The sequence below is a fragment of the Burkholderia sp. BCC1988 genome (genome assembly GCF_905339895.1).
GTDB lineage: Bacteria > Pseudomonadota > Gammaproteobacteria > Burkholderiales > Burkholderiaceae > Burkholderia.
Map to the genome: position 1 here is coordinate 57,244 of NZ_CAJPHA010000026.1, position 54,917 is coordinate 112,160.

The following is a 54,917-nucleotide window of genomic DNA, read 5'->3' on the forward strand; positions in this document are numbered from 1 at the left end:
CAGCAGCAGCGCGTCGCGATCGCCCGCGCGCTCGCGATGCATCCGAAAGTGATGCTGTTCGACGAACCGACGTCCGCGCTCGATCCGGAGCTGGTCGGCGAAGTGCTGCGCGTGATGCGCTCGCTGGCGGAAGAGGGGCGCACGATGCTGGTCGTCACGCATGAAATGGGCTTCGCGCGGCACGTGTCGAATCGCGTGCTGTTCCTGCATCAGGGCGAAGTCGACTCGGACGGCACGCCCGACGACCTGTTCGGCGGCCAGTGCTCCGAGCGCTTCCGGCAATTCGTGTCGAGCCACCACGACCGCACCACCAACTGAGGCTGCCATGACCGTATTCCGTGCGGCTCGGCCGCTCGACTGGCGACAGGTTGCGACGGTGGCGGCCGGCGAGCCGCTGGCGCTGGCCGACGAGGCACGCGCGCGCGTCGTTGCCGCGCGCGAACTCGTCGACGAGATCGTCGCGCGCGGGATTCGCGCTTACGGCGTCAATACCGGCGTGGGCGCGCTGTGCGACGTGATCGTGTCGCCGGCACAGCAGAGTACGCTGTCGCGCAACATCCTGATGAGTCACGCGGTCGGTGTCGGCATGCCGCTCGGCGCGGCCGAAACGCGCGCGATCGTCGCGGCCGCGATCAACAATTTCGCGCACGGGCATTCGGGCGTCCATGCCGACGTCGTCGACCAGCTCGTCGCGCTGCTCGAGCACGATTGCCTGCCGGAGGTGCCGGCGCACGGCTCGGTCGGCTATCTGACCCACATGGCGCACGTCGCGCTCGTCTGCATCGGGCACGGCCATGCGCGCCACCGCGGCGAACGCATCGGCGGCGCCGAGGCGCTGCGCCGCATCGGCCGCGAACCGCTCGTGCTCGGTGCGAAGGAAGGGTTGAGCCTGGTCAACGGCACGCCGTGCGTCACGGGGCTCGCCGCGCTCGCGCTGGCCCGCGCGGAACGGCTGCTCGATTGGGCCGACTGGATCGCGGCGGCGAGCTTCGAGAATCTCGGCGGGCAACTCGCCGCGTTCGACCCGGCCTCGCTCGCGTTGCGGATCTCGCCCGGCATCGGGCACGTCGGCGCGCGCTTGCGGACGATGCTGGCCGACAGCCCGATGCTCGCCGCGGCGAGCGGGCGGCATACGCAGGATCCGTTGAGCCTGCGCACGATTCCGCACGTGCACGGCGCGGCGCGCGACGTGTTCGCGGTCACGGCGGACGTCGTCGATCGCGAACTCGCGTCCGTCACCGACAATCCGATCGTCGCCGGTACGCGCGATGCGCCGGCCGTTCATTCGCAGGCGCATGCGGTCGGCGCGGGCATCGCGCTGGCGATGGACAGCCTCGCGGCCGCGATGGCGCAGGTGGCGGCCATCGCCGAGCGGCGGCTGGACCGTCTCGTCAATCCGCTCGTGAGCGGCCTGCCGGCGTTTCTCGCGGCGCCGGGCGGCACGTGTTCGGGCTTCATGATCGCGCAATACACGGCGGTCGCGCTGGTCGCGCAGAATCAGCGGCTCGCGGCGCCGGCGAGCCTCGACGGCGGCATTACGTCGGGGCTGCAGGAAGATCACCTGTGTCATGCGACGCCGGCCGCGCTGAAGGCGCTCGACATCATCGAGAACGCGACGCGCGTGCTCGCGATCGAGCTGCTCGCCGCCGCGCAGGCATACGACTTGCAAGCGAACGAAACCGGGCGGGCCGCGTCGACCGACGCGCTGTGGCGGCACGTGCGCGAACGCGTACCGGCGTATCGCGACGACCGGCCGCTCGCGGACGACATCGCGATCGCGGCCGGCATCGTCGCGGGGGCGCCGCCGCCGTTGCAGTGACGACCGGCCACGACCGGCCACGACGGGCGGATCATCCATTATTCATTCGGTCGAGGGTGCATGAACGAGACGGAGCGACAACTTTCCGCACGGCCGGCGAGGGCATCGGGCGAGGCCGTGCCGGCGCGCGCACTGCCGGCCTATCAACAGATCAAGCGCTACGTCGTCGAGCGGATCGCGAAGGGCGACTGGAAACCCGGCGGCGCGATCCCGACCGAGGCCGAGCTGGTCAAGGAATTCGGCGTGGCCCGGATGACGGTGTCGCGCGCGCTGCGCGAACTGACGAACGAACGCGTGCTGACCCGCATCCAGGGCGCCGGCACGTTCGTCGAGCGCCGGCATTACGAATCGACGGTCCTGGAGATCCGCAACATCGCGGACGAGATTGCGGAACGCGGTCATCGGCACAGCGCGCGCGTCGTGCTGATCGAGCGCAGCGTCGACCCGGACGCGATCGATGCGCTCGGGCTGCGCTCGGGGCCGGTGTTTCATTCGCGCATCGTGCATTTCGAGGAAGACGAGCCGATCCAGTTCGAGGATCGCTACGTCAATCCGGCGTTGTTTCCCGACTACCTGGAGCAGGATTTCACGATCGAGACGCCGAACCACTACATGGTGCGGCTCGCGCCGATCCAGCGCGCCGAGTTCCGGATCTATGCGGAGAAGCCCAATGCGCAGGTGCGCCGGCATCTCGTGATGGAAATCGGCGAGCCGTGCCTGGTGTTGAAGCGCCGCACCTGGGTCGGCGAGCACGTCGCGACGTCGGTCAGGCTGTGGCATCCGGCGTCGCGGTTTCACCTGGCGGGGAAAATGTAGGGACGCGGCGAGCGGCCCGGATCGAGCCGAGGCAATCGGCATGGATGTCCTGCGCGTCGGCGAATGATGCGGCCGCTGACTCGACCCGGCGCGTGACAATCGCGAAGAGCGCCCATCGAACCGTTCGTTCCTGCGCTCGTCGGCATGCGTACGCGCATTCACCGACCTGAATACCGGCAGAGAGTGGCGCATAATGTTTCGAGGTCGACCCTTGGCTGGAAGAGGGTTTTATGCGCTGCACAATTTGCGGATCGGAGAATCCTCCCGGTGCGGGGTTCTGCCAGGAATGTGGCGCCGTGCTGTCCCGCACCTGCCCGCAGTGCGGGCATGACGCAGCGCCGGCAGCCCGCTTCTGCAGCCATTGCGGAGCGCCGCTGGCGACACCTGCCGCCGCGGCGCCATTGTCCCGACCGTCGGCTCACGCGCCGTCGCCCACCCCGATTCATTACACGCCCGATCATCTGGCCGAGCGCATCCGTGCCGAACACGCGGCGATGGAAGCGCGCGGCGAGCCCGCCGGCGAGCGCAAGACCGTTACCGCGCTGTTTGCCGACATGGCCGGGTCGACCGCGCTGATCCACGACCTCGATCCCGAAGTGGCGCATCGCCTGATCGTGCCGGTGGTCGAGCTGATGATGGAGGCGGTCCACTACTACGAAGGGTACGTCGCCAAATCGCTCGGCGACGGCATCCTCGCGCTGTTCGGCGCGCCGATCGCCCACGAGGACCACGCGCAGCGCGCGCTCTTCGCCGCATTGCGCATGCAGCAGGCGATGCGGCAGCATGGCGACCGGATTCGGCTGCAGGAAGGCATTCCTCTGCAGATTCGCGTCGGCGTGCATACGGGCGAGGTCGTCGTCCGCTCGATCCGCACCGACGACTTGCACACCGAATACGACCCGCTCGGGCATACGATCCACATCGCGTCGCGGATCGAGGGCATCGCCGCGCCCACGTCGATTCTCGTCAGCGAATCCACCCACAAGCTGGCCGAAGGCTATTTCGAGTTCAAGGCGCTCGGGGCCACGCAACTCAAGGGCATTCCCGCGCCGCTATGCGTCTACGAAGTGCTGGGGCTGGGTGCGTTGCGCACGCGCCTGCAGCTGGCGGCGCACCGTGGTCTCGCGCGGTTCGTCGGGCGCGAAACGGAACTGGAACACCTGAACCGGGCCCTGGAGACCATGCGGGCCGGGCACGGGCGCGTGGTCGGCGTGGTGGGCGAGGCCGGCGTCGGCAAGTCTCGTCTGTTCCACGAGTTCAAGGAGCGTTCACGGCGCGGCGCGCTGGTACTGGAGACGTTTTCGGTATCGCACGGCAAGGCGTTTTCCAATTTGCCGCTGATCGAACTCCTGAAGAACTATTTCCAGATCACGCCGCAGGACGACGAGCGGCGCTGCCGGGAAAAGGTCATCGGCAAGGCGCTCGCGCTGGAGCGCGGTTTCGAGGACCTCGTGCCGTACGTTCTCTATCTGCTCGGCATCGGCGAGGGCGGCTCGGTGCTGGTCGAGATGGATCCGCAGATCCGGCGTGAGCGCACCTTCGACGCGATCAGGCAGCTGCTCGTGCGCGAGAGCCAGAATCAGCCGGTTCATTTGCTGTTCGAGGATCTGCAATGGCTGGACCGTGAAACGGAAGCATTCCTGAGTTATCTGATCGATCACGTGCCGGACGCACGCATCCTGCTGTTGGTGAACTACCGGCCCGAGTATCGGCCGGCGTGGGCCGGCGCGGTTCATTGCAGCAGGATCCGGCTCGAGCCGCTCGGCCCGTCCGATGCGCAGGGGCTGCTCACGGCGCTGCTCGGCGAGGATCGCACGCTCGTGCCGCTGAAGCAGCTCATTCTGGAGAAGACGGAGGGCAATCCGTTCTTCATGGAGGAAGTGGTCCAGACGCTCGTCGAAGAGAAGTCGCTGCTCGGCGAGGCCGGGCGTTATCGCATCGTGGAGACGCCGGCGACGCTGCATATCCCGACCACCGTGCAGGGCGTGCTGGCGGCCCGGATCGATCGGCTTCCCGTCGAGGAAAAGGAACTGCTGCAGGCGCTTGCCGTGATCGGCCACGAGTTTCCGTTCAGCCTGATCCGGCGCATCTGCGGCGAGGTGGCGGCGCGGGACGACGAACTGCGTCGCCTGCTCGCGCATCTGGAAGCCGCGGAGTTCATCTACGAACGGCCCGCCTTTCCCGAGGTCAATTATTCGTTCAAGCACGCGCTGACCCAGGAAGTGGCCGGGCGCTCGTTGCTCACGGAGCGGCGCACCGCGCTGCACGAGCGCACCGCGCAGGCGATCGAGGTGCTGTTCCCGACGCGCATCGCCGATTACTGCAGCGAACTCGCGCATCACTACGGTCAGAGCGGCAACATTCCGAAGGCGGTCGAATACCTGCATCGTGCGGCCCAGCAGGCGCTGCGCCATGCGGCCCATCACGATGCGATGAATCACCTCGGCGCGGCGCTTGCGTTGCTGAAGGGCTTGCCGGACACACCGATGCGCGCGCATTGGGAACTGACGCTGCTGCTGTCCCTCGGGCCGGTCCTGATGGATGTGCGCGGGTATGGCGCGACGGAGGTGGGCGCCACCTATACGCGCGCGCTCGAGTTGTGCGAGCGCACGGGCGAGGTATCGCAACGCTTCGCGACGCAGCTGGGATTGCGGATGCACCACGTGGTGCGCGGCGAGTATGCGCTCGCGACCGACCTGGGCCGGCAGATGCTCGGTACGGCCCGCGATGCGAACGACCCCGGCTTTCTCATCGAGGCCCATAGCGCGCTGGGTTCGTGCTTCTTCCTGCAGGGCGATTTCACGGCCGCCCGCACCCACCTGGAACAGGCGATCGCGATCTACGATCCGGAGCAGCATCAGGCCCACGTGTTCGCGCACGGGGTCGATCCGGGCATCCGGGCGCTCAGTTTCCTGGTGTTGACCCTGTGGATCCAGGGGTATCCCGACCAGGCGCTCAGGCGCAGCGTCGAAGCACTGGCGCTCGCCCGGCACCTTTCCTATGGGCCGTCCCTGGCGTTCAGCCTGACCTACACGGCACACCTGCATCAGCTGCGGCGCGAGCCGACGCTTGCCGCCGAGCGCGCGGAAGCGGTCATTGCCGTATCGACCGAGCACGGCTTGCCGTACTGGCTCGCATGGGGGACGCTCCTGCGGGGCTGGGCGATGAGCGCGCAAGGCAACATCCGGGACGGCATCGCGCAGATGCGGCTGGGCCTCGATGCGCAGCGGGCCGCCGGCGGCGAAGACCAGCGGCCCTATTCCCTCGCGCTGCTCGCCGACAGTTACTGGCGCGCGGGCGACCGGCGGGCAGCGCTGGACCTGCTGAAAGAGGCGACGACGCTCGTCGAGCAAACCGGTGAGCACTGCTTCGAGGCCGAGCTGTACCGGCTCACGGGCGTCTATCTGGCCGGCGGGGCGAGCGAGCAGGGGGCCGTCGCGGCGTGCGACGAAGGGGCTGTCGCGGCGCGCGACGAAGGGGCTGTCGCGGCGCGCGACGAAGGGGCCGTCGCGGCGCGCGACGACAAGGCCGCCGGCTGCTTTCACCGGGCGATCGAGCGCGCGCGCCGCCAGGGTGCCCGAGCGCTGGAATTGCGGGCGGCGTCGGACCTTGCGCGGCTGTTGCAGCGGCAGGGGAAAACCGTGGAGGCGAGGCAAGCGCTGTCCGAGGTGCTAGCCTGCTTCACGGAAGGTTTCGATACAAGCGACCTGCGCGACGCGAAAGCGCTGCTGGATGCATTGGACGCGCGCGCAGGATGAATGGAACAACGGCGCACGGCGACGGATCGCGTGACGACGTGCGCTCGATGACCTGCCGCTGCTCCGCCTGCGCGGAGCGCCGAGGAGACGGGCATGGCAACCACGCACGCAAGACGCGGCAACGATGGCCCGCGCAAACCGATCGCGCTCGCGTTGCAGGGCGGCGGAATGCACGGCGCCTTCACCTGGGGCGTGCTCGACCGCATGCTCGAAGACGGCCGGCTCGACATCGAAGGCGTCAGTGCAACCAGCGCCGGCGCGATGAACGCCGCGGTACTCGCGTACGGGCTGCACAAGGGCGGCGCAGACGGCGCGCGTCAGGCACTCCACGACTTCTGGCACGCGGTCGCGCAATCGGCGGAGCGCTACAACCCGCTGCGCTGGATGCCCTGGCTGAAGGGCACGCACAGCTTCGGGCTCGATCATTCGCCGCTGTATGCGTTCGCCGACATGATGCTGCGGGTCTTTTCACCCTATCAGTTCAATCCGAACAACCTGAATCCGCTGCGCGAGGTGCTCGAAAGCCAGGTCGATTTCGACGCGCTGCGCAAGCACTGTCCGATCCGGCTGTACGTGTGCGCGACCAACGTCGAGACGGGGAAGATCCGCCTGTTCACCGGAGCGGACCTCAGTGCCGACGCGGTGCTGGCATCGGCATGCGTGCCGACCCTGTTCCAGGCGGTCTCGATCGACGGCGAGTACTACTGGGATGGCGGGTACATGGGGAATCCGGCCATCTATCCGCTCATCTACAACTGCGCGACGCGCGACGTCGTGATCGTGCACATCAATCCGCTCGTGCGTCGCGGCGTGCCGATCACCGCCGCGGAAATCCTCAACCGGATCAGCGAGATCAGCTTCAATTCGTCGCTGATGCGCGAGATGCGGGCGATCGCGTTCGTCACCGACCTGATCCAGCAAGGCACGATACAACGCGGCGAGATGAAGGAAATGCTGATTCATTCCATTCGCGCCGACGATGCGCTGTCCGCGCTGAGCGTATCGAGCAAGTACAACGCGGATTGGACATTTCTGAGCGAACTGCATGACCACGGGCGACGCGAGGCGGATGTGTGGCTCGCGCATCACTACGGAAACATCGGGCAGCGCTCGAGCATCGACATCCGCAGGGAATTTCTCTGAGCGCATCGCAGTCATGTCGGCATGGGGCGATTCCGCGCGGACGCCCCGGTCCAAGGAGCGAACGTGAACCGGATGCAGGCGCGGTTCGTCGCGTTGTGGTCGTGCAGCGGCGGGTCCCATGCCGAGGAGGTCTATCGCAGGCTCGCGCAATGCTATGCGGAGCCGGTGCGCCATTACCATACGCTCGTGCATGTCCGGCGATGCCTGCGTCATCTCGACCTGGCGCGCGACGCGATTCCCGCGCCGGACGCCGTCGAACTCGCGCTCTGGTTCCATGACGTGATCTTCGTGCCCGGCGCGAAGGACAACGAGCAGCGTAGCGCGGACTGGTTCCGGCACCAGGCCGGGGGGCGAATCCGCGCGTGCGACCCCGTCTGCGCGATGATCCTCGCGACGACCCACGCGGGCATTGCCGCACAACCGGATACCCGCTTCACGTGCGACATCGACCTGGCCGCGCTCGGCGCTTCCCGCAGCCGGTTTCGCGAAGACGGCCGGCGTTTGCGGGCAGAGCGTCCCGATCTCGACGACCGGGCCTACGATTTTCATGAGCGGACGATTCTGCGCGGGCTGCTCGTGCGTCCGCGCATCTATCTGACGGAATTCTTCTACACGCGCTGCGAGAGGCAGGCGCGCAGGAACCTGAGCTGGCGGCTGGGGTTGCCGGTTCCTGAACCGGAGTGACGACCCGCCGCGCCGACGCGATGATCGATCGAAGCGGTGCCTGGGCGCCAGGGCAACCTGACCCGACAGGCCCGCCACGCGTGCGTCGCGCGCCTAGGGAACCGGTGCGCGCCCGCCGGTCGGGACCGCGTTGCGGCGAACGGCGGCCCTCGGGCACTCTAGAATTGGCATGTAACGTATTGCAGTGGCCTGGCCCGGACAATGTTCCAGGTGTCGTTTCGATATCGCTTTGCCAGGCGATCTGCTCATTCCAACGGATACCAACATGCGCATCCCGCCGCTCAAGGCAATCATCGCGTTCGAAAGTGTCGCCCGGACCAAAAGCGTCAATCGTGCCGCGGAAGAACTGGGCCTGACCGCGTCCGCCGTGAGTCACCAGCTCAGCAACCTCGAATCGCAGATCGGCCAGCCGCTGTTCCAGCGATCAGGGCGCGGACTCGTCCTCACGCCGACCGGCGAGCGCTATCTGGCGGACGTCACCGGCTCGCTGGCCGACCTGAGCCGCGCCACCGAGCGCGCGTCGAGCCGCGCCGAGGTCGATATCCTGCGCGTGCATTCGAGCCCGAGCTTCGGGCTGATGTGGCTGTTGCCGCGGCTGTCGTCGTTTCAGGAAGCGAACGGCGATATCCAGCTGAACCTGGCGTGCTCTTACGAAAACGTGTCGTTCTCGAACGGCTTCTACGATATCGACGTCCGCCACGGCTACGGCAACTGGGACAACCTCGAGGTGAAGACGATGCGCGGCGAGTTCATCGCGCCGCTCGCGTCGCCGCAGTACCTCGAACGGCATCCGGTGAACGCGCCGGAAGACCTCCTCGCGCATCGGCTGATCTATTCCGAAACGCCGCTCGTGCAGTGGAAGCAGTGGTTCGGCCGGGCCGGCGTATCGCTCGCGGCCCGCAAGACCTTCGACTTTTCGTTCGACCGGTCGTACATGTCGCTCGAAACCGCCGCGCTCGGCCTCGGCATCGCGCTCGAAAGCCTGATGCTCGCGTCGGTGAAGATTCGCGAAGGCGCGCTGGTGCCCGTGTTCGACGACACGCATGCGGTGGAAGTCGGGGCGCATCATCTCGTTTACCCGCGGCAGAACGCGGAACTGCCTCGCGTGAAACGCTTCCTTGCGTGGATCGAGCGGGAGGTCGCGGTGCAGCGCCGCGCGAACTGAGCGTCGCGCGTCCGGGCCGCGTGCAATATTGCGTTGCAGCACGCCGGAACGGCCCGCGCGGCGTCATCTGAAATTTTCTCAACCATGCCTGAGCGTTTCCGCGTTGATGCGGGTGTCCGGCGAGCCGACACTCTGCACACACATCAACACAGGAGACGAACGATGTTGCTCGACAACAGGACCATCATCGTGACCGGCGCGGCATCGCCGCGCGGTATCGGCAAGGCCACGGCCCGCACGCTGGCCGCCCAGGGCGCGCGCGTGGCGATTCTCGACCTGCGTCGCGAGGACGCCGAAGCGGCCGCCGCCGAGCTCGGGCTCGACCACCTCGGCCTGGCTTGCGACGTGACCGATCGCGACGCGTGCGTGGCCGCGGCTCGCGCGACGCTGGCGCGTTATGGCCGTATCGACGGCCTCGTGAACAACGCCGGCATCACGCAGCCGGTGCGCACGCTGGACATTTCCGGGCGCGACTTCGATGCGATCGTCGACGTGAACCTGCGCGGCACGCTGTACATGTCTCAGGCCGTGCTGCCGGCGATGAAGGAGCAGCGCGGCGGCAGCATCGTGTGCATGTCGTCGGTGTCCGCGCAGCGCGGCGGCGGCATCTTCGGCGGCCCGCACTACAGCGCCGCGAAGGCCGGCGTGCTCGGCCTCGCGAAGGCGATGGCGCGCGAGTTCGGGGCCGACCGTATCCGCATCAATTCGATCACGCCGGGCCTGATCCAGACCGACATCACCGGCGACAAGCTGACGCCCGACATGCGCGAGGAGATCGTCAAGGGCATTCCGCTCGGCCGCCTCGGCGAGGCCGCCGATGTCGCCAATGCGTGCCTGTTCCTGCTGAGCGACCTGTCGAGCTACCTGACGGGCATCACGCTGGACGTCAACGGCGGGATGCTGATTCACTGAGAACGGCGCCGCGACACGCGCGGCGCCGACCATCATGCACCCGGGACAACCCGGGGCCATGGCAGGAGACAAAGATGAGAGCAAAGTACCCCGCCTCACCGGTTCAGGGCGAGCTGCTGCAACGGGACGATGCGCAGACGTTCGAAGCGGCGACCTATGCGAAGGTCGCGCGCCGGCTGATCCCGTTCCTGATGTTGTGCTATCTCGGTGCGTATCTCGACCGCGTCAACGTCGGCTTCGCGAAACTGCAGATGCTCAACGACCTGCGTTTCAGCGAGACCGTGTACGGGATGGGCGCAGGCATTTTCTTTCTCGGCTACTTTCTGTTCGAAGTACCGAGCAACCTGATCCTGCATCGTGTCGGCGCGCGCCGCTGGCTCGCGCGCATCATGCTGATGTGGGCCGTGATTTCCGCGAGCTTCGTGTTCGTGAAGTCGCCCGCCGCGTTCTACGTGCTGCGGTTCCTGCTCGGCGTCGCCGAAGCGGGCTTCGCGCCGGGCGTGATCCTGTACCTCACCTACTGGTTCCCGTCGGCACGTCGTGCCAAGGCACTGTCGTTGTTCTTCATGGCGATTCCGCTGGCGGGGATCATCGGCGGCCCGCTGTCGGGCGCGATCATGCATGCGCTGCACGGCGCGATGTCGATGGCGGGCTGGAAGTGGTTGTTCCTGCTCGAAGCGTTGCCTTCGTTCGTGCTGGGCTTTGCGATCCTGCTGTATCTCGATGACGGCATTGCCGGCGCGAAATGGCTGACCGATGCCGAAAAAGCCTTGCTGGCGCGCAACGTGTCGGCCGACGCCGAGCACACGACCGCCCACCTGTCGATTCGTGCGTTCGTCGCCGACCGCCGCTTATGGCTGATGGCCGCGATCTACTTCTGCGTCGTGCTCGGTCAGTACGGCCTCACGTTCTGGCTGCCCACGATCATTCGCAAGGCCGGCGTCGCCGATCCGCTGTGGGTCGGCCTGTTCACCGCGATTCCGTATGCGTGCGCGATCGTCGCGCTGCCGCTGATCGGCATGAGCGCGGATCGCCGCCGCGAGCGCCGCTTCCATCTCGCGGTGCCGATGCTGATCGCGGCGGCGGGCTTCGCGACGTTGCCGATGCTCGGAAGCGTCGGCGCGTCGATCGTGTGCCTGAGCATTGCGTCCGCCGGCATCCTCGCGTCGTCGTCGCAGTTCTGGTCGCTGCCCACGGCGCTGCTCGGCGGGATGTCGGCGGCGGCGGGCATCGCCGCGGTCAACTGCTTCGCCAATCTCGCGGGCTTCTTCTCGCCGGCGATCGTCGGCTGGCTGAACGACCTGACCGGCAAGTCCACCGCCGGACTCCTCTTCATCTCCGTCGCGATTACGCTCGGCGCGCTGCTGGTGTTCCTCGTGCCGCGCTCCGTCAATCGCTGATCACCGCCGATTCGACCTGCATGCCTTCCGATCCAATACTGGAGCCAACGATGGATACCGAAACCATTCATGAAGCGGTCACGCTCGCCGAGCGCGCGTACCGCATCCGCAGAAACGCCGTGCTGATGGGCGAAGTCCAGGGGCAGGGTTATGTCGGCCAGGCGCTCGACATCGCCGACGTGCTGGCCGTCGCGTATTTCGGCGCGATGCGCTATCGCCCCGACGATCCCGAGTGGGAAGGGCGCGACCGCTTCCTGCTGTCGAACGGCCACTATGCGATCGCGCTGTACGCGGCGCTGTTCGAAGCCGGCATCCTGCCGGCCGAGGAGCTCGAAACCTACGGCAGCGACGACAGCCGTTTGCCGATGTCCGGGATGGCGAGCTACACGCCCGGCATGGAGATGTCAGGCGGTTCGCTCGGCCAGGGCCTGACGATCGCGGTCGGCCGTTGTCTCGGGCTCAAGCGCAACGGCTCGGACGCGTTCGTCTATACGCTCTTTTCGGATGGCGAGCTCGACGAAGGCGCGATCTGGGAAGGGCTGATGTCGGCCGCGCACTGGAAGCTCGACAACCTGATCGCGATCGTCGACGTGAACAACCAGCAGGCCGATGGCCCGTCGACGCAAGTCATGGCGTTCGAGCCTCTGGTCGACAAGCTCGAAGCATTCGGCTGGTATACGCAGCGAGTCGACGGCAACGATATCGACGCGGTAAAGCGCGCGTTCGACAACGCGCGCCGACATGACAGGCCGCAGCCGCGGATCATCGTCTGCGACACGAAGATGGGGTGCGGCGTGCCGTTCCTCGAAGCACGCGATAAGAGCCATTTCATCCGCGTCGATGCGCACGAGTGGAAGCTCGCGCTCGACGCACTCGAAGCAGGGAGACACGCATGAGCACCGTCGACAACAAGCCGCGCCTGAAGACTTCCGCGATGATCGCGTCCATCGCGGCCGACGGGCAGGCGACCCGCGCCGCGCCGTTCGGCCATGCGCTCGCGAAGCTCGCGCGCACGAACGGCAACGTGATTGGCATGACGGCCGATCTCGGCAAGTACACCGACCTGCACGTTTTCGCGAAGGAATTTCCCGAGCGTTACTACCAGATGGGCATGGCCGAGCAGCTGCTGATGGGCGCCGCCGCCGGCTTCGCGCACGAAGGCGCGCAGCCGTTCGTCACGACCTATGCGGTATTCGCGACGCGCCGCGCGTACGACTTCATCCATCAGGCGATCGCCGAGGACAATCTCGACGTGAAGCTGGTGTGTGCACTGCCGGGCCTCACGACCGGTTACGGGCCGAGCCATCAGGCAGCCGAGGATCTGGCGCTGATGCGCGCGATGCCCAACATGACCGTGATCGATCCGTGCGACGCGCTGGACATCGAGCAGATGGTGCCGGCGATTGCCGCGCACCAGGGGCCGGTGTACGCGCGCCTGCTGCGCGGCAACGTGCCGGCCGTGCTCGACGAATACGATTATCGTTTCGAACTCGGCAAGGCGAAGCTGCTGCGCGACGGCAACGACGTGCTGCTGATCTCGTCCGGGATCATGACGATGCGTTCGCTCGAGGTCGCGAAGGCGCTTGAAGCCGACCGCATCGATGCAGCCGTGCTGCACGTCCCGACGATCAAGCCGCTCGATACGGCGACCATCGTTCGGGAGGCGTCGCGCAAGGGGCGCATGGTGATCGTCGCCGAGAACCATACGGTGATCGGTGGGCTCGGCGAAGCGGTGGCGACTGCGTTGCTTGCGGCTGGCGTCGCGGCGCCGTTCCGGCAGATCGCGCTACCGGATGCGTACCTCGCCGCCGGCGCGTTGCCGACGCTGCACGATCGTTACGGGATCTCGGCCGGCGCGATGCGGACCAATATCAGGACGTGGCTCGGTTGATCGTTTCAAGGCACCGCGGCCCGCTCGGCGGGGGGAGGCATTCCCTCCGCAAGCCGGGCGGGCCGGCTTCAGGGTAGCGTACCTGGCGCCCGGCCATGCACGGCCGGGGGCCGACCCGTCGGCAACGCCGCCGGCACGGCGCCCGGATCGCGCATGCGCGTCACTCGAACGTGACGAACTGGGCAGACGACCACACCTTGCTGTCGTTGCGCTGCCGCCCGAAGAAGTAGACGGGGCGGAATCCGAACGGCGCATTTTCCGCCGCGACTTCGATGCTGCCCGCGAGATCGACGGGCAGCACTTGGTCCGTCAACCGTTCGACCGCGACGAACAACTCGGTGCCGCCCAGCGCATGCGTGGCCGTTCCTTGCGCGAGCAGGTCCGCGCCGCTGACTTCGAAGCGGAACGTCGGCGCATGCACGAACGGATTGCGCTGCAGCGGATCGCCGACCTTCGCGAAGCTGTCGATCGTGCCTTCGACCACGATCGTCGCGTCGGCAAGATTGCCGATGTCGAGCTCGATGCTGTCCGCATCACCATAGGTGTCGCTGCGGAATTCGACGTCGGTCGCGCCGGTACGCCATGCCGACTCCTCGACATGCTCGAAGCCGTTCGAGCCGAAGCGGTGGATCGTACCGTTGACGACGCGGATCCGGCCGCGCCACGCGGCCCAGCGATAGCGGTCCCGGATGCGGGCGCCGCCCCAGCGCACGCGGATCAGGCGATCCGCGTAGCCGAGTTCCGCATGCAGGTTGCGTTCCCACACCCGTCCTTCGTGATCGTACGCGGCCACGTATTCCCATCCGGACTGGCCGAGCAGCCGGTAGTCGAGCCGCGCCGGCCCGCGATGCGTGAACGCATCGCCTTGCCAGTGATCGCCGCAACGCACGAGCAGCGCACTGTGCTCGCCGGTGGTCGCCCAAGTGCGGCGCGCGCGCAGCGCCTCGCCGACGTGTTTGCGATCGAGCACGTCGGCGAGCACACCCGTCAGCCCGCCGTGCACACCGAACACCTGCACGCCGGGCGCGCCGCCACCCGGCCGGCCGCGATGTTCATCGCCGCTGGCCGCGACGCCGAGCCGGTAGCCGCGTGCGATCACGTCCTGGTACAGCCAGCCGAAGTGCCCCCACGACGACGCGATCTCGACCAGCCGTTCGAGCTCGGGATGGTGCCAGTCGGGAATGTAGCGGCGGCCGCCGACGTGCGGCATCACCAGATGCTGCGCGGCAGCGTCGGCATACGCGTCCCACAGTTCCTCGACGGGCCAGCGGCCGAGCTCGACCGCATGACCTTTCATGTCCTCGTTCCAGACCAGCGTACGGTTGTGTTCGCCGCGCGCGTTGTACGGAAAATCCGGCCGCGCGTCGCCGAGGAACACCACGTTATGGTCGCCGCCCGCGGTCGAGCTGCCGCACCATTCCTGCACCGGATACACGACGAAGCGGCCCGGCTCGTTGAAGCGTTCGACCGCGTCGACGCCGAGCTGCCAGTTCTCGTCGGTGATCTGGAAATCGTTCGCGGTATAGCCGAGCACGTCGATGCCGCCGATGTCGCGTGCGTAGCGTGCGTTGTACTCGGGGCTGTTGGTGCCGACCGTGTCGTGCGCATGCACATGGAGATCCGCATATAGCGCGCGCGATACCGGCAACGACGCGTCGAGCGTCAGCCACGCTTCGGCCGCACGCACGTCCGGCCGCGCGGGCACGTCGGCCACGATGCGCAGCGTGCCGGCGTCGACCGGCAGGTCGTCGACCGCGCAACTCGCGAATCCCGCCTCGGGCAGCGCATGTTCGCGCCGGTAGACGGCTTCGCCTTGCGCGTCATATGCAACGACGCGCGCGGTGCCGCCGACGTCGCGGCACGCATTGCCCCAGCGGTCCTGCAGCGACAGCCGGAATGGCGCGCGGGTGCCCGGCCGCACGAAGCGCGGGCCGTTCAGCAGTACGTCGGACGGCGCGCCGGCGCGGATGTCGATCGAGACGTCGCCGGGCACCGCGACGAAACGCGACGTGCCCAACGGATCGACGTAGAGCCGGAACCGGAAGTTGTCCTCGGCGAAGGTCTGCACGCGCGTGCCGGGGCCGCGACGGCGATCGCCGAGACGGATCACGATCCGGTCGCCGGCGTTCACGTAGCCGTCGAGGACGTCGACGATCACCGCCTTCTGGAACGGCCGCTCGTGCCCCTTCTGGTCGAAGCGCACGTTCAGCGCCTGCACGGTGGCCGGGCTCTGTCCCGGCACGAGCGGCGCCGCATGGTATTCGGCGCTGATGTAGTTCGCCGCGCCCGGGTCGCTCGTCTGGAACAGCGCCCAGTCGGAATAGAACTTGAAGGTGGCCTTCAGCCAGCCGCCGTCGGCGATGCCGGACGAGCCGACCTCGTAGTCGAGCACGATCTCGCTCCACTCGCCGGCTTCGAGGCGCGTGACGTTGCAATGCACGCGCCCGGCGAACGGCAGGCGCTTGTGGCGTTCGTACAGGCCCGCGGGTGCGACGTGCGGGCCCAGGCGGTCGCGCAGCGCGGCGGCGCGGGCTGCGACGGAATCGGGGACGTCCGTGGTTTCGTTCATGAGGAATACAAAATGATGTCGTTGGAAAGCGGCGCGCTTCAATGCGCGAACGGCCAGGGCGCGCTCGCGTCCCAGACGGGGATGCCCATGTACGCGTACCACGGCGCGATCACGCAGAGGCCATAGACGATCGCGATCAGCACCGATACCGCGCCGACCTTCGCGTAGTCGGCCGTCGAGAACGCGCCGCTGCTGTACGCGATGACGCCGGCGGTGATCTGCGTGGGCAGCAGATAGGCGAAGCTGTCGGTATCGCTGACGAGCATCGTGAACGCGACCGGATGCAGCCCGAGGCGCGGCGCCAGCGCGAGCGCGATCGGCGCGATCATCGTGACGGCCGCGACGTTGGACAGCATGCCGATGCGGATCACGTGCGTGCCGAGCATCACGATCGCGATCGCGAGCCACCAGCCGTGCCCGCGCGCGGCGACGTAGATGTGATCGGCGGCCCAGTTCGCGAGCCCGGACGCACTGATCGCCGACGACAGCGACAGCGCGCCGGCCAGCAGGAACAGCGTGCCCCAGATCGTCCGCTGCTCGACCTCGGCCCAGCCGAAGCGCAGCACGCCGGGTGCGAACAACAGCGCCAGCGCGATCAGCGCGACGATTTCCGACGGCAGGTGATGGAGCGGCTCGGTCGCCCACAGCACGGCGACGGCCGAGAACAGCGCGAGCACGGCCCAGTCGTTGCGGGCGGCGGGCGGTTGCGTACGGCGCATCGCCGCGATCGCGCCGGGGCCGCCGGGAAGCGCGACGGCGCGCGAGCGGAAATGGAACTGCACCCAGCCCTGCGTGATCGCGAACATCCCGAGATACGGCCACTGCAGCTTCAGCCACGTCAGGTAGGAGATCCGGATGCCGAGCTGCTTCTCGAGCAGGCCGGACACGACCATGTTCGGCAGATGCGCGGTGAGGATGCACATGCCGCTGATCATCGCGCCGTACACGAGCGTCTGGATCACGATCGCCTTGCGCGCGGCGCGTTCACGCGGCGATTCGCCGAACAGCCGGACGATGCCGTTGGTGACCGGCAGCAGCGTGGCGGCACGCGCGTTCGCGGCCGGCACGACGAGCGCCATCACGCAGTTCACGGCGAACATTGCCCAGATCACGCCGTTGGCCGTGCGCACCTTCAGGCGATCGAGCAGCAGCAGGGCGATGCGCCGGTCGAGCCCGCTCGCCTGCATGATCGCGGAGAACAGGAACGCGGCGAGGCACAGGAACACGACGGGCGCGGCGAAGCCGCTGGCCGCCTTCGGAAACGACGGGCTCGCATGCGACAGCACGAGCAGCATCGGCAGCAGGATGCCGCTCACGCCGACGGGAATCGCCTCGGTGATCCAGACGATCGCGACCCACGCGACGACTGCGAGCGTCGCCTTGCCCTCGGCGGAAAGATGCGCGGGCGCGGGCAACCACCAGGCGATCGCGAAGAAAGCCAGCCACGCGGCGGCAAAACCGATCGCGGCACGCCGCTGCGCGCCGCGCGATCGTCCCGCCGCGTGCGGATCGGTGCGTGGCGCCGTGGCTGGTTCGGCCCGTGTCGGCCGGCTGCCCTGCACGCCATCGAGCGGCGGCGTGCCGATTGCGTTTTCAGTCACTGGTATGCTCCCCGGGGCATCGGGACCCCGAATCGCGGGCCCCGACCGTCTGTCGAGATGTGATAATACGTATTAATACAAGTTGAGCATTCCAATTGCTTTTCATATCGATATCGGGAAACGCGCATAGCGCGAACCCAGCACGACGAGGAAGGATCGATGACGCTGGTGCGTGACGACACGACATCGCTTTACGAGCAGCTTGCGACGACGCTGCGCGACGAGATCGAGCGCGGTGTGTACGAGCCGACCGGCAAGCTGCCGTCCGAGGCGCAGTTGAGCGAGCGTTTTCAGGTGAGCCGCGTGACCGTCAGGCTCGCGCTCGATCGGCTGAGCGACGCGCGCATCGTCGAGCGCAAGCAGGGCAAAGGGACGTTCGCCGCCAAGCAGCGGCTGCGGCATCGACTCGATGTGCTGCGCGGGCTGCACGACTCGATCGCCGCGCAGGGTGCGCGGGCGCGGATGGAATTGCTGCGCATGGAAGCGTGCGACGTGCCGCCGGGCTTGCGGCACGCATTTGCCGCCGACGTCACGCGCTGCATCTATCTCGAACGCCTGCACTGGGTCGACGACGAGCCCGTCGCGCTCGCGCAGACCTGCCTGCTGCCCGACGCCGGCGCCGTCACGTTCGAGCAGGCCGAGCGCATGTCGACCTACGAGGTGCTGGAGAGCCTGCTCGGCTGGCGAATCACGGATGCCGACATGTCGGTGACGGCCATGGCCGCGCCGGACGATATCGCGGCCCGGCTCAAGGCCGACAAACACGCGCCGCTGCTCGTGCTGCGGCGCACGTCGCGCCTCGCGGACGGCCGCACGTGCGAATCCACGGTGTTTCACATTCGGCCCGAGCGCTTCGATCTGGTGGTCCGAAGCGGTGTCGAGGCACGGTTCGTCGGTTGACGCGTGCCGTCGGTCACGGCTTGCGACGCCGCTCCGGCGCGCAGTCGACCGAACCGGACAAGGTGCCCATACGGCCTTTATTAATTACCTTTCGATCTAGATTTCAAATTTTTTATTCTTTCTGGGAATTTCGCGGCTCTGTCATATTTCTGTGCACCGAATTCATCGGACCAGAAAAATGTCGAAGACCCCCATCATCGCGACGCTCGGAACGCTGTGGAATCCCGCTGAAAGGCTTCTTGCATCGCATCGTTCGGGCATGACCGTCGCGCGCCACCTGTTGTTCACGCGAGCCCGCGCGCCGCTGGATGAACGCGCAATGACCGCGTTCGTCGGCGTCCGTGGCGCGCGCGTGCATGCGAAGACGCCGGTCTTCGCGTGACGGGAGCGCAGCCGATGCAGAACGTCCTGGGCGCGCTGGTGCCGATCTTCGTGCTGATCCTGGCGGGATTCGTGCTGCGGCAGCGTCGCCTGCTGCCGGACGAATTCTGGCTGCCGTGCGAAACGCTGAACTACTACTACATGTTTCCCGCGCTGATGTTCGGCCAGGTCGCGAAAGCCAACCTGACGCAGTTTCCGGTGCGGCCGATCGCGACCGCGATCCTCGGCGCGGTGGGCGCGAGCGCGATGCTGCTGTATGCGTGGCGAGCGTGGAGCCGGCAGCCGGGGGCCGTGTTCTCGTCGGTGATCCAGGGGGCGTTACGGCCGAATACGTATGTGGGTGTTGCCGCGGCCGCGGCGTTGTACGGGAGCGTCGGACTGACGCTCACGTCGATCAGCATCGCGGTCGCGATACCGCTGCTGAACGTCGCGTCGATCATTGTCCTGATGCGCCACGGTCGTGGCGGCGCGCCGTCGGCATGGCAGGTCGGCGGCGCGCTGCTGAGGAATCCGGTCATCATGTCGGTGGTCCTCGGCGCCGCGTTCAATCTCGGCGGGCTGGGTCTGCCGGCGGTGATATCGAGCGTGCTGTCGATTCTCGGCGCCGCGTCGCTGCCGCTCGGGTTGCTCGCGGTGGGAGCGGGCCTCGACGTGAAGGCCGCGAAGGCGGCGCGTGGCCCCGTGTTCCAGTCGTCGGTGATCAAGTTGCTGCTCGTGCCGCTGCTGACTTTCTGGATCGGTTTCAGCCTGGGCATCCGCGGCCCGGCACTCACGACGATCGTGCTGTTCAATTCACTGCCGTGCACGCCGTCGGCGTACATCATGGCGAAGCTGCTCGGCGGCGATCACCGGTTGTCCGCCGGCATCATTACGGTACAGACGGCGCTTGCGGCCGTCACGATGCCGTTGGTGCTGCTCGTGTTTCACGGTTGAGCCGGATTCGCGCGCGGTGGCGGGGTGAAATGCAGAAGGCCGGTCAGGTTGAGCTGACCGGCCTTCTGCATTTCCGGTGAGCCTACTTGCCGCGGCCCGGACGCGCGGTTCGCTCGAACGGCACTTCAGTGCAGCGTTGCCGGAGCGCCTCCGAATCGGCGGGCGTTGCGCGTGTCGGCAGGCCGCACGCGCGAATCGGCCGTGCTCCGTGTTCGGCCTCGCCGTGCGAAGCGGCGTGGAGGCGGGTTCGTCGGCACAAGGGATGCGGGGCTGCCGGCCGGCGACGTCCTGACGCATCGGACGGCATGCTGCGCGACCCACACGGGATTCGTTATCTGCGCGCGGCAGCGAAGCATCACAGCAATCGGTATTTTGCGCGCGCCCGAGGTTGACTAAGATCAAACCCTCAGGCGGACGCCAGTATCGTCAACCGGTCCGCCCGTGCCCGGATCATGAACAACCCTACAGATTCTCCACCGCTCATCTCGCTGCCGGAAAGCGAGCATCGCCCGCTCTCGGTGCGCGCGAAGGCGCTCGTATTCGCCGATCCCGCCTCGCGCGCGGTCCTGCGCTTCGTCGAGCAGATCGGACCCAGCGCCGCGCCGGCGCTGATCCTCGGCGAGACGGGCACCGGCAAGGAGCTGGTCGCGCGCCATATCCACCATGTCAGCGGCCGCACCGGCGCGTTCATCGCGGTCAACTGCGGCGCGATCAGCCAGCAGCTCGCGGAGAGCGAACTGTTCGGCCACGAGGCCGGCGCGTTCACGGGGGCGCAGGGGCGCCGCGTCGGCTATTTCGAGGAAGCGAACGGCGGCACGATCTTTCTCGACGAAATCGGCGATCTCGCGCCGCCGCTGCAGGCGAAGCTGCTGCGCGTGCTGCAGGAGGGCGAGGTGACGCGCGTGGGCGCGACCCGTGCGCGGCCGGTCGACGTCCGCGTCGTCGCGGCGACCAACGTCGACCTCGAGCAGGCCGTGCTGGCCGGCAATTTCCGGATGGACCTGTTCTACCGGATCAATCTCGCCCGGGTGCGGCTGCCGCCGTTGCGCGAGCGGCCGCAGGACATCCTGCCGCTCGCCGAGCATTTCCGCGGGCGCTATTGCGCGCAGCTGAAGCGGCCGCAACCGATGCTGTCCGAGGCCACGGTGCAGGCGCTGCACGCGTATCCGTGGCCCGGCAATATCCGCGAGCTGGAAAACGTCATGCATCTGGCGTTGCTCGTGTCGAACGGCAACCTGATCCGCCCGGAGCACCTGAAGTTCTCCGAGGCACTCGCAGGCTATGCGCAAGCCGACGCTGGCGCGGCGACGTTGCCGCAGGACGACATCCGCGCGGGCGTGCGCCGCCTGTTCCGCGCGCCCGGCGAAAGCCTGCTGCGCGACATCGAGGAACTGGTCGTCGGCGAGGCGTTCGAGCATTGCCGGTTCAGCCAGGTGCGCACGGCCGCGCTGCTCGGTGTCACGCGCAACACGATGCGCACGCTGCTCGCGCGCCACGGGCTGCTCAGCGAGCCGCGCCCGGAATCCGCATTCGACGACTGACGCGTCGCGGCGGTCGGCGGTGTCGCCGGCTCGCCGTCCGGCGCGTCAAGAGAGGCTGGCGCGTGCCAGCCGCGTGCGCACGCGCGGCAATACGTGCTCGCCCACGCGCGCCGCTTCCTCCAGGTTCGGATAGGACGACAGCAGGAAGGTATCGATGCCGAGTTGCCGGTATTCGTGGACGCGCGCGGCAACCTGGTCGTAGCTGCCGACGATCGCGGTGCCCGCGCCGCCGCGAATCAGGCCGACGCCGGCCCACAGGTTCGGAGATACCTCCAGCTCGCGCAGCGAGCGCAGCGCGCCGCGGCTCAGCGCGGTCTGGCGTTGCTGGCCGACCGATTCGTAGGCGGCGAGCTTGCGCTGCGCGTCGACATAGGTCTGGTCGGAAATCTCGCTCAGCAACTCGTCGGCGCGCGCCCATGCGGCGCGTTCGGTCGGGCGCGCGATCACGTGCACGCGCAGCCCGAAGCGCAGCCGGCGGCCGTGCATCGCGGCCAGTGCACGCAGCCGCGCGATGCGTTCCCGCACGGCGTCGGGCGGCTCGCCCCACAGCAGGTACGTATCGGCCTGGCTCGCGGCCACCTGTTCGGCAAGCGTCGACGCCCCGCCGAGATAGAGCGCCGGCGGGGTCGCGAGCGGCACGCCGGCATGCGCGGGGTTCAGCATGTAGTAACGCCCGGCGACGGAGTGGCCGGCGCCCTGCCACAGACGCCGCAGGATCCGCAGGCATTCGGACGTGCGCTGGTAGCGCGCGTCGTGATCGAGAAAGTCGCCGAGCGCACGCTGGTCGTAGGCGCTCGAGCCGTTGACCGCGAACAGGCGCAGGCGGGCGCCGCTCATGCGCTGCAGGGTGGCCGCCTTGCGCGCGATCTGCTCGGGCTGCTCGAGGCCCGGGCGGAATGTCACGATCAACGCGATGCGGTGCGTTGCACGCGCGAGCTGCGCACTGACGAGCCACGGATCCTCGAAACCCGCGGCCATCGGCAGCAGCAGGCTGTCGAAGCCGGCGGCCTCGGCCGCGCAGGCGACGCGGCGCAGGTATTCGGGCGTGGCCGGCCGATAGTCCTGCATGTAGTTCGGCGGGCGCGGCAGGCCGCTGTTGGCGAGATGCGGACCGTCGCCGTTGGTCGGCAGGAACCACGCGAAATCGACGCTCATGCGTCGCCTCGCCCGCGGCTTGCCCGACGCGCGACGCGCGCGCGTCGCACGTCGTCGAACCCGACCGTGCGCCGGAGCAGCGCATCGGCCGGCGGTGGCGCGAGGCCGCGCGCGCGATACGCGCGTTCGACGGCCGCCGCCACCGGCGGCGCGCTGGCGGGTACGAGCAGCCCGTCGCACCACGACGCGGCGAACGCGATTTCGCGCCGCTCGGCGACCGACCAGTAGACGGCAGGCCGCTGCGCCGCGAGATCGGGCAAACGGGCATGCTCGACGCGATAGTAGACCCCGCGATACTGCAGCGGCGAATCGGCTGCCCACAGTGCGCGCAGGAGCGACAGGAATTCGGCGCTGCGCGCGAGCCGCTGGTCGCGGTTCAGATGCATGGCCCGGTCGGTCGCGTCGACGTCCTGCGCGTCGGCTTCGCATGCGAGCAGCACGCGGCCGCGGCTCAGCGACTGCAGGCTTTGCGCGAGATGGGCAGCGGCGACGGGCAGCATCGCACCGGCCTGCAGCGTGACCATCACGCGCAGCGCCGGCAGCGCATCGACGAGCGCCGCGGCCGCGATCCACGGGTCGGGTCCGCCGGCCCGCGCGGGCAGCAGCACGGCGTCGCAGCCGGCCGCGACGCCGGCCTCGGCAAGCGCGATCCAGTCGGCGGCCGGGTCGGCGCGTGTGTCGTCGCAGCCGATGTCGAGCCGCAGCAGCAGACGCGGCGCGCTCATGCGGGTGCGTGTGCCGGCCGCCAGCCGAGCGCCGGCGCAATCGTTTCCGCGAGCGCGCGCAGCCGCGCCAGCGCGTCGTCGAGCGACGAGCTTTCCGATTGCACGACCGGCAGGAAATAGTCGGCGAACGGGAACAGCGCCGGGTCGCCGCGCAGGCTTTCGATCACGTCGTCCGGATGCCCGTAGTGAACGTTCAGCAGCCGCACGATCTGCTCGGGATCGGTCACGTCGGGATGGCCGCTCGCGGCGAGCCACGGAATATGGCGCACGACGTCGGGCGCCAGCGCGGCGAGCGCGGTGCGCCGGTCGCGTGCGGGAAACACCGCGCGCACCACGCCGATGCGCGGTGCCGGCGCGCCGGCGTGTGCGTGTTCGCGCCAGGCGTCGAGATACGCGTGCGCGAGCGGCAGCTGGACGGTGCGCGGATCGTGCACGGCGGTGCCGAGCAGCAGGCCGTTGCCGTGCCGTGCTGCGAACCGCGCGCCGTCGGGCGACGCATGCGAATGCCACAGGCGCGCGCGCACGCCGGGCGCCGCGGGCTGCAGCACGAGCGGCGGCGCGTCGGCGGCGGCCGCGTGCGCGAGCGGGCGGCCCGCGAGCGCATCCTGCAGACGTTCGAGCGCGGTCGCGAAGCGCACCTGCCGCGTGTCGACGTCGAGCCCGAACGCGGCGAACGCGTCGAGATTCGCGCCGCCGCTGCCCAGACCGAGTTGCAGCCGGCCGCCCGCCAGCGCGTCGAGCACCGCCGCGTCTTCGGCGAGCCGCAGCGGATCCTCGAGCGACAGCGTGACGATTCCCGTGCCGAGTTCGATGCGGCGCGTGCGTTGCGCGACGGCGGCCAGCAGCACGAGCGGCGACGGCAGCCGGCCGTATTCCGCGCGGAAATGATGCTGCGCGACGAATCCGCCGTCGAAGCCGAGCTGTTCGGCCGCGACGAACAGCGTTTCGAGATCCGCGTAGACGCGGCGCGCGTCGCCGCTGCCGTGGACGTGCGTGAGGAAACCGAGCTTGAACGGCCGGCGCTCGGCCGGTGCGGGTGTGGACGATCGAGTCATGTCGGGATCGGATCGGAAGTGAGCGAAGCGGCTTCGGGGCCTGACGAGGCCGGCGTCCAGCCGAGCGCCGGCGCGATCGCGCCGGCGACGGTCTCGAGCCGGTGCAGCGCGTCGCGCTGCGAGGTGCCGGCCGTCTGCACCTGCACGACCAGCTCGGTTGCGCCGGCCAGCGCGGGATCGATCTGAAGTTTGGCCGCGATGTCGGCAGGCGCACCGCGTAGTACACCGAAGCGATCGAGCAGCGCGGGGAGGTCGGCGGGCCCGGGCGCCGGTGCGCCGCCGGCCGTGGCGAGCCGCGCGGCGTACCGCAGGATGTCGGGGCCGATCGTCGCTTCGACGCCGGCCGCATCCGCGCCCGGCACGACCGCCCGCACGAGTGCGACACGGGGCGCGCCCGGATGCGACCACGCGCGGCGATAGCGCGCCACGAGCGCCGCTTCGCCGTCCTGTTCCGGACGCGTGCGCGCGACGATCAGCCCGTGACCGTTGCGCGCGACCGCTTCGGTATCGCCGGTCGCTTGCCAGACACGCGCGGCCAACGTGGGCGCGGGCGGTTGCAGCGTCGCCCCGGCCGGGGTGAGCGGCGCGCCATCCAGCGCCCGGCGCAACGCCGCGAGCGCGTCGGCCTGCAGCGCCGCGCGCGCACCGAAATCGCGGCCGAACGCGGCGAACACGTCCGCCTCGAAGCCGGCGCCGACACCGAGCTGAAGGCGGCCGTCGGCCAACGCGTCGAGCACGGCCGCATCTTCCGCGACGCGCAGCGCCGCTTCGAGCGGCAGCACGATCACGCCGGTGCCGAGCGCGATGCGCCGCGTGCGGCGCGCGGCGGCCGCCAGCAGCACGAGCGGCGACGGCAGCCGGCCCGTTTCGCTGCCGAAATGGTGCTGGGCCACCCACGCGCTGTCGAAGCCGAGCGCTTCCGCCGCTTCGATCAGCGCGAGCGTGTCGTGCAGCACGCGCGGCGACGAATCGGGCGCGTAGACGCGCGTCAGCACGCCGAGTCGGAACGGGCGCGTCATGCGGCACCGCCGCGCACCGGTGCGACCGTATCGCCGCGCAGCGACGACGGGCGCCGAAAGAAGGGCGGGCGCGGCAGGCCGAGCTGATCGCGCAGCGTCGGGCCTTCGTACTCGGTGCGGAACAGCCGGCGCCGCTGCAGTTCGGGCACGACGAGATCGACGAAATCGTCGAGGCCGCCGGGCACCCACGCGAACGCGACGTTGAACCCGTCGGCGCCGTACGACAGGAACCATTCCTCGAAGCGATCGGCGATGGTCTTCGGCGTGCCGGTGACGACACCGGCGCTCGCAAAGCGCTCGTAGAGCTGGCGGATCGTCAGGTTCTCGCGGCGCGCGAGATCGACGATCAACTGCTGCCGGCTCTTGCTGCGATTGCTCGGCGGCAGCTCGGGCAACGGTCCGTCGAGCGGATAACCGGACAGGTCGAAATCGCCCGCGTTGTCGGCGAGCAGCCGCAGCCCGAGCACCGGATCGATCAGGTCCTGCAACGCGCGCAGCTTGTCGCGTGCTTCGGCCTCGGTCGCGCCGACGATCGGCATCACGCCGGGCAGGATCTTCAGGTGCTCCGGGCGGCGGCCGTGACGCGCGAGGCGGCCCTTGACGTCCGCATAGAAAGCCTGGGCGTCGTCGAGCCGGTGCTGCGCGGTGAAGATCACTTCCGCGCAGCGTGCCGCGAGTTCGCGGCCCGCCTCCGACGAACCGGCCTGCACGAGCACCGGATGGCCCTGCGGCGCGCGCGCGACGTTCAGCGGGCCGCGCACGCTGAAGTGCGGCCCGTGATGATCCAGCACATGCAGCTTGCGGTGATCGAAATGCAGGCCGGCGGCCTTGTCCTCGATGAACGCGTCGTCTTCCCAGCTGTCCCACAGTCCCGCCACGACGCGCTGGAATTCGTCGGCGCGCGCGTAGCGATCGGCGTGCGCGAGGTGCGGCGTCGCGCCGAAGTTCGCCGCTTCGTCGGGCACGACCGACGTGACGAGATTCCACCCCGCGCGGCCGCCGCTCAGGTGGTCGAGCGACGCGAACTTGCGGGCGATGTGGTACGGCGCGTTGTAGGTCGTCGTCGCGGTCGCGATCAGGCCGATACGTTGCGTGACGGCCGCCAGCGCGGCGAGCAGCGTGAGCGGCTCGAAGGTGTCGGCGCGCGCGCTGCGGCGCAGGGAATCGATGTGGCTGCCCTGCGTCGCGACCACGTCCGCGACGAACAGCGCATCGAGCTTGCCGCGCTCGGCCGTCTGCGCCATCCGGCGGAAATGCGCGAAATCGCGGTTGCCGTTCGGCTGCGCGAGCGGATGGCGCCAGCCGACCACATGGCTGCCGCCGCCGTTCAGCATCGCGTTGAGTTTCAGGGTGTCGGTGCGGCGCGTCATCCGGATGGACTCCTCAATACGTGTAGGTCACGCGTACGCCGACGGTGCGCGGCTGCCCCGCGGCGGCGACGTTCGTGCCGGGCAGGAAGAAGTTCTTCGTCAGGTCGTACTGTCGGTTGAACAGGTTGCGCGCCCACAGCGCGACGTCCCAGTGCCGGTCGGGCGAGGTGACGGTCAGGCTCGCGTTGACGAGCCAGTAACTGTCGACCGTGTAGTTCGGGCCGAGCAGCAGCAATTGCGAATAGGCGTCGCGGTAGCTGTAATTCGTCTCCGCGCGCAGCCGGTAGCCGCCCGCGAGCCAGCTGTACGCGACCTGTCCGCCGTAGCTCAGGCGCGGGAAGCTGAGCGCGCTGCCGTTGTAGTCGGTAAACACGTTGTGGCCGCTCGCCGCCGACGCCTGCGTGTTGTACGTGACGAACGGCGACGTGTACTTGCCGCTCTTGTAGCCGACGTACTGCGAGATTTCCAGCCCGCGCACCGGCTGCCATTTCAGGTCGGTCTCGAAGCCGTCGATGCGCGATTTCGGCGCGTTGACGAACGTGCCGATCAGCGATTGCGAGTTCGGGTCGAAGGTGGCCGACAGCACCTGCTGGTCGCGATAGTCGTAATGGAACGCCGACGCGTTCCAGCGCAGCGAGCGCGTGAGGTCGCTCTTGAAGCCCACCTCGTACGCGGTCAGCGATTCGGGCTTGAACGGCGCGAGCGCGTTCGAATTGCCGGTGTTGTGCGCGGTGAAGCCGCCCGACTTGTAGCCGCGGCTCACGGTCGCGTAAAGCATCGTCGCCGGGGCGAGGTCGAATTCGAGGCCGACCTTGCCCGACGTGCCGTTCGACGTCAGCGACTGGTTCGCGTCGCCGCCCCGGAAGCCCGCGAACGGCACGAACGACGGCGTCAGCATGCCCGACGCGAAGCCGCGCAGTTCGCGCTTCTCGTGTTCCTGCCGCAAGCCGACGATGCCGCGCAGGCGTTTCGTGATGTCGTAGGTCGCCTGGCCGTAGACGCCGAGCGTGTCGACCGACTGCCGGTAGCGCGTGAGCGCGATGAAGCCGAGCCGGTCGCTGAAGTCGGAATAGAACTTCTCGTCGAGATCGTCGTGCGAGTAGAACAGGCCGGAGACCCAGCGCAGCCGCGTGTCGCCGCGCGACGACGCGCGCAGTTCCTGCGTGACTTCGTTGACGGTGTCGTCGAAGTATTCGTCGGAATCGTGGTATCGCGTCGCGTCCCAGTCCGAATACTCGCGACGGTGCAGGTAGTTGTACGCGGTGATGCTCTTCAGCTCGACCGGGCCGAGGTTCCACGTCGCGGTCAGGTCGACGCCGCCGTTCACGTTGTCGCGTCCCGGCTTCGCGTCGGTCGACAGGCCCGTCACGCGCGAAAACGCGGGGCTCACGCCCCAGCCCGTCTTCGTGTGGTCGGCGTCGGCCGGGATCACTTCGCCGGTCTTGGTCGACGTGTAAGGCGAGAACAGGTAGAGCCCCGTGTTGTCGGACTTGTCGAATCCGCCGTGCGCGCCGAAGTGCAGCTTGAAATCGCGCGCGACGTCCCAGTCGAGTTGCGCGCGCGCGGCGGCGCTGTCGTGGTTGCCGAGCGTCTGGTTGGTCGCGCGGTTGTTCTGCCATGCGCCGAAGTCCTGTGTCGTGAACGCGAAGCGGCCGCGCACGCGATCGCTCAGCGGCCCGGACACGTAGCCTTCGGTCGTCAGCAGGTTGTGCGTGCCGTATTCGACGCTCGCGCCCGCCTGGAAGTCGCGGGTCGGCTGGTTCGTGATGAAGTTCACCGTGCCGCCCGTCGTATTGCGGCCGTACAGCGTGCCCTGCGGGCCGCGCAGCACCTCGACGCGCGCGATGTCGAACAGTTGCCCCTGGGTCTGGATCGGCAGCGCGTACGCGACGTCGTCGACGTTGATGCCGACCGTCGACGCGTTGTTCGACGTGTAGTCGTTGAAGCCGACGCCGCGAATCCGGAACTGCGGCTGGCCGCCGCCGAACGCGGGCTCGACTTCGACGCTCGCGGTCGCATGCTGCAGGTCGTTGACGGTCTCGACGTTCAGCGTCTTGAGGTCGTTGCCCGATATGACCGACATCGACGTGCCGACGCGCTGCGCCGATTGCCGCCGCCGCTGGGCCGTGACGATCACGTCCTTCAGCTGGGCCTCCGCGACCGGCGCGCTGCCGCTCGCGTGCGTCGCGCCGGACGCCGCCGATGCAGCCGATGCAGCCGGTGCCGCCGAAGCGGCGATCGGCGCAGCGGTGACCGCCGGCTGCTGCTGCGCATGCAGCGCCGGCGCGGCGGCCAGCAGCGCCGACGCGCCGAGTGAGGCGCTCAACATCGTGTATTTCATCCGTCTATCCCCAAATCGAAGCGTTGTTGTGCGTGTGGTCCGGCGCGGTGCCGCGCATCGGATCGATGGCGTCGCGGCTCGGCAGTGCGTGAGCGGGGCTTTGCAACAGGCGTGCCAATGGGCGCTCGGGCACGCCCCGCAACGGATGGGTGCCGAAAGCAGCGGCCGGACGACGCAGCGCGCGCGCACGCGTTCCAGTCGTTTTGCTGGAATTCCAGCAGCGCCGTCGCGCATCGCGCGGCGTGCTGCATTTGCGGCATCTCGCTGGAAATCCAGCGCGCCGCGCGCGGCGCGATGGCCGCACAGGCCGACGGGACCGCATTGGCATGGTGCTTGCTGTCGACGGAGGCCATGCACCCGTCCACGAGGATCTTCATGAACGCATTCACGTCCGCCGACACGCCGGCCAGCGCGCCGTCCCCGCTGTCCTCCCGTCCACCCGCGAGCCGCATCGCCGACGACGCGCACGCGCTCGAAACCGCGCGCCGGCTCGCCGACGAACTGTCGCGCGACGCGGCGCTGCGCGACCGCGAGCGGCGCCTGCCGTTCGCGGAGCTCGACCTGTTCTCGGGCAGCGGGCTGTGGGGCATCACGGTGCCGCGCGCGTTCGGCGGCGCGGACGTGTCGCTCGCGACGCTCGGCGAGGTCGTGCGAACCATCGCGCAGGCGGACCCGTCGATCGGCCAGCTGCCGAAGAATCACTTTCACGCGCTCGACGTGATCCGGCTGACGGGCGACGACGCGCAGCGCCGCAAGTTCTTCGGCCTCGTGCTCGACGGTGCGCGGATCGGCCATGCGGCGTCCGAGCGCGGGACGAAGAACGCGCTCGAGATCGGCACGCGGCTCTCGCGGCGCGGCGGGCGGCTCGTGCTCGATGGCCAGAAGTTCTATTCGACGGGCGCGCTGTTCGCCGACTGGATCGCGGTGCTCGCGCTCGACGACGACGGCCGCTACGTGCAGGCGCTGGTCGAGCGCGACCGGCCGGGGCTCGAGATCGTCGACGACTGGAGCGGCTTCGGGCAGCGCACGACGGCGAGCGGCACGCTGACGCTGGCGAGCGTGGAGGTCGATGAGGAGGACGTGGTGTCGATCCAGGCCGCGTTCGAGCGGCCGACGCTCGCGGGCCCCGTGTCGCAGTACCTGCACGCGAACATCGACGTCGGCATCGCGCGCGCGGCGCTGGACGACACGCTCGAGTTCGTGCGCACGCGCAGCCGGCCGTGGGCCGACAGCGGGATCGCGCGCGCGTCGGACGATCCTTACGTGATCCGCGACGTCGCCGACGTGCAGATCCGCCTGCTCGCGACCGAAGCGCTGCTCGACCGTGCGGCCGCGGCGCTCGACGCGCTGCCGGCCGAACTCGACGACGCGCAGGTCGCGCACGCATCGGTGCAGGTTGCAGCCGCGAAGGTGCTGAGCACCGAGCTCGCGATCCTCGCGACCAACAAGCTGTTCGAACTGTCGGGCACGCGCTCGGTGCTGAGCGAATACAACCTCGACCGTCATTGGCGCAATGCACGCACCCATACGCTGCACGATCCGGTGCGCTGGAAATACCACGCGATCGGCAACTACGTGCTCAACCACGTCAACCCGCCGCGCCACGGTTACCTGTGATGACCGACACGCTCTCGACTCCATCGCCGTGGGTGCCGAAGGACCCGGCGCGGCGCCGCTATGCGCTCGCCGCCGCGTGGGCTGCGGCCGGGCTCGGCGGCGCGGCGCGCGTGTTCGCGGCCGACGCCGCGACGGCGCCGGTGCGCGGCGGCACGCTGTCGCTGTTCGCGCAGCCGGAGCCGCCGTCGCTCGTCAACGCGCTGACGCCGCACGTCGCGTCGCAATACGTCGGCGGCAAGATCTTCCAGGGGTTGCTCGGCTTCGACCCGCAACTGCGCCCGGTGCCGGTGCTCGCGCGCAGCTGGCGCGCGTCGGCCGACGCGCTGACCTGGACGTTCGACCTGCAGCCGGGCGTGCGCTGGCACGACGGGCAGCCGTTCGGCGCGCAGGACGTGGTGGTCACGCTGAAGGAAATCGCGCCGCAGGCGCTGCCGCGCACGAAGGTGACGTTCGACAAGTACGTCGCGTCGATCGACGCGAGCGGCCCGCTGCAGGTGACGATCCGCCTGAAGAAGCCGTACGCGGGGCTGATCAACCTGCTCGGCAGCGGACTGCTGCCGATCCTGCCGGCCCATCTGTACCAGGGCAAGGACCCGCGCAGCAATCCCGCGAACCAGCATCCGGTCGGCACCGGCCCGTTCGTGTTCCGCGAATGGAAGCGCGGCGCGTACATCCGCGTCGCGCGCAATCCGGATTACTGGAAGAAGGGGCTGCCGTATCTCGACGGGATCGTATTCAACGTCGTGCCCGACGCGGCCGCGCGCTCGATCGCGTTCGAGCGCGGGCAGATCCACGCGCTGCGCGCGGGCGACGTCGACTACGCGGACATCGCGCGGCTCGCGAAGCTGCCGGGCGTCGCGATCACGACGCAGGGCTGGGAGCTGTTCACCGGGATGGCCTTTCTCGAACTGAACCAGCGCAAGCCGCCGTTCGACAACGTGCTCGTGCGGCAGGCCGTGCTGCACGCGCTCGATCGCCAGTTCATCGTCGACCGGATCTTCTTCGGCTACGGGAAGGTCGCGAACGGGCCGTTCGTGTCGTCGTCGCCGTTCTACGATCCGAACGTGCCGCGCTTCGCGTACGACCCGGAGCGGGCGCGCGCGCTGATCCGGCAGTCGGGCGTCGACGTCGGCAAGTTCCCGCTCGTGCTGATCAACGGCGAGAAGGGCGGCGCGTGGGAGCGCGTGGCCGAATACACGCAGCAGGCGCTCGGCCAGGCCGGCTTCCGGCTGCGCGTGCAGACAACCGATGCGGCCGGCTGGTATGCGCGCGTCGCGAACTGGGATTTCGACCTGAGCTACAACTTCCTGTTCCAGAACGCGGATCCGGATTTCGGCGTCGCGCCGCTGTACCGGATCGACGGCATCTCGAAGGGCTCGCCGTTCGGCAACGTCGAGGGCTACCGCAATCCGCAGGCCGACGCGCTGTGGGACGCGGCCGCGCTGGACACCGATCCGGCAGCGCGCCGCGCGCACTACGCGCAGCTCCAGACCACGCTCGCGAACGACGCGGCGATCGCGAACATCTTCGAGATGGTCAACCCGACGCTGTACCGGCGCAACGTCCACAACCTGCTGCGCACGGCCACCAGCGTGAACGACAGCCTCGAGGACACGTGGATCGGATGACGCGATGAACACGGCGCTGCGTTTGATGTCGACGGTGCTCCGGGGCCTGGCGGTCGTGCTGGGCGTGCTCGTCGTGAACTTCTTCCTGGTGCGGCTCGCGCCGGGCGACCCCGCGCTGATGCTCGCCGGCGACGCGGGCTCGGGCGATGCCGCGTACGTCGAGCGGCTGCGCGCGCAGCTCGGCTTGAGCCGGCCGCTCGTCGAGCAGTTCGCGCTGTATCTGCGCGATCTCGCGCACGTCGATTTCGGCTTCTCGTACCGCAACCAGCTGCCGGTGCTGCAACTCGTCGCCGAGCGCCTGCCCGCGACGCTGCTGCTGATGGCGGCCGCGTTCGCCGTGTCGGTCGTCGCGGGCGTGACGGCGGGTGCGGTGGCCGCGTACGGCGAGTCGCGCGGCGGTCCGTGGGCGCGCCGCATCGCGCGCGCGATCGGCGCGCTCGCGGTGATCGTCTATGCGACGCCGCTGTTCTGGCTGTCGCTGATGAGCGTGATCGCGTTCTCGGTGGTGCTCGGCTGGCTGCCGTCGTTCGGGATGGAAAGCGTCGGCGCCGGCTACACGGGGTGGCGCCACGCGCTCGACGTGGCCGCGCACCTCGTGCTGCCGGCCACGACGCTCGGGCTCGTGTACGGCGCGATCTACGTGCAGCTCACGCGCGCCGCGATGCTGGAGGTGATCGAACGCGAGTTCGTGCGGACCGCGCGCGCGAAGGGCGCGTCCGAGCCGCGCGTGATGATCCGCCACGTGCTGCGCAACGCGCTGTTGCCGGTCGTCACGCTCGGCGGACTGCAGCTCGGGCAGCTCGCGGGCGGCGCGCTCGTGACCGAAATCGTGTTCGCGTGGCCCGGCCTCGGCGGGCTGATGTACGACGCGCTGCTGCAGCGCGACTATCCGGTGCTGCTCGGGCTGCTCGCCGTGGTCGCGGCGCTCGTGGTGCTGTTCAATGCGCTGACCGACCTGTTGTACGGGATCGTCGATCCGCGCATCGGCTGGCGGGACGCGCGATGACGGGCCGCTTCGTGCATCGTTTCGTGCGCGCGCGCGGCGCGGCGGCCGGCACGCTGTTTCTGGCCGTCGTCGCGCTCGTCGCGCTGAGCGCGCCGCTGTGGCTGCCGTCGCCGTGGCGCATGGCCGGCGAGCCGTTGCTGCGGCCGCTGCAGGCCGGCCATCCGCTCGGCACCGACATGCTCGGGCGCGACGTGCTGGTCGCGCTGCTGTGGAGTGCGCGCGTGTCGCTGTTCGTCGGGCTCGCGGCGACCGTCGCGACCTTTGTGCTCGGCGCATCGATCGGCGCGCTCGCGGGCTGGTGCGGCGGCTGGGTCGACCGGGCGCTGATGGCGCTCACGACGCTGTTCCAGACCGTGCCGCAATTCGCGGTCGCGGTCACGATCGCGGCGGTGCTCGGCGCGTCGCTCGAATCGACGATCGTCGCGATCGCCGCCGTGTCGTGGCCGGCGATCGCGCGGCTCGTGCGCGGCGAATTCATCGGGCTCGCGCAACGGGAGTTCGTGCTCGCGGCGCGGCTGGCCGGCGAGTCGCCGGCCGCGCTCGTGCGGCGCCAGATCCTGCCGCACGTCTGGCCGCCGCTCGCGGTGCTGGCCGCGCTGATGGTCGCGACCGCGATCCTCACCGAGTCGGCGCTGTCGTTTCTCGGGCTCGGCGATCCGTCGCAGATGAGCTGGGGCTTCATGATCGGCGCGGCGCGCAACGTGGTGCGCGACGCGTGGTGGCTGAGCATCTGGCCGGGGCTCGCGATCGTCGCGACCGCGCTCGCGATCAACCGGGTCGGCGAAGGGTTGCGCCACGCGTCGGCGCTTGCGGAGCCGGGGCGATGAGCGGCGCGCCGCTGTTGTCGGTCGAGCGGCTCACGCTCGCGTTGCCGGCCCGCGCGGAGCGCCGCGACGCGGTGCGCGACGTGTCGCTGACGGTCGCGCCCGGCGAGGTGCTGTGCGTGGTCGGCGCGTCCGGGTCGGGCAAGTCGCTGCTCGCGGCCGCGATCGCCGGCCTGCTGCCGCGCGGCGTGCGGCACGCGGCCGGGCGGATCGCGCTGCGCGGGCGGGACCTCACGCACTGCAGCGACGCCGAATGGCGCGCGGTGCGCGGCCGCGACGTGTCGATGATCTTCCAGGAACCGCTCGCCGCGCTGAATCCGCTGATGACGGTCGGCGCGCAGGTCGACGAGGTGCTGCGCGTCCACCGCGTGCTGAGCGGCCGCGGTGACGGCGCGGCGCGCGCGGCACGCGTGACGGCGCTGTTGCGCGACGTCGGCCTGCCGGAGCCCGAGCGGCTGCGGCATGCGTATCCCGACGCGCTGTCCGGCGGCCAGCGTCAGCGCGTGCTGATCGCGATGGCGCTCGCGCTCGAGCCGGCCCTGCTGATCGCGGACGAACCGACCACCGCGCTCGACGTCACCACGCAGGCGCGCATTCTGGCGCTGATCGAGCGGGCAGCCCGTACGAAACGGACCGGCGTGCTGCTGATCACGCACGACTTCGGCGTGGTCGCGCGCGTCGCCGATCGCGTCGTGGTGTTGCGCGATGGCGAGCAGGTCGAGAGCGGTCGCGCGGCCGACGTGCTGCGCGCGCCGCGCCATCCGTATACGCGCGCGCTGCTCGATGCCGTGCCGCACGGTCGCGTCGCAGCGCGTGCCGTCGCCCGCGGCGGCGTGCCGCTGCTGGACGTGCAGGGCCTGCGCAAGCACTACGCGCCGCGCCGCGCGTTGCCGTTCCTGCCGGCGCGCGGCCGGCGCCGCGTCGATGCGCTGGTCGACGTCGGCTTCGCGCTGCATGCCGGCGAGACGCTCGGCATCGTCGGCGAATCGGGTTCCGGGAAGTCGACGCTCGCGCGCGCACTGGTGCGGCTCGCGCGGGTGGATGCGGGGCGCATCGTGCTGCGCGGCGAGCACGATCTCGCGCGCGTGGCCGACCACGCGTTGCGGCCGCTGCGTCGCGACGTCCAGATGGTGTTTCAGGACCCGTACGCATCGCTGAACACGCGTCAGACGATCGCGCAGATCGTCGCGACCGGCCCGCTCGCGCACGGTGTCGGCCGCACTGCGGCGTATCGGCGGGCGGCCGAGCTGCTCGCGCAGGTCGGCTTGCCGCCGGATGCGCTCGACCGGTATCCGCACGAATTCTCCGGCGGGCAGCGCCAGCGCATCAGCCTGGCACGTGCGCTGGCGCTCGATCCGTCGATCCTCGTGGCCGACGAAATGGTGTCGGGGCTCGACGTGTCGGTGCAGGCGCAGGTGCTCGAACTGCTCGCGTCGGTGCAGCAGCACCGCGCGATGGCGATCGTGTTCGTCACGCACGACTTGCGCGTCGCCGCGCAGATCTGCGACCGCATCGCGGTGATGCAGGCCGGGCGCATCGTCGAACTGGGCGATACCGCGCAGGTTTTCGGCGCGGCGCGCCATCCGTACACGCGTGCGTTGCTCGATGCGATGCCGGTGCTGCCGGCGCGCGTGAGCGCGACCGGCACGCAGGACGGCAGCGCGCACGCCCATCGAACCAACGAGGAGCACTCATGACGTCCGATTCGAACTTCGCGGTCGCGGCTTCCGCCGTCGTGGCCGGTGTGCCGGTCGAGGTGCGCGCGGGGCGCACGCTGAGCGTCGCGCATCGCGTCGCGCCGCGCGGCTCGCCGCATGCGGGGACGGTGCTGTTCTTCGCGCACGGCGGCGGCGGCAACAAAAACCAGTGGCGAGCGCAGTGGCGCACGTTTGCCGATGCGGGCTACGAACTCGTCGCATGGGATTTCCTCGGTCACGGCGACAGTCCGCGGCCGCCCGCGCGAAGCGGCGCCTATCACGGCGACGAAACGCTGCGCGACTATCTCGCGCTGTTCGACCGCTACAAGGGGGCGCACAACGTGCTGGTCGCCCATTCGCTGGGCACGGGAAGCACGCTCGCCTTGCTCGAGCGGCTGGCGGCGCTCGGGCGGCTGCACGAAGCGAGCGGTGCGCTGCTGCTCGGCACGCAGCTCGCGCGCCCGGTGACGCGGCCGCCGGCGTTGCCGGGCTGGCTGCTCGAATGGATCAAGCCGGTGTTCGCGCGGCGCTTCCGGCGGCTCGCATGGCATCCGCAGGCCGACCCGGCGCTCGTCGCCTACGAGTCGCGCGTCGCGCGCCGCAACCGGATGACGACCTTCCAGGCCGTGCTGCGCGACGCGCCGTGGCCCGATGCGGCGCGGCTGGCCGCGCTCGACTTGCCGGTCGCCGTGCTCGCGGGCGACAGCGACGGCCTGACACCGCCCGCCGGCGGACGCGCGCTGGCCGACGCGTTGCCGAATGCGTCGTTCGGCGTGCTGCCCGCCTGCGGCCATCAACTGATGCTCGAGCGGCCGGATGCGGTCGGCGCCGCATTGCGTGCGCTGCTCGAGCGCACCGTGCAAGCGGCGCCCGTGCGATGAGCGGCCGCCGAAGAACCATGAAACAGCAGCCGGCCCGTCATCCGGGCAACGGCTCGTGAGGAGGCAGTCGATGTCTGAAACCGGATCTTCGCTGGATCGGGATGATCGTTTTGTCTACGTGTCCGCCACGGACCCGCTCACCCGGCCGCTCTTCGACGAGCTGGCGCACGAGTACAGCAGCCGCTACGCGGCCTATATTCCCCAAGAGGAACTCGGCAAGGAGCTGGTACGTTATCCGGGCGAAGCGTTCGCGCCGCCGCAGGGCGCATTCCTGCTGCTGCTGAGGGACGGGCAGGCCATCGCCGGCGGCGCCTTCATGCGCCATCACACCCCTGCGACGGCGGAGTTCAAGCGCATCTGGGTCAGCCGCGCGCATCGCCGCCAGGGGCTCGCGCGCCGCGTGCTGGCCGAGCTCGAGGCGCAGGCTGCCCGGCAAGGCTACACGCGCGTGCATCTGGGCACCGGGCCGCGGCAACCCGAAGCGGTGGGCCTTTACCGGTCCTCGGGCTATACGCTGCTGTCGTCGCACGATTTCGGCGAGGACGCGCCGCCCGGCGTGTTGTTCGAGAAATATCTGCTGCCGGCCCGGCACCCGGCCAGCCCCGACTGAATCGATGATTCACGACGAGCCGCACGCGACCGTGCGCGATGATCCGGCGAAACCCGTCACCCTGGGTCGGCGCTATGGCGCGACCGGGTGGGCGGTGCGACGGCGCGCTGCCGGAAGCGGTTCGACCGACGCGGGCGCCCGTGCGAACATCGTGCTGGGCATCTGTGTCGCGATGGGCTTCACCACGCTTCTCGATCAGGCGATCTTCACGCTGGCCGTGCCGACGCTCAGGCGCGAACTGCATGCGTCGACAGCCGAAATACAGCTGATCACGTCGGTCTATTCCATTGCGTTCGGCATCGCGCTCGTCCCGGCAGGCCGGCTCGGCGACGTGATCGGGCGCCGCCTGCTGTTTCTGGTCGGGCTCGCGATGTTTTCGGGTTTCAGCGTGCTGGGCGGACTGGCGGACGACGCGCGCACGGTGATCGTCGCGCGCGTGCTGCAAGGGCTCGGTGCGGGGATGATCAATACGCAGATATTCGGCTTGATCCAGGACCTGTTCAAAGGCGCGGCGCAGGCCAGGGCACTCGGGCGATACGCGTCGGCGGGCGGTTTGTCGGGGCTCGCCGGTCCGATTCTCGGCGGGCTGATTCTTGCGTCGGTTCCGCCGGATCTCGGCTGGCGGCTGCTGTTTCTCGTCAACGCGCCGTTCGGAATGGCCGTGTTCTATCTGGCGCTTCGGCATCTGCCGCGCCACCGGTTGTCGGACGCCCGGTTTTCGATCGATCCGGTCGGCCTGGCCCTGCTGTCCGCGGTCACGCTCGCGCTGATGCTCGCCACGCTGGTCGGCGGCACCGGCATACCGCCCCGACGCGTTTGTCTCACGGTCGCGATGGCCGGGTTGCCGCTGTTTCTGGCGTGGGAGGCGGTGTATCAGCGGCGCGGCGGCACGCCGATTCTGTCGCGCGGTCTGCTCGGGTCGGGCGGATACGTCCTCGGCACGCTCGTGGCGATGTGCCAGTTCGCGGCGGGCGTGACCCTCGGGATGGTCAGTGCCCTGTTCTTTCTCGACGGCTTGCATCTCGATCCGCTGCTGTTTGCCGCGCTGTCGATTCCTGCCGCGCTGGCCTCGATCGCCGCGACCATGTGGAGCTGGCGATTCGTCGGGCGCTTCGGCCGTGCCGGGACGGTGTGCGCAATCGCGTGTTATGCGCTCGCCGTCGCCGCGCAAGGTCTGGCGACCGAGTACTTCGCGGTTCGCTGGATCGTGTTCGCGTATCCCGCGATCGTCCTGCTGCAGGGGTTCGCCAGCGGCCTGATCCATGCGCCGAACCAGGCCATGACGCTCGCGGAGATCGGCCAGGATCAGGGGCGGGGGCTTGCTGCCGGGTTTCTGCAGTTGTCGCAGCGGCTCGCCTGCTCGATCGGCATGTCGTGGGGAACCGGCGTATTCCTGGTGCAGGCGTCGTCTTCGGCCGGTCTGGCCGCATACCGGGATGCGTTCGTCGAAGTGTCGGTGCCGATATTGCTGCTGGTGGCCGGCGCATTTGCGGCAGCGTGTGCGGACTGGACGATCAGGCACGCGCGTGACGCGGCCGAGTGAATTGCATTGCGCGGCGAATCGCATTTGCCATGCGGTTTCTGCTCTACGATACGGAATCCTGATTATGTGTATCTGTGTGAATAACGTTTTCGAAAATGCTTGGTTTGAGCGCGCACGGTTCGCGCGCACTATTGCTGGATGCGATGCGCGGCAACAAGCGTGTCGAACGAATCCACCGATCCTGGCAAATCAGAGGCAGATGACTCGAAGCATCTGGCGTATCAGTGACTGACGAAGTAATCGACACATCCCCACTCGACCTGCTCGCGTTGCCCATGTTCGACGAGTTGTCGGTCGAATATTCCACGCGCTACCAGGACTTTCGCGCGGTGCCCGCGGAAGTCGTGCGTGACGAACTCCTGACCTACCCGGCGGCGCTGTTCGCGCCACCCGATGGCGCTTTCATCCTGATTCGACGCGGTGACGAGGTCGTGGGCGGCGGTGCATTTCAGCGCTACGACGACACGACGGCTGAACTCAAGCGCATCTGGGCGCATTCCGGCGTTCGTCGCCAGGGCGTCGCACGGCGCGTGGTGGCCGAACTCGAAGCCCGTGCATTGAAGCAGGGATACCGGCGGGTTTATCTCACGACCGGATTTCGTCAACCGGAGGCCTCGGCGCTTTATCTCGGCACCGGCTACGAACCGCTATACGATCCGGCGATCGCACCGGAAGTGCATTGGCGACTGCCTTTCGCAAAGGATCTGCTCGAACCCGGTCGTATCGAACATTTGCAGGATCTGAAGCCGGACAGGCCGTTGGGTCGGCCGTTCGGTGCATGACGCATGAACACTTCCACGGGATACCGAAAAATGAATCGTCGTCGCGGAATCGGCCTGGCCTTGTCCGGTGCGTTTGCGGTGGTGGTAATGGGGGTTGCCGGCATCGCGCAATCGGCGACGTCGTTCAACCTGAGCCCCGATCAGCATGATCGCCCGCGCGTCACGCCGGATGCGGAGGCGATCAAGTTGATCCCGGAGAACTTCCGTTTTGCCGAGAAGGGCGTGCTGACCGTCGGCATCGCGGTGGCATTTCCCCCGATCAGTGCATACGCAACGGACGCGAAAACGATCGTCGGCGCCGATCCGGATCTCGCCCAACTGGTTGCGGACGAACTCGGACTGAAGCTCAAGCTCGTGCCGCTCGCCTGGGCGGACTGGCCGCTTGCCGTCGCGTCCGGCAAGGTGGACGCGGTGCTGTCGAACGTGACCGTGACGGAAGCGCGCAAACAGAAATTCGACTTCTCGACCTATCGCCGCGACGTGCTCGGTTTCTACGTCGAGCAGAACAGCCCCATCAAGCAGATTCGCGAGCCCAGGGATATCGCCGGATTGCGCGTCATCGGCGACTCCGGAACCAACCAGGAAAAGATCCTGCTGGCCTGGGACAAGGAAAACGTCGCACACGGGCTGAAGCCGATTCACGTGCTGTATTACGAGGATCCGTCGGTGCGGACGCTGGCGCTGGTATCGGGGCGCGCCGACGCGATTTTCAGCGTCAATGCCGCGCTGGTCTATCAAGCGAGCCAGGGTGTGAAGATCCGGCAGGTCGGCACCGTCAGCGGCGGGTGGCCCCGCACGGCGGAAGTCGCCGTCACCACCCGCAAGGGCGGCGGACTGGCCGTGCCCATTACCTACGCCATCAACGACCTGATCCGGAACGGCAAGTACCAGCAGGTGCTGGGCCGGTGGAATCTCGACAGCGAGGCGATCACGAAGGCCTCGACGAATCCTCCGGGGCTTCCGGATCTCTGATCGGGTCATGAGCGGCCGCAGCACGGCCGTCATGCGGAGAATCCTCGGGTAATCGTACGGACTACTACTAAAAGGCAGCGTGTAGCGTGCCTTCAATCGGCAAAGAACGGAGAAATCATGCGGCACACACGGGGCGAGGGGGTCTCGCCGAAGACGCGCAGGACGGTGATATCGGTGGCGGTTGCGGCGAGCGTTTTTCACGGCGCGGCCTGGGCGCAGGAAGCGGGAGCGGGGGACGGAGCGGCGGCGGTCGCGGCGCCTGCCAGTAGTGCGGTCGCACCGGCATCGTCGGCATCGGCCGCGCCGGACGGCAAGGTACAGGTTCAGGACCGGGTCGTGATCACGGGTTCGCGCACGGAGACGCGTGCGAGCAAGAGCCTGACGCCGATCGACGTGATCGGAGGCGATCAATTGCGCGCGACGGGGCAAACCAACCTGCGCGACGCATTGGTGAAACTCTCGCCGTCGATCACCCGGACCTCGTACTCCGGCGACACGGGCGTGTTGACCGATACGCTGTCGCTTCATGGCCTCACGCCCGACCACGTGCTCGTGCTGGTGAATGGCAAGCGCCGCCATACGACGGCCAACATCACGCTCGACCCGGGCCTGAACCAGGGCTCGACCGGCGTGGACATCGATACCATTCCGGTCGGCCTGATCGACCACATCGAAGTGCTGCGCGACGGTGCGTCCGCGCAGTACGGCTCGGATGCGATCGCGGGCGTGATCAACATCATCCTGAAGCGCAATGCGCGCGGCGGCGAGCTTGCCACGACGAACGGGCAGACCTACTCCGGCGACGGTTTCAAGACGAGCGAGTCGGCCACGATCGGCCTGAATCTCGCCGACAAGGGCTTCCTCGACCTGAGCGCCGGGTTCGACCGGCAGAACCATACGATCCGCACCGGGCCGGACGATTATTTCGGGCGCTTTCCGCAAGGACAGGGCTACTACAACCCGATCCTGGGCGACCCGGCCAGTTCGCGCGAGACGGTCGGCTTCAATGCCGGCTACTACCTCGGCGACGAGGTCGAGCTCTACGGGTTCGGCACTTACGCACACCGGAACGGCGATGCGTACCAGAACTTTCGTCCGCCTTTCGTGCTGCCGCAGGTCTACCCGAACGGCTTCGTGCCGGTCGAAACGATCAACGAGAACGACTACTCGGTGACGGCGGGGATCAAGGGAAAGAACCTGTTCGGCTGGGCATGGGATTTCAGCACGACCTACGGCGGGGACTACAGCGTGTTCGGAATGCGCAATTCCGCCAACACCGGGTTGTACGCGGCATCGGGCTATACGCCGACCACCTTCCACCTGTCGACCGTCAGCAATACGCAGCTGACCAACAACCTCGACCTGTCGCGGGCATTCAATGTCCCGCTGCTGCCGGCGCCGCTGAATGTCGCGGTGGGCGTCGAGCAGCGGCGCGAAACCTATACGATCCGCAACGGCGAGCAGGCATCCTGGATCTACGGCGGCTCGGCCGCGTTGCCGGGCCTGGCGCCCGTCAGCGCGAGCGACATCTCGCGCAACGTGATCGGCACGTACATCGATTTGTCTACTTACCTGACGCCGAAATGGCAGGTGAATCTGGCGGGCCGCTACGAGCACTACAACGACGTCGGCGACACCACCAACGGCAAGATCGCCACCCGCTACCAGTTTTCGCCGGCCATTGCGGTTCGCGGCAGCGTCAGCTCCGGCTTTCGTGCGCCGTCGCTGGCCCAGGAGTCCTATACCAGCGTGACCACGTCGCCGGCGTCGGTGGGCGGCATCCTGGCGACGACCTCGCCCGGCGCGCGCCTGATCGGTGCGCAGGCGCTGAAGCCTGAAGAGTCGACCAGCTACAACTTCGGTCTGGTGCTCAATCCCGTTCGCAACCTGCAACTGACGATCGATGCTTACCAGATCAACATCCGCAACCGGATCGTGCTCGGCGGAACCGCGTCGGGCGCGGCGGCCATCGCCGCGCTCGAAGGGGCGGGGCTGACGGTCCCGGGATCGGTGCCGGTGTCGGCGGTCAGCGCGAGTTATTTCACCAACGGCGCCAATACGCGCACGCGAGGGATCGATCTGGCGGGTACCTACCACACCGGTTTCGGCCGGTACGGGCAGGTGGACTGGGACTTCGGGGTGAACCTGAATACGACCTCGGTCACGCACGTGGCGAACGGGTCGAACGGCAGGCCGTCGCTGAACGCGCAGCAGATCGCGTCGCTGTCCACCACGACGCCGAAGAACAAGATCATCGTCGGCGGCACCTGGCGCCTCGACAAGTGGGCCGTGACGCTCCACGAGACGCGTTACGGGAAGACCTCGGGAGAAGCGACCTACATCGTCGGACCGAACGCGTTCTCGACCTCCCAGTTCGTTCACTTCGAGGAGGCCGCACGCTATGTCACCGATGTCGAGGTGCGCTATGACGTGACCAAGAAATTCCAGATCGCGGCCGGCGCGCAGAACCTGTTCGACGTCCGCCCGAGCAAGCTGCCGTACGAGGCGCAGCTGGAAGGCATCCAGTACAGCGGCGGCAGCACGATCGGCGTCAACGGCGGTTTCTATTATCTGCGGGCACGCTATCTGTTCTGATCGATCGGCCATATTCATAGAAGAAATGACCGTAACGGGCAGATGATCCGTTATCCATAATGAATGATCTGTCCGGCATGTTCCGCTGTATCGGCGCCGTCCGAGGCCGATTTCTTTCGGCGGGACGACCGACTTACAAGGTTGAGCTTCATGTCTTATTCCCTTTCGATTCTCGACAAAAGCCCGATTGCAGAAGGGGCGAGCGCGCATGACGCGTTGAACTTCACGATCGCGCTGGCGAAGCGTGCCGAAGCGCTCGGCTACAAGCGCTACTGGATTGCGGAACACCATGGCGCGCCGGGTCTCGCGAGCTCGGCACCGGAGATCATCGTGTCGCATTTGCTTGCGCATACGTCGCGGATTCGCGTTGGCTCGGGCGGCGTGATGCTTCAGCATTACAGCCCCTACAAAGTCGCCGAATCGTTCCGTGCGCTGGCTTCGCTCGCGCCCGGACGTGTCGACCTGGGCGTCGGCAAGGCGCCCGGCGGGCTGCCGCTCACGACGCGGGCATTGCAATGGTTTCACGACAAGGCGAAGAAGCCCGACTTTGCCGGGCAACTCGCCGAACTCGATGCGTTTCTCGGCGACGGCGTCGCGCCGGACCACCCGTTGGCCGGGGCGGTCGCCTTGCCCGAGCCGCCGGAATCGCCGCAGCGCATCCTGCTGGGCGGTAGTCCGGAAAGTGCCGAACTGGCTGCCCGGCATGACTGGCAGTTCTGCTACGCAGGCCACTTCAACGGCGACATCGGCAATATCGAAAGGTCGCTCGACGTCTATCGCAGCGCGACGGGCCGTGTGCCGCTGCTCGCCCTGTTCGCGGTCGCCGCGCAATCGTCGGAGGACGCCAGACGCCAGGTCGGCGCGTTGCGGATCTTCAAGCTGCGTTTCGGCAACGGGCAGAGCGTCAACCTGCAGAGCCCGGAGGCGGCCGCCGATTTCGCGCGCCAGATCGGTGTCACCGACTATCGGATCGACGAGTTGCGTCCGCAGGTCGCGGCGGGCACGCCGGACGAGGTGCGTCGGGAACTGGATGCGCTGCATGAGCGCTTCGGCATCGAGGAGTTCGTCATCGACAACCCGGTGGCGGACCATGCCAAGCGCCTCGCCTCGATCGAGGCGCTGGCAGGTCTCGAGCAGCCGGTCGGCGCGTGACGGCGCCTGGCTGCCTTTTCATTCTTCAGACCGCGGATTCGAACATGACCCAACGCAACCTCACTTTCGGCCTGATGCTGCATGGCGCAGGCGGCCACATGAATTCGTGGAAGCATCCGGCCGGCCCCGCCGATGCGAGCGTCAACATCGACTTCGTCACCGGCATCGCGCAGAAGGCCGAAGCCAACGGCGTGGCATTCGTGTTCGTCGCGGATGGCCTTTACATCAACGAGAAGTCGATCCCGCATTTCCTGAACCGCTTCGAGCCGATCTCGATCCTGTCCGCGCTTGCGACGGCCACATCGAAGATCGGGCTGGCGGGCACGCTGTCCACGTCGTACAGCCATCCGTTCACGGTCGCCCGCCAGTTCGCGTCGCTCGACCTGATCAGCGGCGGGCGCGCCGGGTGGAACGTCGTGACCTCGCCGCTCGAAGGCTCGGCGAAGAACTACGGCGGCACACATCCGGATCACGCGCTGCGTTACGAGATCGCCGATGAATACCTGGAGGCGGTGCAGGGCCTGTGGGACAGCTGGGACGACGACGCGTTCGTGCGCGACCGCGCGAGCGGCCGCTTCTTCGATCGCGACAAGCTGCACACGCTGAACCACAAGGGCCGCTTTTTCGAGGTGGCCGGGCCGCTCAACATCCAGCGTTCGCCGCAGGGGCAGCCGGTGATTTTCCAGGCGGGAGCGTCGGATGACGGTATCGCGCTGGCCGGCAAGTATGCCGATGCCGTGTTCACGCACGCGCCGTCGCTGGACGAGACGCGCGCATTTGCCGAGCGCGTGCGCGACAGCGCGGAGGCGCACGGCCGCGCGCGCACCGACGTGAAGATCTTCCCCGGTATCGGACCGATCGTCGGTGCGACGCGCGAAGAAGCCGAGGAAAAGTACCGCGCGATTCGCGATCTGCTCACGATCGACGAGGCGCTCGCTTATCTCGGCCGCTTTTTCGAGCATCACGACTTTTCGCAGTATCCGCTCGATGCGCCGTTTCCGGAGCTGGGCGAGCTCGGCAGGAACAGTTTCCGTTCCACGACCGATCGCATCAAGGACGAGGCCAGGCGAAACGGGTCGACGCTCAGGGAGGTGGCGCTCGACGTGGCGACGCCGAAGCCCGGGTTCATCGGCACCGGCGAGGCGGTCGCGGACGAACTGATCCGCTGGTTCGATGCGGGCGCGGCCGACGGCTTCATTCTCGGCTTCCAGGTGCAGACCGAAGGGCTCGAGGATTTCGTCCGTTACGTGATTCCCGCACTCGAGGCACGGGGCCGCTACCACCGTGCGCTACCGGGCGCCACGCTGCGGGACCATCTCGGCCTGCCGCGCCGCGCGAGCCGTTACGCAACCGCAGAGACTGCGTGACGGATCGACATGACATGCGGAAAGGCAGCGTGATGAACGATATTTCCAGGATTGCCGGTCATGCACCCTTCGTGGCCGAAGGCGCGTCATCGGCGCCACCCGACTACGCGCAATACCGGGTCGTTCCCGCCCGCAATCCGGCGAGGACGCTCGGGACCGCCGCGGCGATCGTGCTGATCGCTGCCGTTTTCTATTCGGTGCTCGACAACCCCCACTGGGGCTGGAAAGTCTTTGCGCAGTGGTTTTTCTCCGAAGCCGTGCTCGCGGGGCTCGGGCAGACGCTGCTGCTGACGGCGCTCGGCGCGGTCCTCGGCTTCGCGCTGGCCGTTCCGCTCGCGCTGGCGCGCCTTTCGCGCTCGCCGCTGTTGTCCTCGTGCGCGTGGGCCTACATCTGGCTGTTCCGTTCGATTCCGACCATCGTCCTGCTGCTGTTGCTGAACAATCTCGGTTATCTGTACGACACGGTCAGGCTCGGGATTCCGTTCACGAACATCGTGTTCCTGCACGGCCCGACCACGGATCTGATCACACCGTTCATGGCAGCGATCCTCGGGCTGACGCTGACCCAGGCCGCGTTCGCGGCGGAGGCGATCCGCGGCGGCATCCTGTCGGTCGACCACGGGCAGCGCGAGGCCGCGGCGGCGCTCGGCCTGCCGCGCGCGCGGCAGACCTGGCGCATCGTGCTGCCTCAGGCGATGCGCGCGATCCTGCCTGCCGCGTTCAACGATGTGATCGGACTGGCGAAGGGCACCGCGGTCGTCTATATCCTCGCGATGCCGGATCTGTTCTACACGGTCCAGATCATCTACCACCGCAACCTGGAAGTGATTCCGATGCTGATGGTCGCGACCGTCTGGTATTTGGTGATCCTGACGGTATTGTCCGCGATCCAGGTTCATATCGAGCGCCACTATGCGCGCGGTGCGACGCGCGACCCGGTGGCCGTGTCGCCGGTTTCCGCATTCCTGCGCAAAGGTTTCCGTTCGCTCGAGACGCTGCTTTCCCCGGCCGCGGTGGCGGGCAGCCAGCCGGACGACGCGGCGGCGGGTGCAGAGACGACCGGCTGGGCGAAACAGCGCGTCGGGGCGGCCGTCGGCATTCATCGCATATCGAAGCGCTTCGGGGCGCAGAAGGTACTCGACGACGTTTCGCTGGCCATCCCGTCCGGGAGCGTGACGGTCATTCTGGGGCAGTCGGGCTCCGGCAAGTCGACGCTGCTGCGTACCGTCAACCACCTCGAGCGTGTCGACGAGGGCTTCATCGACATCGACGGCGAACTGGTCGGCTATCGCCGCGACGGGCGCACGCTGCACGAACTCAAGGAAAAGGACATCCTGCGCCGCCGTGCCGAGGTCGGCATGGTGTTCCAGAGTTTCAACTTGTTCCCGCATTTGACCGTGCTCCAGAACGTCGTCGAGGCGCCGGTCGCGGCCGGCCTGCCGCGCGAACGGGCGGAAGCGGAAGCACGCGCGCTGCTCGCCCGCGTGGGCCTGGCCGACAAGGCCGATGCGTGGCCGCGTCAGCTGTCCGGCGGGCAGCAGCAACGCGTGGCGATCGCCCGCGCGCTCGCGCTGAAGCCCAAGGTGTTGCTGTTCGACGAGCCGACTTCCGCGCTCGACCCGGAGCTCGTCAACGAAGTGCTCGACGTGATCCGTCAGCTTGCCCGTTCCGGGACGACGCTGATCATCGTCACGCACGAGATCGGTTTTGCGCGCGAAGTGGCCGACACGATCGTTTTCATGGACGGCGGACGCATCGTGGAGTCGGGGCCGCCGTCGGCGGTGCTGGCGGCGCCATCGCATCCGCGTACGCGCGAGTTCCTGTCCAGGGTGCTGTCGTAGTCATGTGCGGGTCTCCCGGCTTGCGGCCGGCACGACATGGCATCGACACCGTGGCAAATGACGAAGGATGAAAAAGTGAGCAACGGACGAATCGATCACATTGCATTCCTCACACCGGGGAATTATCCCGACGAGGACGCCGCCGCCGGATTCGAGCGGACGCTTGAACTGTTTCGCGTCGGCGAGGCGCTCGGTTACGACAGCGCCTGGGTGCGGCAGCGTCATCTCGAGCGCGCCGTGTCCTCGGCCGCCACGTTTCTCGCGGCGGCGAGCCAGCGGACGAGCCGGATCGGGCTCGGCACGGCGGTGATCCAGATGGGCTACGAGAATCCGTTCCGGCTCGCCGAGGATCTCGCGACCGTGGACGTGCTGTCGAACGGCCGGCTCAATGTGGGGCTCAGCGCAGGCGCGCCGAATCACGGCGCGCTGCTGGGCGAGCGGCTGTTCGACACCGATCCCGACCTGGTCGACTTCTCGCACGCACGGGTGGCCCGCCTGCGTCGCAATCTCGCCGGCGACTGGCTCGGTGACGACGACACGTTCGTGGAATCGGCCGCCGGCCGGGTGCGGCCGCGGGTGAGCCCGTATGCGCCCGGTCTGACGGACCGGCTCTGGTATGGGGGCGGTTCCAGGCGCTCGATCGAGTGGGCCGCCAGAAACGGCTTCAACCTGCTGATCGGCAATCTGACCACGGGCGAGGGAACCGACAGTTATGTCGACGCCCAGCTTCGGCAGCTCGAGCTGTACCGCCGTCACTGGAGCGAAGCCGCCGCACCCCGTATCGCGCTGGGCCGGGTGATCGTCCCGACCGACAGTGCAGATGCGCGGGAGCGTGAACGCTATCGGGCGTTTGCCGACGCGCGCCATGCCCGCACGCTGGCGCCGCAGGGCGAACGGCGCACGCTCTTCGCACCGGATCTCGTCGGCACCTCGGACGAGATCGTGGAGCGGCTGCTTGCCGACCCCGTGGTCGGACAAGTGCGGGAACTGCGCCTGGAATTGCCTTACGACCTGCCGTTCGAAAGTTACCGGCAGATTCTCGACGATTTCGTCACGCGTATCGCCCCGGCACTCGGCTGGCGTCCGGCCGACCGGCGAGAGCCGGTCGCGGCCTGACGGGAGCGACACGACATGCGTCGGGCGGCGTGCGTGACCGGAATCGGCGACGGGGCGGATACGGCCGCGCGGGCCGGGACCGTCTCGCCGCCACGCACGCGGGGCGGTCACGCGCCGGCGAATCGCTTGCGCCGCCGTCCGTGCGCCGGCCAGCCGATGTCAGGCGGCGCCGAACGCCCGACCTTATTGCAATTGGACTGAACATGACTAGCGCCTCTCAAACCCGACTCGCGGCAATCGGCCGTCCGCGCCAGTTCGGCAACAAGCGGACCCATCCGGTCCGTCGCTTCGGCGGCATCGCGATCGCCATCGGCCTGCATCTCGTCCTGATCTGGGCGCTGGTGAACGGCCTGGCGACCCGGGTCGTCGAGATCGTCCAGCAACCGATCGAGACTCGCATCATCGTGCCGGTGAAACCGCCGCCGCCCCCGCCGCCGAAGCCGGTCGAGAAGGTCGTGTCGAAGCCGCGGGTGGCGCCGCCGCCTCCGCCGTTCGTGCCGCCGCCCGAGGTGCACGTGCAGGCGCCGCCGCCGCCGACCATCACGCACCAGGCCGCGCCGGCCCCGAGCGCACCCGTGCACGAGGCGCCGCCCGCGCCGGTGCCTGCGCCGGCGCCGGTCGCGAGGCCGGTGAACCAGGAGGTCGGCGTCGTCTGCCCGAACTCGGACGAAGTCCGCTCGTCGATCGTCTATCCGCCCGACGCGCAGGACAACAACATCACGGGCGATGTGACGGTCGAGTTTACGGTGGACCCGGACGGCCGCGTCACGAACCTGAGGCTCGCGCAGCCGGCGGACCCGGTGCTCAACCGGGCGGCGCTCAGTGCGGTCAAGCGCTTTCGCTGCATTGCGCAGGGGCAGCCCGTGCGGGTGCGGGTACCGTTTTCCTTCAATCTGAATTGATGCCGGCCACACGCCGTTCGAGCTGGCCGGCTTCACGAATCGACACACGACGTATACGGATGGAGTCCTTATGAAAAAGCGCTTTCGCGCCGCACTTGCGGCAAGTCTGATGATCACCGCCGGCATTGGCGGCACCCTGGTCGCACCGCACACCGTGCTCGCACAGGAAGCAGCGGCATCGGCGCCCGGCCGGGCGGCATCCGGCGCGGCACCGACCGCGGCGGCACCGGCTGCCGCCAGTGCGGCCGATCTTTCGGCGCCGCCGCCCGCGCCCGCGACGTCGGCAACCGTCGAGAACCCGTATGGCCTCGGTGCCCTGTGGGCGAACGGCGACTTCGTGGCCCGCTTCGTCCTTGGGCTGCTCGTGGTCATGTCGCTCGGCAGCTGGTACATCATGATCACCAAGTTCCTCGAGCAGGTGCGGGCAAACAGCCGCGCGAAATCGGCCGACGAGCAGGTCTGGAATGCGCCGACGCTGGCCGAAGGCGCGGCCCAGCTCGATGATGCGTCGCCGTTCCGTTTCATCGCCGAGAACGCGATCGAGGCCGGGGAGCATCACGACACGGCGCTGCTCGATTCGGTCGATCGCAATACCTGGATCGACCTGAACATCGAGCGTTCGATCACCAACGTGTCGAACCGGCTGCAGGACGGCCTCGCGTTTCTGGGCACTGTGGGATCCACGGCGCCGTTCGTCGGGCTGTTCGGCACGGTGTGGGGCATCTATCACGCGCTGACGGCCATCGGCATCGCCGGCCAGGCATCGATCGACAAGGTCGCCGGCCCGGTGGGCGAGGCGCTGATCATGACCGCGATCGGCCTCGCCGTGGCCGTACCGGCCGTGCTCGGCTACAACTTCCTCGTGCGCCGGAACAAGTCCGTGATGGAGCGCGTGCGCGACTTCGGCGCGCAGTTGCATACGGTATTGCTCGCGGGCGGCCGGCGCGCGGCCGGCAGCAGCGCGACGCCCGCGGCACCGGCGCCGCAGGCGCTGGCGGTTCAGTCGTGAGCGGAGGCTGTCATGGCGATCAGTGTCGGCGGTGACGACAACGACGAGGTCATCTCGGCGATCAACACGACGCCGCTCGTGGACGTGATGCTGGTGCTGCTGATCATCTTCCTGATCACGATCCCGGTGGTGACCCATACGATCCAGGTGCAGTTGCCGAAGGAGCGGGTCCAGCCGCTGCAGACGCAGCCGAAAAGCATCGAGCTCGCGGTGAACCGGCAGGGCGACATCTTCTGGGGCACCGAGCATGTGGACCTGCAGACGCTGGTGGCGCGGCTGAAGGACCTATCCGCGCAGACGCCGCAGCCGGACGTGCACGTGCGCGGCGATCAGGCCACGCCGTATCAGTACATCGGCAAGGTCGTGACGGCGTGCGAGCGGGCCGGGATCGGCAAGCTTTCCTTCATTACTCAGCCCCCCGCACGGGGCGGCTAGGGAGTTCGAACGATGGGTATGAACGCAGGTTCCGGCGCGGGCAGGGACGAGCCGGACGTGATGGTGGACATCAACACCACGCCGCTGATCGACGTGATGCTGGTGCTGCTGATCATGTTGATCATCACGATCCCGATCCAGATGCATTCGGTGAAGATGAACTTGCCGGTCGGGAATCCGCCCGTCCCGCCGCATCCGCCTCAGGTGGTGCAGATCGACATCGGCGCGGACGGCTCGGTCAACTGGAACGGCGCGGCCGTGCGGGGCGGCGCGGCGCTGGACGCGAAGTTTCGCGAGGTGGCGGCCGAGGCGGACCAGGACGAGATCCGGTTGCGCCCGGACAAGGCGGCGCCTTACCGGGCGGTGGCCGAAGTGCTGGCGTCGGCCCAGCGCGAAGGGGCGACGAAGATCGGGTTGATCGGCAACGAACAGTACATGCAATGAGTCGCGCGGAAGGTTCGTCGAGCGCTCGGGTGCCGGAGCGGGGCGGCCGGGTGCCGATCTTCAGGCAGGCGACGTTTCCCGCACCGCCGTGCCGATGAAGACGAAGCGGATGAAGCGGGAGAGGAAGCGTAGTTTCCTACAACATCAGTACAACCAATGAAAGTGACATCATGAGCGAAGCGCAGGCAGAGCGGGCGAACGGGCGTTCCAGGCGGATTCATCTTGGCGCGACGATCCACGGACCCGGTGGACATTACGCGGGATGGCGGCACCCCGACGCGGTGATCGACGCAAGCATCAACCCGGACTTCGCGAAGAACGTGGCCCGCCAGGCCGAGGCGGGCAAGTTCGATTTCGTATTCGTGGCGGACGGCCTGCATATCAACGCGAAGTCGATTCCGCACTTCCTGAACCGGTTCGAGCCGCTCACGCTGTTGTCGGCACTGTCGGCCGTCACGGAACGGGTGGGACTGGTGGGAACCCTGTCGACGTCCTACAGCGAACCGTTCACGGTTGCCCGGCAGTTCGCGAGCCTGGATCACCTGAGCCGGGGACGAGCGGGCTGGAACGTCGTGACGTCGCCGCTCGAAGGTTCCGCGCGGAATTTTTCGCGCACCGCGCATCCCGAACATGACGAACGTTACCGGATCGCCGACGATTATCTCGAGGTCACGAAGGGGCTCTGGGATTCCTGGGAGGACGACGCGTTCGTGCGCGACCGCGCGAGCGGCGTGTTCTTCGATCCGGCCAAGCTCCATACGCTCGATCACAAGGGCAAGTATTTCTCCGTCGAGGGGCCGCTGAACGTCGGGCGTACGCCGCAGGCGCGTCCCGTCCTGTTCCAGGCCGGCGCGTCGGATGCGGGCAAGCAGCTCGCGGCGAAGCATGCGGATGCGGTCTTCACGCATCACGACACGCTGGCTCAGGCGCGCGATTTCTATGGCGATCTCAAGCGCCAGGTGAGCGGGCACGGCAGGCATCCCGACGACCTGAAGATCTTCCAGGGCATCGGCGTGATCGTGGGCGCTTCTGCCGAGGACGCGGAACGGCAATACCAGGAGAGCCTGACACTGATCACGATCGAAAGCGCGCTCGACCATCTCGGCCGGTTTTTCGAGCATCACGATTTCGGCCAGTATCCGCTCGACGCGCCGTTTCCGGAAATCGGCGACCTCGGCAGCAACAGTTTCCGCAGCGGGACGGACGAGATCAAGCGCAATGCGCGCGAGCGCGGCCTGACGCTGCGCGAGGTCGCGCTCGAATCGGCTGCGCCGCGCCCGCCATTCATCGGGACCCCGGAGCATATCGCGGATGGTTTGCAGGAATGGTTCGAGGCCGGTGCGGCTGACGGTTTCATCGTCGGTGGCGGGACGCCTTCGGCATTCACCGATTTCGTCGAACAGGTGGTGCCGATTCTCCGACAGCGCGGGCTGTTCCGTGCCGAGTATCAGGGAGAGACCTTGCGCGACCATCTGGACGTAACCTACCCGCGCAATCGCTACGCGGCGGGATAAATTCATCTGGAACGCGCCGACGCTCGCGCGGTGACGAGCTGGCGGTTCGTACCGGCACTCACTGCGCGGGCAGGCATGGTAAGGCGGCGCCGCTCTGGTGCTCGTCTGGACACCTGTCCGGCAAATGCGAGCGGTAGTGTGGCCGCGAGCGTATCGGCGGCCCTGTTGGCGCGAATATGGATGAATCGCTCAATCGGGCTGCATTAAAAATGCCCCTGGGTTTCAAAGCGACGAATGACAAGAATGAATGATTGTCCGTGACGTGACGGACGAGTCACGTTCGATCGGAAGACTGCTCTATGCATCGACTTCCGGCAACAAAGCGACGAAGTTCTCCACGATGGAATCGGGCACTGCGTCCCGCCACGTCAGTCCGACATCCCAGCGCGCATCGGCATCGGGGATAGGCAGGCACACGACCTTGTCGCCCGGCGAGTGCAGCGCCGATTCGTGCATGATCGACACCCCAAGCCCCGCGCCGACCAGAGAGATGATCGTCAGCGACTCGTTCGCGTGCTGCACGAAGCGTGGCTCGAAGCTGCGCGACTCGCAAAAACGTGCGATGTGATCATGCAGGCCCGGCGCGCGTGCGCGCTGCAGCAATAGAAACGGCAGCGTGCGCAGCAATGGCGAATCGAAACCCGTGATCGTGTCCGCGAGCGTGCGCGGTACGACGAGCGCGAGTCGATCGGAGAGAAGACGCCGATGCGCGAGACCGGTCCGAACGGGCAAGCGGACGAAGCCCGCCTGGAGGCTGCCTTCGAGCAGCCGCTCCATCTGCTCGGCCGACGACAGATCATGCAGCGTGACCTCGACATCGGGAAAACGCTCGCGAAAGCGCGGCAACACACGCGACACCGTCTCCACCGTCGAGAAGCTATAGCCGATGGCGAGTCGTCCGACTTCGCCGCGCGCGGCTCGCTTTCCCAGCGAGAGGACGCGTTCGGCCTGATCCACCAGCGGTTGGGCTTCGGCGAGGAAATAACGTCCCAGTTCCGTCAACTCCGTGCCATGCCGGTCACGCCGAAAAAGCGGCGCGCCCAGGTCGTCTTCGAGTCGCTTGATCTGTTTCGTGAGGGCAGGCTGCGACAGGTTGAGCGCTTGCGAGGCGGAGCCGAAGTGCAGCGAGTTCGCGAGTGTAACGAACGATTTGAGTAGATGGAAGTTCATATCCGCGAGTTATCACCGCCAGGAAAACATGTCATTGGACCGCGTTGTGCGGCTATGTTCGAATCCTGGTTCGCGCAGTATAGCCGGCCGTTTTACGTCGGCGTGCGATGCGATCCATATATTGAAAATGGTGCTTTCGTTATTCCGGAAGCGCGAAAGCGGAAATGGTTGAACGCGTATCGATGCAAGCGTTCCGTGTTTTTTTGTTCAAGGGCAGATCAACCTGCAGGAGAGAAATGAAACGATATTCGGGGAGATCACGCGCGGCAGTCGTGCCGCACGTCATGGCTCGCAGATTGGTTCGGCCGGCACGGTTCGGCGTCGGTCTCGGTATCACGCTTTTCGCGGCGCAGGCCGCCGTGGCGCAGGGCGACGCGCCGGCGCCCGACGCCGGTGCGGCCGGCAGCACGACGCTGCCGGCGATCACGGTGAGCGGCGAGCGCGGCAACACGCTGCGCGCACGCACGGCGTCGGTCGCGGGGCTCGACGATGCGCCGCTGCGCGACACGCCGGCCTCCGTCAACGTCGTCACGCGGGCGCTGATCGACGACCAGCAGGCGAAGCGCTTGAGCGACGTGGTGCGCAACGACGCATCGGTCGTCAACGACTATGCGCCGGTCGGCTACTTCGAAGT

General features: G+C 68.1%; 46 protein-coding genes (1 of these 46 running past the window's edge). 36 read left to right on the plus strand and 10 right to left on the minus strand.

Annotation, left to right across the window (positions count from 1 at the left end):
* From U4012_RS30120 to U4012_RS30170, 11 genes are all read left to right on the plus strand, one after another.
* Positions 1-318 carry the final stretch of an ABC transporter ATP-binding protein gene (locus tag U4012_RS30120; protein ID WP_044845493.1) on the plus strand. 474 nt of this gene lie to the left of the window's left edge, so the window shows 318 of its 792 coding nt (coding positions 475-792); its start codon lies off the left edge, out of view; its stop codon occupies positions 316-318.
* A gap of 7 nt (positions 319-325) precedes the next feature.
* Positions 326-1,819 (plus strand): histidine ammonia-lyase, encoded by a 1,494-nt coding sequence (locus tag U4012_RS30125; protein WP_321802995.1) that lies wholly within the window; start codon positions 326-328, stop codon positions 1,817-1,819.
* 60 nt (positions 1,820-1,879) lie between these two features.
* Positions 1,880-2,635 (plus strand): histidine utilization repressor, encoded by a 756-nt coding sequence (gene hutC / locus U4012_RS30130; protein ID WP_124489578.1) that lies wholly within the window; start codon positions 1,880-1,882, stop codon positions 2,633-2,635.
* A 230-nt stretch (positions 2,636-2,865) separates the two neighbouring features.
* Positions 2,866-6,393: an adenylate/guanylate cyclase domain-containing protein gene (locus U4012_RS30135; RefSeq protein WP_321802998.1), complete on the plus strand. Its 3,528-nt coding sequence runs from the start codon at positions 2,866-2,868 to the stop codon at positions 6,391-6,393.
* Positions 6,394-6,486: 93 nt separating this feature from the next.
* Positions 6,487-7,536 carry a patatin-like phospholipase family protein gene (locus tag U4012_RS30140; protein ID WP_321803000.1) on the plus strand — a complete coding sequence of 350 codons (1,050 nt, stop codon included), beginning with the start codon at positions 6,487-6,489 and terminating at the stop codon, positions 7,534-7,536.
* A 21-nt stretch (positions 7,537-7,557) separates the two neighbouring features.
* Positions 7,558-8,220 (plus strand): hypothetical protein, encoded by a 663-nt coding sequence (locus tag U4012_RS30145; protein WP_321803002.1) that lies wholly within the window; start codon positions 7,558-7,560, stop codon positions 8,218-8,220.
* Between the two features lie 265 nt (positions 8,221-8,485).
* Positions 8,486-9,385, plus strand: coding sequence for a LysR substrate-binding domain-containing protein (locus U4012_RS30150; RefSeq protein WP_321803070.1), 900 nt, complete (start codon positions 8,486-8,488; stop codon positions 9,383-9,385).
* 162 nt (positions 9,386-9,547) lie between these two features.
* Positions 9,548-10,297, plus strand: coding sequence for a glucose 1-dehydrogenase (locus U4012_RS30155; RefSeq protein WP_321803004.1), 750 nt, complete (start codon positions 9,548-9,550; stop codon positions 10,295-10,297).
* 74 nt (positions 10,298-10,371) lie between these two features.
* Entirely contained in the window at positions 10,372-11,697 is a 1,326-nt protein-coding gene (locus U4012_RS30160; protein ID WP_321803006.1) for an MFS transporter, read from the plus strand.
* 50 nt (positions 11,698-11,747) lie between these two features.
* Complete coding sequence (locus tag U4012_RS30165; protein ID WP_321803008.1) at positions 11,748-12,593, plus strand: transketolase; 846 nt, start codon at positions 11,748-11,750, stop codon at positions 12,591-12,593.
* Positions 12,590-13,588 carry a transketolase family protein gene (locus U4012_RS30170; protein ID WP_321803010.1) on the plus strand — a complete coding sequence of 333 codons (999 nt, stop codon included), beginning with the start codon at positions 12,590-12,592 and terminating at the stop codon, positions 13,586-13,588. The genes U4012_RS30165 and U4012_RS30170 overlap by 4 nt, the downstream gene beginning before the upstream one ends.
* Before the next feature lie 160 nt (positions 13,589-13,748).
* On the opposite strand, the gene U4012_RS30175 is transcribed toward U4012_RS30170, so the two are convergent.
* On the minus strand, positions 13,749-16,157 hold the full coding sequence (locus U4012_RS30175; protein WP_321803012.1) for a hypothetical protein: 2,409 nt from the start codon (positions 16,155-16,157) through the stop codon (positions 13,749-13,751).
* A gap of 38 nt (positions 16,158-16,195) precedes the next feature.
* Positions 16,196-17,758 (minus strand): DASS family sodium-coupled anion symporter, encoded by a 1,563-nt coding sequence (locus tag U4012_RS30180; RefSeq protein ID WP_321803014.1) that lies wholly within the window; start codon positions 17,756-17,758, stop codon positions 16,196-16,198.
* Positions 17,759-17,917: 159 nt separating this feature from the next.
* On the opposite strand from U4012_RS30180, the gene U4012_RS30185 reads away from it, so the two are divergent.
* The 4 genes from U4012_RS30185 to U4012_RS30200 all read left to right on the plus strand — a co-directional run bounded on the left by U4012_RS30185 (position 17,918) and on the right by U4012_RS30200 (position 21,513).
* Positions 17,918-18,658, plus strand: coding sequence for a GntR family transcriptional regulator (locus U4012_RS30185; protein ID WP_124489475.1), 741 nt, complete (start codon positions 17,918-17,920; stop codon positions 18,656-18,658).
* A gap of 178 nt (positions 18,659-18,836) precedes the next feature.
* Positions 18,837-19,040, plus strand: coding sequence for a hypothetical protein (locus tag U4012_RS30190; protein ID WP_321803017.1), 204 nt, complete (start codon positions 18,837-18,839; stop codon positions 19,038-19,040).
* A 14-nt stretch (positions 19,041-19,054) separates the two neighbouring features.
* Positions 19,055-19,972, plus strand: a complete 918-nt coding sequence (locus U4012_RS30195) for an AEC family transporter (RefSeq protein ID WP_321803019.1) — start codon at positions 19,055-19,057, stop codon at positions 19,970-19,972.
* A 452-nt stretch (positions 19,973-20,424) separates the two neighbouring features.
* A complete protein-coding gene (locus U4012_RS30200; protein ID WP_124489472.1) occupies positions 20,425-21,513 on the plus strand; it encodes a sigma-54 interaction domain-containing protein in 1,089 nt (362 codons plus the stop codon).
* 45 nt (positions 21,514-21,558) lie between these two features.
* Here the strand turns inward: U4012_RS30200 and U4012_RS30205 are convergent, their stop codons facing one another.
* The 7 genes from U4012_RS30205 to U4012_RS30235 are packed head-to-tail and all read right to left on the minus strand — an operon-like array spanning position 21,559 to position 29,555.
* Positions 21,559-22,668 carry an LLM class flavin-dependent oxidoreductase gene (locus tag U4012_RS30205; protein WP_321803022.1) on the minus strand — a complete coding sequence of 370 codons (1,110 nt, stop codon included), beginning with the start codon at positions 22,666-22,668 and terminating at the stop codon, positions 21,559-21,561.
* On the minus strand, positions 22,665-23,393 hold the full coding sequence (locus U4012_RS30210) for an LLM class flavin-dependent oxidoreductase (RefSeq protein ID WP_321803024.1): 729 nt from the start codon (positions 23,391-23,393) through the stop codon (positions 22,665-22,667). The genes U4012_RS30205 and U4012_RS30210 overlap by 4 nt, the downstream gene beginning before the upstream one ends.
* A complete protein-coding gene (locus U4012_RS30215) occupies positions 23,390-24,448 on the minus strand; it encodes an LLM class flavin-dependent oxidoreductase (protein WP_321803026.1) in 1,059 nt (352 codons plus the stop codon). Before U4012_RS30215 ends, U4012_RS30210 begins: the two co-directional genes overlap by 4 nt.
* Entirely contained in the window at positions 24,445-25,467 is a 1,023-nt protein-coding gene (locus U4012_RS30220; RefSeq protein WP_321803028.1) for an LLM class flavin-dependent oxidoreductase, read from the minus strand. The genes U4012_RS30215 and U4012_RS30220 overlap by 4 nt, the downstream gene beginning before the upstream one ends.
* The gene (locus tag U4012_RS30225; protein WP_321803030.1) at positions 25,464-26,837 is read right to left on the minus strand and encodes an LLM class flavin-dependent oxidoreductase; all 1,374 of its coding nucleotides are present in this window, start codon (positions 26,835-26,837) and stop codon (positions 25,464-25,466) included. The genes U4012_RS30220 and U4012_RS30225 overlap by 4 nt, the downstream gene beginning before the upstream one ends.
* A gap of 13 nt (positions 26,838-26,850) precedes the next feature.
* Positions 26,851-29,166 carry a TonB-dependent receptor gene (locus U4012_RS30230; protein WP_321803032.1) on the minus strand — a complete coding sequence of 772 codons (2,316 nt, stop codon included), beginning with the start codon at positions 29,164-29,166 and terminating at the stop codon, positions 26,851-26,853.
* 8 nt (positions 29,167-29,174) lie between these two features.
* The gene (locus U4012_RS30235; RefSeq protein ID WP_321803034.1) at positions 29,175-29,555 is read right to left on the minus strand and encodes a hypothetical protein; all 381 of its coding nucleotides are present in this window, start codon (positions 29,553-29,555) and stop codon (positions 29,175-29,177) included.
* Here U4012_RS30235 and U4012_RS30240 point away from each other — a divergent pair.
* The 20 genes from U4012_RS30240 (at position 29,554) to U4012_RS30335 (ending at position 53,113) form a co-directional block, all read left to right on the plus strand.
* A complete protein-coding gene (locus tag U4012_RS30240) occupies positions 29,554-30,795 on the plus strand; it encodes an SfnB family sulfur acquisition oxidoreductase (RefSeq protein WP_321803036.1) in 1,242 nt (413 codons plus the stop codon). The two genes, U4012_RS30235 and U4012_RS30240, sit on opposite strands and share 2 nt — an antisense overlap.
* Positions 30,795-32,423 carry an ABC transporter substrate-binding protein gene (locus U4012_RS30245; protein ID WP_321803038.1) on the plus strand — a complete coding sequence of 543 codons (1,629 nt, stop codon included), beginning with the start codon at positions 30,795-30,797 and terminating at the stop codon, positions 32,421-32,423. Before U4012_RS30240 ends, U4012_RS30245 begins: the two co-directional genes overlap by 1 nt.
* A 4-nt stretch (positions 32,424-32,427) precedes the next feature.
* Positions 32,428-33,429: an ABC transporter permease gene (locus tag U4012_RS30250; RefSeq protein WP_321803040.1), complete on the plus strand. Its 1,002-nt coding sequence runs from the start codon at positions 32,428-32,430 to the stop codon at positions 33,427-33,429.
* Complete coding sequence (locus U4012_RS30255; protein ID WP_321803042.1) at positions 33,426-34,256, plus strand: ABC transporter permease; 831 nt, start codon at positions 33,426-33,428, stop codon at positions 34,254-34,256. Before U4012_RS30250 ends, U4012_RS30255 begins: the two co-directional genes overlap by 4 nt.
* Positions 34,253-35,950, plus strand: coding sequence for an ABC transporter ATP-binding protein (locus U4012_RS30260; protein ID WP_321803044.1), 1,698 nt, complete (start codon positions 34,253-34,255; stop codon positions 35,948-35,950). The genes U4012_RS30255 and U4012_RS30260 overlap by 4 nt, the downstream gene beginning before the upstream one ends.
* On the plus strand, positions 35,947-36,831 hold the full coding sequence (locus tag U4012_RS30265; RefSeq protein WP_321803047.1) for an alpha/beta hydrolase: 885 nt from the start codon (positions 35,947-35,949) through the stop codon (positions 36,829-36,831). The genes U4012_RS30260 and U4012_RS30265 overlap by 4 nt, the downstream gene beginning before the upstream one ends.
* 70 nt (positions 36,832-36,901) lie before the next feature.
* Entirely contained in the window at positions 36,902-37,441 is a 540-nt protein-coding gene (locus U4012_RS30270) for a GNAT family N-acetyltransferase (protein ID WP_321803049.1), read from the plus strand.
* A 4-nt stretch (positions 37,442-37,445) separates the two neighbouring features.
* Entirely contained in the window at positions 37,446-38,984 is a 1,539-nt protein-coding gene (locus U4012_RS30275; protein WP_321803052.1) for an MFS transporter, read from the plus strand.
* A 224-nt stretch (positions 38,985-39,208) separates the two neighbouring features.
* Positions 39,209-39,766 carry a GNAT family N-acetyltransferase gene (locus U4012_RS30280; protein WP_044848940.1) on the plus strand — a complete coding sequence of 186 codons (558 nt, stop codon included), beginning with the start codon at positions 39,209-39,211 and terminating at the stop codon, positions 39,764-39,766.
* Between the two features lie 30 nt (positions 39,767-39,796).
* Complete coding sequence (locus U4012_RS30285; RefSeq protein ID WP_135800995.1) at positions 39,797-40,738, plus strand: ABC transporter substrate-binding protein; 942 nt, start codon at positions 39,797-39,799, stop codon at positions 40,736-40,738.
* 117 nt (positions 40,739-40,855) lie between these two features.
* Positions 40,856-43,333, plus strand: coding sequence for a TonB-dependent receptor plug domain-containing protein (locus U4012_RS30290; RefSeq protein ID WP_044848938.1), 2,478 nt, complete (start codon positions 40,856-40,858; stop codon positions 43,331-43,333).
* Between the two features lie 150 nt (positions 43,334-43,483).
* On the plus strand, positions 43,484-44,485 hold the full coding sequence (locus U4012_RS30295; RefSeq protein ID WP_321803055.1) for an LLM class flavin-dependent oxidoreductase: 1,002 nt from the start codon (positions 43,484-43,486) through the stop codon (positions 44,483-44,485).
* A 44-nt stretch (positions 44,486-44,529) separates the two neighbouring features.
* On the plus strand, positions 44,530-45,852 hold the full coding sequence (locus tag U4012_RS30300; protein ID WP_321803057.1) for an LLM class flavin-dependent oxidoreductase: 1,323 nt from the start codon (positions 44,530-44,532) through the stop codon (positions 45,850-45,852).
* Between the two features lie 32 nt (positions 45,853-45,884).
* A complete protein-coding gene (locus U4012_RS30305; RefSeq protein WP_321803059.1) occupies positions 45,885-47,693 on the plus strand; it encodes an amino acid ABC transporter permease/ATP-binding protein in 1,809 nt (602 codons plus the stop codon).
* Between the two features lie 57 nt (positions 47,694-47,750).
* On the plus strand, positions 47,751-48,809 hold the full coding sequence (locus tag U4012_RS30310) for an LLM class flavin-dependent oxidoreductase (RefSeq protein WP_185641371.1): 1,059 nt from the start codon (positions 47,751-47,753) through the stop codon (positions 48,807-48,809).
* A 203-nt stretch (positions 48,810-49,012) separates the two neighbouring features.
* Positions 49,013-49,711, plus strand: coding sequence for an energy transducer TonB (locus U4012_RS30315; RefSeq protein WP_044848626.1), 699 nt, complete (start codon positions 49,013-49,015; stop codon positions 49,709-49,711).
* Between the two features lie 70 nt (positions 49,712-49,781).
* Complete coding sequence (locus U4012_RS30320) at positions 49,782-50,720, plus strand: MotA/TolQ/ExbB proton channel family protein (RefSeq protein ID WP_124489455.1); 939 nt, start codon at positions 49,782-49,784, stop codon at positions 50,718-50,720.
* 12 nt (positions 50,721-50,732) lie between these two features.
* Positions 50,733-51,155 carry a biopolymer transporter ExbD gene (locus U4012_RS30325; protein ID WP_321803063.1) on the plus strand — a complete coding sequence of 141 codons (423 nt, stop codon included), beginning with the start codon at positions 50,733-50,735 and terminating at the stop codon, positions 51,153-51,155.
* Positions 51,156-51,167: 12 nt separating this feature from the next.
* On the plus strand, positions 51,168-51,599 hold the full coding sequence (locus tag U4012_RS30330; RefSeq protein ID WP_044848623.1) for an ExbD/TolR family protein: 432 nt from the start codon (positions 51,168-51,170) through the stop codon (positions 51,597-51,599).
* A 170-nt stretch (positions 51,600-51,769) separates the two neighbouring features.
* Positions 51,770-53,113, plus strand: a complete 1,344-nt coding sequence (locus U4012_RS30335) for an LLM class flavin-dependent oxidoreductase (RefSeq protein WP_321803065.1) — start codon at positions 51,770-51,772, stop codon at positions 53,111-53,113.
* A gap of 297 nt (positions 53,114-53,410) precedes the next feature.
* Here U4012_RS30335 and U4012_RS30340 read toward each other — a convergent pair whose 3' ends face one another.
* Positions 53,411-54,283: a LysR family transcriptional regulator gene (locus U4012_RS30340; protein ID WP_124667801.1), complete on the minus strand. Its 873-nt coding sequence runs from the start codon at positions 54,281-54,283 to the stop codon at positions 53,411-53,413.
* A gap of 284 nt (positions 54,284-54,567) precedes the next feature.
* Between U4012_RS30340 and U4012_RS30345 the strand changes: the two genes are divergently transcribed.
* Positions 54,568-54,917: TonB-dependent receptor plug domain-containing protein (locus U4012_RS30345; protein ID WP_415750415.1), on the plus strand; the 350-nt coding region annotated here is incomplete at its 3' end.

Excerpts from the sequence above, each read along its gene's own strand:
- U4012_RS30125 (WP_321802995.1), top strand. The coding sequence starts at position 326 with ATGACCGTATTCCGTGCGGCTCGGCCGCTCGACTGGCGACAGGTTGCG.
- hutC (WP_124489578.1), top strand. The coding sequence starts at position 1,880 with ATGAACGAGACGGAGCGACAACTTTCCGCACGGCCGGCGAGGGCATCG.
- U4012_RS30135 (WP_321802998.1), top strand. The coding sequence starts at position 2,866 with ATGCGCTGCACAATTTGCGGATCGGAGAATCCTCCCGGTGCGGGGTTC.
- U4012_RS30140 (WP_321803000.1), top strand. The coding sequence starts at position 6,487 with ATGGCAACCACGCACGCAAGACGCGGCAACGATGGCCCGCGCAAACCG.
- U4012_RS30145 (WP_321803002.1), top strand. The coding sequence starts at position 7,558 with ATGGGGCGATTCCGCGCGGACGCCCCGGTCCAAGGAGCGAACGTGAAC.
- U4012_RS30150 (WP_321803070.1), top strand. The coding sequence starts at position 8,486 with ATGCGCATCCCGCCGCTCAAGGCAATCATCGCGTTCGAAAGTGTCGCC.
- U4012_RS30155 (WP_321803004.1), top strand. The coding sequence starts at position 9,548 with ATGTTGCTCGACAACAGGACCATCATCGTGACCGGCGCGGCATCGCCG.
- U4012_RS30160 (WP_321803006.1), top strand. The coding sequence starts at position 10,372 with ATGAGAGCAAAGTACCCCGCCTCACCGGTTCAGGGCGAGCTGCTGCAA.
- U4012_RS30165 (WP_321803008.1), top strand. The coding sequence starts at position 11,748 with ATGGATACCGAAACCATTCATGAAGCGGTCACGCTCGCCGAGCGCGCG.
- U4012_RS30170 (WP_321803010.1), top strand. The coding sequence starts at position 12,590 with ATGAGCACCGTCGACAACAAGCCGCGCCTGAAGACTTCCGCGATGATC.
- U4012_RS30175 (WP_321803012.1), bottom strand. The coding sequence starts at position 16,157 with ATGAACGAAACCACGGACGTCCCCGATTCCGTCGCAGCCCGCGCCGCC.
- U4012_RS30185 (WP_124489475.1), top strand. The coding sequence starts at position 17,918 with ATGACGCTGGTGCGTGACGACACGACATCGCTTTACGAGCAGCTTGCG.
- U4012_RS30190 (WP_321803017.1), top strand. The coding sequence starts at position 18,837 with ATGTCGAAGACCCCCATCATCGCGACGCTCGGAACGCTGTGGAATCCC.
- U4012_RS30195 (WP_321803019.1), top strand. The coding sequence starts at position 19,055 with ATGCAGAACGTCCTGGGCGCGCTGGTGCCGATCTTCGTGCTGATCCTG.
- U4012_RS30200 (WP_124489472.1), top strand. The coding sequence starts at position 20,425 with ATGAACAACCCTACAGATTCTCCACCGCTCATCTCGCTGCCGGAAAGC.
- U4012_RS30205 (WP_321803022.1), bottom strand. The coding sequence starts at position 22,668 with ATGAGCGTCGATTTCGCGTGGTTCCTGCCGACCAACGGCGACGGTCCG.
- U4012_RS30210 (WP_321803024.1), bottom strand. The coding sequence starts at position 23,393 with ATGAGCGCGCCGCGTCTGCTGCTGCGGCTCGACATCGGCTGCGACGAC.
- U4012_RS30215 (WP_321803026.1), bottom strand. The coding sequence starts at position 24,448 with ATGACTCGATCGTCCACACCCGCACCGGCCGAGCGCCGGCCGTTCAAG.
- U4012_RS30220 (WP_321803028.1), bottom strand. The coding sequence starts at position 25,467 with ATGACGCGCCCGTTCCGACTCGGCGTGCTGACGCGCGTCTACGCGCCC.
- U4012_RS30225 (WP_321803030.1), bottom strand. The coding sequence starts at position 26,837 with ATGACGCGCCGCACCGACACCCTGAAACTCAACGCGATGCTGAACGGC.
- U4012_RS30230 (WP_321803032.1), bottom strand. The coding sequence starts at position 29,166 with ATGTTGAGCGCCTCACTCGGCGCGTCGGCGCTGCTGGCCGCCGCGCCG.
- U4012_RS30240 (WP_321803036.1), top strand. The coding sequence starts at position 29,554 with ATGAACGCATTCACGTCCGCCGACACGCCGGCCAGCGCGCCGTCCCCG.
- U4012_RS30235 (WP_321803034.1), bottom strand. The coding sequence starts at position 29,555 with ATGAAGATCCTCGTGGACGGGTGCATGGCCTCCGTCGACAGCAAGCAC.
- U4012_RS30245 (WP_321803038.1), top strand. The coding sequence starts at position 30,795 with ATGACCGACACGCTCTCGACTCCATCGCCGTGGGTGCCGAAGGACCCG.
- U4012_RS30250 (WP_321803040.1), top strand. The coding sequence starts at position 32,428 with ATGAACACGGCGCTGCGTTTGATGTCGACGGTGCTCCGGGGCCTGGCG.
- U4012_RS30255 (WP_321803042.1), top strand. The coding sequence starts at position 33,426 with ATGACGGGCCGCTTCGTGCATCGTTTCGTGCGCGCGCGCGGCGCGGCG.
- U4012_RS30260 (WP_321803044.1), top strand. The coding sequence starts at position 34,253 with ATGAGCGGCGCGCCGCTGTTGTCGGTCGAGCGGCTCACGCTCGCGTTG.
- U4012_RS30265 (WP_321803047.1), top strand. The coding sequence starts at position 35,947 with ATGACGTCCGATTCGAACTTCGCGGTCGCGGCTTCCGCCGTCGTGGCC.
- U4012_RS30270 (WP_321803049.1), top strand. The coding sequence starts at position 36,902 with ATGTCTGAAACCGGATCTTCGCTGGATCGGGATGATCGTTTTGTCTAC.
- U4012_RS30275 (WP_321803052.1), top strand. The coding sequence starts at position 37,446 with ATGATTCACGACGAGCCGCACGCGACCGTGCGCGATGATCCGGCGAAA.
- U4012_RS30285 (WP_135800995.1), top strand. The coding sequence starts at position 39,797 with ATGAATCGTCGTCGCGGAATCGGCCTGGCCTTGTCCGGTGCGTTTGCG.
- U4012_RS30290 (WP_044848938.1), top strand. The coding sequence starts at position 40,856 with ATGCGGCACACACGGGGCGAGGGGGTCTCGCCGAAGACGCGCAGGACG.
- U4012_RS30295 (WP_321803055.1), top strand. The coding sequence starts at position 43,484 with ATGTCTTATTCCCTTTCGATTCTCGACAAAAGCCCGATTGCAGAAGGG.
- U4012_RS30300 (WP_321803057.1), top strand. The coding sequence starts at position 44,530 with ATGACCCAACGCAACCTCACTTTCGGCCTGATGCTGCATGGCGCAGGC.
- U4012_RS30305 (WP_321803059.1), top strand. The coding sequence starts at position 45,885 with ATGAACGATATTTCCAGGATTGCCGGTCATGCACCCTTCGTGGCCGAA.
- U4012_RS30310 (WP_185641371.1), top strand. The coding sequence starts at position 47,751 with ATGACGAAGGATGAAAAAGTGAGCAACGGACGAATCGATCACATTGCA.
- U4012_RS30315 (WP_044848626.1), top strand. The coding sequence starts at position 49,013 with ATGACTAGCGCCTCTCAAACCCGACTCGCGGCAATCGGCCGTCCGCGC.
- U4012_RS30320 (WP_124489455.1), top strand. The coding sequence starts at position 49,782 with ATGAAAAAGCGCTTTCGCGCCGCACTTGCGGCAAGTCTGATGATCACC.
- U4012_RS30325 (WP_321803063.1), top strand. The coding sequence starts at position 50,733 with ATGGCGATCAGTGTCGGCGGTGACGACAACGACGAGGTCATCTCGGCG.
- U4012_RS30330 (WP_044848623.1), top strand. The coding sequence starts at position 51,168 with ATGGGTATGAACGCAGGTTCCGGCGCGGGCAGGGACGAGCCGGACGTG.
- U4012_RS30335 (WP_321803065.1), top strand. The coding sequence starts at position 51,770 with ATGAGCGAAGCGCAGGCAGAGCGGGCGAACGGGCGTTCCAGGCGGATT.
- U4012_RS30340 (WP_124667801.1), bottom strand. The coding sequence starts at position 54,283 with ATGAACTTCCATCTACTCAAATCGTTCGTTACACTCGCGAACTCGCTG.